Origin of the sequence: Chryseobacterium nepalense (assembly GCF_023195755.1) — a bacterium.
Lineage (GTDB): Bacteria > Bacteroidota > Bacteroidia > Flavobacteriales > Weeksellaceae > Chryseobacterium > Chryseobacterium nepalense.
This window is the reverse complement of sequence record NZ_CP096203.1, coordinates 692,059-749,729: the sequence shown is the minus strand read 5'-3', so window position 1 is coordinate 749,729 and position 57,671 is coordinate 692,059. Positions and strand designations below refer to the sequence as shown.

Sequence of the window (57,671 nt, the reverse complement as noted above, 5' to 3'; positions counted from 1 at the left end):
TGGTCTGATGGGTCATTTTATTTCTTACATCACACTTCAGGGTAAGAGAAGTTGATCCGAATCCAGAAACTTCAATTCCGATTTCAATAATGTCTCCCTGTTTGGCAGAACTTACAAAATTAATTTCTGAGATAAATTTGGTAACTACTTTTTTATTTTCAAGCTGAATTACTGCGTACAATGCTGCTTCTTCATCAATCCACTGCAATAATCTTCCACCGAATAAAGACTGGTTAGGATTGAGATCTTCGGGTTTTACCCATTTTCTGGTATGATAATTCATAATTGTTGATTTTTCCCTAGGCAAATTTAGTGTTTAAAACAGGCAAAGTCCAACTGATTTACATTTAACATCTGAAAGAAAATTATTTATTTTCTCAATGAACTTCAGTGATGAAGAAAAATTTTATTACAAATTTAGCTTAGAGTCTTATCAAAAATTAATATTTTAATAAATATTCATAAATATTTGATGATGAATTAATACTTTTTAACAAAGGTATATTTTGATTGAAAATTTTATTAATTTTTTTTAAAAAAAGCTTTTGATATGAAATTATAAGTTGTATATTGCACCTGTCTTATATCTGGAATCAATATTTGTTCATTCTTTATGTTGTTTTTCTTTTATAAACCAAATCATTTTTAACATTTTTAATTTTTTAACTCAGATGAACATTTTTGTTTCAAACATCAACTACGCAACGAAAGACTACGAGTTGCAAGATCTATTCTCAGAATTTGGAGAAGTTTCTTCAGTAAAAATCATTACAGACAAAGAAACTGGCCGTTCAAGAGGTTTCGGTTTCATCGAAATGGAAGACGCTGAAGGTCAGCAGGCTGTTGAGGCTCTTAATCAGAAAGAATTCAACGGAAAAACACTTAATGTTTCAGAGGCAAAACCAAGAGAGGAAAAGCCAAGAAGAACTTTCAGTAACAACGCAGGCGGAGGTAACAGAGGCGGCGGAAGTTACGGAGGTGGTAACAGAAGTGGAGGTTACGGAGGTAACAACAGAAGCGGTGGCGGTTACGGCGGTGGAGACCGTGGCGGTAACGGCGGTGGAAAACGTTGGTAAAAAATATAAGCGGCTCTGAAAAGAGCCGCTTTTTTTATGTCGTTGTGATATTGTAATTATATTATCAAAAATGTAATGATATTGTCTTTCTCGTATTTTTTTCATGATTTATTTGGTTAACTCACAGAATATTTGTAAGTTAACATAATTAAATTAATGATTATGAGAAGAAAATTACTTTTGGCATTATTCGCAATGCCATTTATTGCCAATGCGCAATTCACCCAGAATTTTGATGCTGGAACAACAATTCCGGCAGGTTGGACAGTCCTAAACGGCGGAGATACCAATACATGGTCTATTGTAGACTATACCGCAGGAAATATTACCGCTTACAGTGGTACAAATACAGTCTCGATAGGTTATGGTTCTTCAGCTCACGATGATTATTTGGTTACTCCTGCTATTACGGTAACTGCCGGTGTGAGCGACTTCCTTTCTTTTTATGCCAGGAGCCGTGATCCTCAGTATCCTGAAACAATCAGTGTAAGAATTTCAACCACAACGCCTACAGCGGCCGCTTTTACAAATACGTTAGCTGCTTCTGTAGCACCTGCAAGCGGGGCTAATTTTTACAGGTATACCTATAATCTTTCCGCATATGTAGGACAGACTATTTATATAGGTTTTCACTCTGCTACAACCGATATGTTCTTTTTTGATCTGGACGACATTTCCGTGGGAGCTATTCCGGCATGTGATTCTCCTTCAGGTGTTACGGTAAACTCAGTATTATCAAATTCAGCAAATGTAAGCTGGACTGCATCTCCTACCTCAGGTGCCACGTATCAGATTGAATATGGTCCTACAGGATTTACTCAGGGCACGGGTACGGTTATTACTTCGTCAACTACTTCTGCTACTATTCCCAGTCTTACACCTTCAACAGGATATCAGTTTTATGTACGATCCAACTGCGGAGCAAACGGTTTCAGTGCGTGGACTGCTGTAAAATCATTTACAACAACCTGTACTCCGGTTTCATCATTCCCTTATACGCAAAACTTTGATACAGCAACGATCCCTTCATGCTGGGCGAATGAAGCCGTTTCAGGAGGGGGAACTGCGACATGGAGTTACGTAACAGCAAACGGAAACAGTTCAATAACGCCTAAATCTGCTCCGAGAATGGCAGAATTCAGAACGACAACCGCGGGAAATAAAGCGAAGTTATTAATGCCTGTTTTAAATATTTCCGCACTTGCAACGCCTCAATTAAGATTCAGTCTTGCGAATGTAAACTGGTTTGGCGATGTGGATGAACTGAGAATTTACTATAAAGCAAATCCTTCCGATGCCTGGACACAGATAGGAAGCTCATACACAACGGAAAATGCAGCATGGCTTGATGTAACGATACCGCTTCCGAATAAGTCTGCAAATTATACCATTGCTTTTGAGGGAACTTCAAACTGGGCAAGAGGTATAGATGTAGATAATGTTTCTGTTGTAGATGGATCTTCACTGGCTGTAAATGATGTAACAAGAAATACGGAGGATGTTAAAATCTATCCTAATCCTGTAAAAGATGTGTTGAACATCAATTCTGATAAAAAGCTTAACAGTATTGAAATATTCTCACTTACAGGACAGCTTATCAGAACCATTGACAAAGATGCCAGACAGGTAAATGTTTCAGACCTGAAAAAAGGTGTTTATTTATTAAGGGTGAAATCCGAAGGAAAAGATCAGTCTTTCAAAATAGTTAAAGACTAGAAGATATATATTGAATTAATAAGGCTGTCTCAGGGTTGAGGCAGCCTTTTTTTATGTTGAAAGTTTTATTCCTTTTCTTTCTTTTTTTTCTTCTTTTTATCCTTGCTTTTCTTTTTATCTTTTTTAGGATTGAGAATTTCATTGGCATATTCAAACGCAGGTTCTTTTTTCAATACGGGATCAATATCAATATTAAAATCTTTCAGATCATCTGCTGAAATCAACTGCTCTTGAACCATAAAGCTTACTATTTCTTTTCCGGAACTGCTGAAAAAATTATCGGAAAGCTGGATAAGTAAGAATTTTCTGTATTCTTCAGCCGGTACAATTGTCTGGTACCTGAATATTCTTCCTTCTTTTTCTGTTGAAAGATATCCTTTTTCCGTCAGTATTTTTAAATAAGTTGAAACTGTATTCTGATGTGGTTTCGGTTCCGGATGCTGTTCCATAATATCTTTCAGATAAAAAGACCCGAGCTTCCACAAAAGTCTCATTAAGTTTTCCTCAGCAGATGTAAGATGATTTATTTTCATATGAAATTCTTAATGTTGAAACTGAATGTTGCAATAAAGATAAATAAAAGATACTACAATGGCAATTCCGGCGCCCATGAATACTTCCCTCGGTGTATGCCTTTTCAAAATAACCCGCGTAACACCTACCAGCGCTGCTATACCCAGCCATATCAGTCCGGCACCTGTATCAATAGCGAAAAACAACGCTGCAACAAAAACGTTGAAAGCAGTGTGCATTGAACTTTTAATATAATAGTTACTGATCTGCATGGCAATAAGCAAAATCAGAATGAAAAGCATGACAAAATCAATATATCCGTTTTTGAAATAATTAAAAGCAAGATAAGAGATTACACAGGCAGCAATGAAAAAATATAAACTTTTGCGCTGATTTCGGTTAGAAACATCCATATTGGTATACCTTCCGGTTTTCACATTCCATACCAGCCAGATAATTACAGGGAGAATGATCATTAATACAATCGGAAGAAAGTAGAGGAGGGAATCGTTTAAAGCATAATTTTTAATGCTCATGTAAATAAAAAAAATAATTAAAGATACCAGTGGATTAAAAAAGTCTGATATAATTCTTGAGATTTTATGAATAAATGAAGGCTGTTTTTCTTCCATAATTAAGTTTGACAATGTAAATATAATATTATAAGCAAAAAAACAATGGGCAGGTATACAATAAAAACAAAGTTTTTTTTATAATTTTGCTCAACTATTTCATAATAAATAAGCAAGAGCTCAACACATGAAAGAATTTTCTAAAGAGGTATACCTGAAGTGGTATGAAGATATGACAATGTGGAGAAGGTTTGAAGACAAATGCCGTTCTCTTTATCTAAAGCAAAAAATCAGAGGTTTTTTACATTTGTATAACGGTCAGGAAGCTATTCCCGCAGGATTTACCCATGCAATGGATTTAACCAAAGACAGTATGATCACTGCTTACAGATGCCACATCCATCCGATGGCGATGGGGGTAGATCCTAAAAGAATTATGGCCGAACTTTGCGGTAAAGCTACAGGTACGTCAGGAGGTATGGGTGGATCTATGCACATCTTCAGCAAAGAACACAGGTTTTACGGAGGCCACGGTATTGTAGGTGGGCAGATTCCTTTAGGTGCCGGGATCGCTTTTGCAGATCAGTATTTTGACAGAAAAGCGGTAAATATCTGCTTCTTTGGAGACGGAGCGGCAAGACAGGGTTCATTACATGAAACGTTTAACATGGCGATGAACTGGAAACTTCCGGTAGTTTTTGTTGTGGAAAACAACCAGTATGCAATGGGAACTTCTGTAAAAAGAACCGCCAACCACGAGGATATTTATAAATTAGGGTTGGGTTACGAAATGCCTTGTCTTGCAGTAGATGCAATGGATCCTGAAAAAGTGGCTGAAGCTGCTTATGAAGCAATCGAGAGAGCAAGAAGAGGAGATGGCCCTACTTTTATCGAAGCAAGAACATACCGATACAGAGGCCACTCTATGTCTGATGCGGAACCATACAGATCTAAAGAAGAAGTTGCGATTCACAAAAATGATGATCCTATTGAACTGATCAAACAAAGAATCCTGGCAAACAACTGGGCTACCGACGAAGAATTGGAAGCAATGGATAACAAATCAAGAGATTTCGTGGAAGAGTGTATCGAATTTATGGAAAACTCACCATATCCGGATGCAGAAAAAATCTATGAGTATGTATACGCTCAACAAGATTACCCGTTCTTAGACAAATTAGAAAACTAAAAGATAATAAGTCAATTTGAAAGTTTGAAAATTTGAAAATGATTTATTATCACATCTTTTTTAATTTTCAAATAAACAAATTACCAAATTTTCAAATTAAAATAAATTATGGCAGAAGTAATTACAATGCCACGTCTTTCCGATACAATGACGGAAGGAAAAGTGGCTAAATGGCATAAAAAAGTAGGAGATAAAGTAAAGGAAGGAGATATTTTAGCAGAAATTGAAACTGATAAAGCCGTTCAGGATTTTGAATCTGAAGTAGAAGGAACCCTTTTATACGTTGGAGTAGAAGAAGGAGGCGCTGCTGCTGTAGATTCTGTTTTGGCAATTATCGGTAATGAAGGAGAAGATATTTCAGGGTTAACTGGTGGTGAAGCTCCTAAATCCAATGATTCTGAAGAGAAAAAAGTGGACGAAGACCATAAAACAGAAAATAATGCAACCAGTATAGAACAGGCTGATGCTGAGGTTCCTGCAGGTGTGGAAGTGATTACAATGCCAAGACTTTCCGATACAATGACGGAAGGAAAAGTGGCTAAATGGCACAAAAATGTTGGCGATACCGTAAAAGAAGGCGATCTCCTTGCTGAAATCGAAACCGATAAGGCGGTTCAGGATTTTGAATCAGAATTCAACGGAGTATTATTAAAGCAAGGTGTTGAAGAAGGTGGTGCTGCTCCTGTTGATTCAGTTTTAGCGATTATCGGACCAGAAGGAACGGATGTTTCAGGAGTTGGTGCTCCTAAAGCAGCTTCTTCATCGTCAGAAAAGCCTGCTGAACAGAAAACGGAAGCTAAATTAGAAGAAAAAGCGGCTCCTGCTGCAGATTCTTCATCTACAGACAGAGTAGCGATCTCTCCTTTAGCAAAGAAAATGGCGCAGGATAAAGGTGTTGATATTAATAGCATTCAGGGTTCAGGAGAAAACGGAAGAATCGTTAAAAAAGATATTGAAAATTACCAGCCTTCTGCATCTAAACCGGCCGCTTCAGCTCCGGCTGCAAGTCCTGCCGCACAGGTGGCATTAAGCTTCGTTCAGGGTGAAGATACGGAAACTCCGAATTCACAGGTAAGAAACGTTATCGCAAAACGTCTTTCTGAAAGTAAATTCACGGCTCCTCACTATTATCTGATGGTTGAAATCAACATGGATAAGGCAATTGAGGCGAGAAAAGAAATCAACTCTTTACCGGATACCAAAATTTCTTTTAATGATATGATCATCAAAGCAACGGCTGTTGCGTTAAGAAAACATCCGCAGGTAAATTCAAGCTGGGCAGGTGATAAGATCATTCACAGAGGAAACATCAATGTGGGTGTAGCGGTTGCAATTCCGGACGGACTGGTTGTTCCTGTTCTTAAGAATACAGATCAGATGAACTATACCCAGATTTCTGCTGCAGTGAAAGATATGGCTGCAAGAGCGAAAAACAAAGGACTTAAAGCAAATGAAATGGAAGGTTCTACATTCTCTATTTCAAACCTTGGAATGTTCGGTATTGAAACATTTACAAGCATCATCAATCAGCCCAACTCTGCAATCCTTTCAGTAGGAGCAATTATTGAAAAACCGGTTGTGAAAAACGGACAGATCGTAGTTGGAAACATCATGAAGCTTTCATTAGCTTGTGATCACAGAGTTGTAGACGGTGCTACAGGAGCTCAGTTCTTACAGACTTTAAAAACGTATCTTGAAAATCCTTTAACTTTGTTACTGTAATTCAGGAAAAATTTTAAATAAATAGAAAGCTTACCAGTATTTGGTAAGCTTTTTTATTTTTAAGCTAATTTTAATGACTATCCGTAAATTTTAGAATGATGATTGCTATATTTGGCTTATGAAGTTGGGCAAAATAACATTAGACAAACAAAATATTTTTCTTTTATTACTGATCATAATGGTCGCAGCAGGAAAGCTAATTCCTTTCAGAGATAATTATAATCAGTATTTCAATTTATCAGGATTCATTGACTGGGGAATAGCAGCTATTTTTTTATTATACGGATTAAAGCTTAATATTAAAGAAATTGTAAAAGATATATCCAATTGGAAACTTCACCTTTTGGTACAGTGCGGAACTTTTATTCTTTTTCCTTTGCTGGTATTTCTGTTCTATGGATTTGCAAAAGATACTGCTTATTATACTACCTGGCTTTCCCTATTTTTTCTTGCTTGTCTTCCGTCCACCGTATCATCATCGGTTGTTATGGTTTCCATTGCTAAAGGAAATGTTACTTCGGCTATATTTAATGCATCAATTTCAGGAATTATAGGAATTGTAATGACGCCTTTGTTAATGAGTTTTTTCATTCAGCCCGGACAGGAAAATATGGATAATTCTGAGATTATTCAGCAATTATTACTCAAAGTTTTATTACCAATTATTCTGGGTCTGCTTTTAAATCCATTATTGAAAAATTGGGTAACCAAATACAGTAAAATCATTGCAGAATTTGATAAGATGATTATTCTTTTGATTGTTTATGAAAGTTTTTCAGAAGCTTTTTCCCAAAATGTTTTTGCTTCCGTTTCGCCGGTTATTTTTATCATTATTGCGGTAAGCGTCATCACTTTGTTTTTTTCAGTGTATGAAATCCTGAAACTGATTTCTAAAAAACTTCATTTTAAAAGAGAAGATATCATAACGACAACATTCTGCGGATCAAAGAAATCATTGGTTCACGGAAGTCTTTTTGTGATGGTTCTCGGAATTGCCGAAGATGAGAAAGTATTATTCCTTTTACCGGTGATGATTTATCACAGTTTTCAGCTGTTTTATGTGAGCTGGCTAGCCAATAAGATTGAGAAAAAATCTCAGATGACTAAAATATAACATAATAAAATTCCTTCTTTATTGCTTTTCAGGATTCAAATCAAATCACTATTTTTGGATTATGATTAAAGCAAGAAATATCCATAAATCTTATGGGAATTTAGAAGTATTAAAAGGTGTTGATATTCATATCAAAATGGGTGAGGTTGTTTCAATTGTAGGAGAATCGGGAGCAGGAAAATCTACCCTTTTACAGATTTTGGGAACCCTGGATCAGCCTACGGCTTCATCGAAGTTTGATACAGAGATTACCATTGCCGGTGAATCTTTTATCAATATGAACGATAAACAGCTTTCTAAATTCAGAAACCAGAATATCGGTTTTGTATTTCAGTTTCATCAGCTGCTTCCCGAATTTACGGCATTGGAAAATGTACTTTTGCCGACAAAAATTGCCGGAGCCAACGAAAAGGAAGCCATGGAGAAGGCGTATGCTTTATTTGAAGATCTTAAAATAGAGCAGAGGCTGCATCATAAGCCCAATCAGCTTTCGGGAGGAGAAGCCCAGAGAGTTGCTGTTGCCAGGGCTTTAATCAATTCTCCGAAAATCATTTTTGCCGATGAACCCACAGGAAATCTTGATTCTAAAAATGCGGATGATCTTCACCGGTTATTTTTTGATCTGAGGGATAAATATAACCAGACCTTTGTAATTGTTACCCACAACCCGAACCTGGCAGAAATCACCGACAGGAAACTGGTTATGAAGGACGGGATGATTATTGAGTAAAAATTTCCGCAAATGATGAAACACTTTATTCTCTCTCTCTTATTCCTCATTTCATGCTCAAAATTTGAATTTCAGGATTCAGATTCATCTGCTGTTCTGCCTGTATCAAGAATTTCGGAGATTAAAAAATTCATAAAGGGAAAAGATTACAACCAGGATCTTGCGATTTTTATTAATTTTAAAATTCATTCCGGAAAATACCGGTATTTTGTTTACGACCTTAAAAACAATAAAATTTTACAAAAAGCCATTGTTGCTCACGGGGACGGATCTGTAGTTAAAAATTCCTCTGCCCTGAAATTCAGTAATATTGACGGTTCACACCAGTCGTCTTTGGGAAAATACGAAATCAGGGAAAGTTATTCCGGAAAGTTCGGAAAAGCGTATCGACTGGATGGTCTTGATGATACCAACAGCAATGCAAGATCAAGAGCCATTGTGCTTCATTCTTATTATTATATTCCCGACCGGGAGTCTTCCAAGCCTGCATGTTTAAGCTTCGGCTGTCCCATGCTTTCCAAAAAAGCATTTAACGAAACTTCAAAATTTATTAATCAATCGGAAAAAACGATCATTTTATACGCTTTTTATTAAAACTAAATAATTCATGAAAAACATCTCTATCCTTGCCACATCACTTTTAATGGTGATCTCTTGTCAAAATAAAGAACTTCAAAAAGAAAATCTGTCGCTTAATCTTCCAAAAGGCTTTGAGCAGACCTTAATTTATGCATCTTCTACGGATGGCAATAATAACGGAGGAATGAATGAAGCTACCGAAGTAAAATTCCGTGTAGATTCTGTAGACAAAAACTCCAACTATTATATTACAGGAGAAATTGTGAGAATGACTTTTAACCAGAAAATGTTTGGGGAAGAAATTCATTTTGATTCAAGAGAGGCTTCTAACAATGATGATGGAATGGGAGATGAAATTAAGCCGATGATTAACAATCCTTTTACATTTAAAATAGATAAATTCGGTAATATACTTGAAAAACAGAAGTTTACCAGAGAAGCTGCAGATGAAAGCAATTTAACCCAATACAATATTATTCCGTTTTCTTTTCCAAGAGAAACAGTAGAAGAGGGATTCACATGGAAGGTAGATACCTCCAATCCGGTTACAAAATCTATTATGCCGGTTACAAGCAGTTTTACGTATAAAGGCACCAAAGATCATAAGGTTGAATTTGCCATCAATTCAACAATGCAGGGTGTAGAAGGAATGATGAAAGATACTGATATTAAGGGTAAATATGTTTTCGACAGTAAGACAAAAGCTTTGATTTCTGCTGAAAGAAATATGCCGGTTCAGATTGGTGGCGGTAGTGCAACTTTTTCAATTACTCCAAAAATTGAAGGTTTTTAATTTATCTTTATGTCTATTAAATTTTTAGCTGAAGATGACAGGCCCCGGGAAAAATTTTTACTGAAAGGTAAAAGTTCACTTTCCGATTCCGAGTTGCTCGCGATCATCATGGGGAGCGGAAATAAGGATGAAACAGCGGTAGAACTGGCAAGAAGGATTCTGGGCTCGGTAGATAACAACTGGAATCAGCTCAGTCTTCTGTCTGTAAAAGATTTAATGAAATTTAAAGGAGTGGGAGAGGTAAAAGCTATTTCCATTGCTGCCGCTCTGGAGATCGGGAGAAGAAGGGCCGGACAGGAAGTGCCGGAAAAACCTGTAATCTCAAGCAGCAGAACCGCTTACGAAATTTTTAGAAACCACTTGTCGGATCTGAGAACAGAAGAATTCTGGGCCATTTTTCTTAACAGGAGCAATAAGGTCATTCATTTTACCCAATTGACACAGGGAGGAATTAATCAATCCATTGTAGACATCAGGGTTTTATTTAAAACGGCATTAGATCATTTTTCTACGGGAATTATCATTGCGCACAATCATCCTTCAGGAAGTTTGCAGCCAAGCCGTGAAGACATTGAGATCACCCGGAAGATAAAGACCGCAGGAGAAACAATGAATATCCAGCTTCTCGATCATCTTATCATCACACAGAATTCTTATTTTAGCTTTTCAGACGACGGATTATTATGATTAGAAAAGTTAAATATCATGAAATTGATTTTCAGAAATATACAATATGCTTGGAAAACTCTGAGCAGCGAAACTGGTATGCAAAAAAGGAAGTATTGGATGAACTCTCAGGAAATTGGGAGATCTTAGTATATGATGATTACAAAGCTGTTTTGCCGGTGCCGATGAAAAAAAAGTTCGGGATCAATTTTGTGATTATGCCGCTGTTCTGTCAGCAATTAGGCATTTTTTCAGAAAAAGATGATGTAAAAATAAACGACCGGTTTTTACAATTCCTGAAGAAAAATTATAAAGTATTTTTATATTCTTTTAATCATTGTAATTCATTTTCAGAAAATTTGAAAACCAAAAAGAACTATAAGATTCCGGTTTCGGATTATGTAATTTTACGAAGAAAAAAATATTTCAAAGGACGAAAATCAACCGCAAAATGTGCCCAACATCTTATTTATAAAGAGATTGAGTTCAATACAAATCACATTGCATTTATCGAAAAGCATTTTAAAGGTCTTAAAAAGCAAACTGATGTTAAAAAATTCAGAGATTATATGAGTTTTCTTCATGATCATAATGCATTGAAGCTTTGTGCAGCCTACCTCGAGGAAAAGCTTATTAACGTTGCCGTTTTGGTAGATGAACATACACAGTTTTCTTTACTGGCTTTAATTAATGACGAAAACCATAAAACCGAAAACGGACCTTCTTTTTTAATTGATAAAATCCTGAATAATTATATTCATGAAAAAGAATTTAATTTTATGGGAAGCAACATTCGCGGGATCGAAATTTTTTTTAAGAGCTTTGGCGGAGAACTCCAAGAATATACATACCTGCAAAGTAAAATTTTAGAAAAACTCTCTTCATAATATTCAGCATATTTATTTCTTATTCAAAGAATTTATGATAACTATACCGATAAAAATTGAAGTCTTTTAAGGGGAATTTAAAAATTAATATGAGTGATTCGTTCTCTAAAAATTTAAGATAGAAAAGAATCGGAATACTTATATGATTTTCACGGTAAATTCAGAAAATATCATTAATTTTGCTACCTCAATTATGGCTAGTTTTTCAGGATATTTACCGTATGCATTTGCATTAATTATTGCAATACCTTTTCTGGTTTTGCTGAGACAATTCGTATTTACCTACATCAGGCTTAAAGAACAGGAAATCAAACTCCTTACCGTAAAGTCGAATACCGGCAACAAAGCACAGTCATACGAGAGAATGACACTCTTCATGGAAAGACTGAAACCTTCCCATCTTATTCAGCGTTTTGATAAAGGTCTTGCCGTTCATGAGTTTATTTTCCTTACAGAAAAAGCCATTAACGAAGAATTTGACTATAATGCTTCCCAGCAGCTTTATATCACCAAAAACTCCTGGAAGAATATTGTTGATTCTAAAAATGCCATCATAGAACTTCTTCACAAAACCTATAGTGAAATCAGAGGAAATGCAACACTCGATGAGTTCAAGACTATTTTTATCATGAATTTTATAAACGGTGAAGACTATATTTCCGCCACAATAGAAGATCTTAGAAGAGAAATTTTAATAATAACATAATTAAAAATAAATTAAATTAAATAATGATTCCAAATTTTAAAGCACATCCATGGCATGGTATTTCTGCAGGAGAAGATGCGCCGAATGTCGTAAATGTTTTCGTGGAGATCGTTCCTTCTGATACCATTAAATATGAAGTTGATAAAGAAACAGGATTTTTAAAGGTAGACAGGCCACAGAAGTTTTCCAACATTATTCCGGCATTGTACGGTTTTGTTCCGAGAACGTATTGCGATGCTGAAGTAATGAATTTAGCCATCGAAAGAGGTGCGAATGATGTTACAATGGGAGATCACGATCCGCTTGATATCTGTGTTTTAAGTTCACACAATATTCATGCTGGAGGTCTTTTGATGGAAGCTATTCCAATCGGCGGATTTAAAATGATCGACGGAGGAGAGGCTGATGATAAAATCGTTGCTGTAATGATCGGTGACCACGCTTTCGGACATTTCAGAGATATTTCAGAATTGCCTGAAGCAGAAGTGAAACGATTAATGCACTATTTTTTAACGTATAAAAATCTACCGGACGAACCTGCAAAATGCAGAATCCAGGAAGTGTACGGAGCAGAACACGCTAAAAAAGTAATCAAAGCTTCTCAGGAAGATTACGCAAACAAATACGGAGGATAATCAATTGCCTCTCAATATAATAAAAGGATAAATGAATTTTCGTTTATCCTTTTTTTATTTCCCGGATATTTTTTAGGAGCTTTTTCCGGCTTTCGCTACTCGCTTTTTTATTTCATCGGCGCGGCGAAGCCGCGCCGATGAAATAAAAAGAGCTCAGACAGGCCGCTCAATCCGGGCTAGCCAATTCACCACTGAAAACAACTATTAGGTGCTTAACCGTTTAACTTTTTGATTTTTAAAGAACTATGATGTTTTTCATTAAATACATCAGAATAATTCATTATATTTAGTACTCTATTACCAAAAAAATATTAAACTATGGATCTGTTCTATTTAATTCCTGTTTTCGGTGTCATTGCTTTACTGTACACTTTCTTTCAAAGCAACTGGGTAAGTAAGCAAAACGCCGGAAATGAAAAAATGAAAATAATCAGCGGACACATCGCTGACGGTGCAATGGCTTTCCTCAAAGCTGAGTACAAGATTTTAACCTACTTTGTAGTTATTGTGGCCATTCTATTGGCTGTTATGGGTTCTACTAATGCCAATTCACACTGGAGTATTGGAGTCGCTTTCGTCGTAGGAGCCGTGTTTTCGGCGCTTGCAGGATTTATAGGCATGAAGATCGCTACAAAAGCCAACGTAAGAACTGCAGAAGCCGCAAGAACTTCACTTTCAAAAGCATTAAAAGTTTCCTTCACCGGAGGTTCCGTTATGGGAATGGGAGTCGCTGGTCTTGCTGTTCTTGGCTTGGGTGCTTTATTTTTAATCATCAAGCAGATCTTTGCTCCCAATGCCCATGTAGATTCTCAGGAAATGGAAAGAACCATTGAGATCCTTACCGGTTTTTCTCTGGGTGCAGAGTCTATTGCTTTATTCGCAAGAGTAGGTGGCGGAATTTATACTAAAGCTGCAGATGTCGGGGCTGACCTTGTGGGAAAAGTGGAAGCTGGTATTCCGGAAGATGATCCTAGAAACCCGGCTACTATTGCCGATAACGTAGGAGATAATGTAGGAGACGTTGCAGGAATGGGCGCGGACCTTTTCGGTTCGTATGTCGCAACAGTTTTGGCAACAATGGTTTTAGGAAGAGAAACCGTTTCGGAGGATTCCTTCGGTGGTTTTGCGCCGATTCTTCTTCCGATGCTTATTGCCGGAACGGGAATTATTTTCTCTATCATAGGAACTTTATTTGTAAGAATAAATGATAATGAAGATTCATCCACATCAAATGTTCAGAATGCTTTAAATTTAGGAAACTGGGGAAGCATTGTTATTACTGCGATATCTTCTTATTTTCTGGTGAATTATATTTTGCCTGATGAGATGGTTTTACGGGGACATGAATTTACTAAAATGGGTGTTTTTGGAGCCATCATGGTAGGATTGGTTGTGGGAACATTAATGAGCATTATTACAGAATATTATACGGCAATGGGAAAAAGGCCTGTCTCCAGTATCGTAAGACAGTCTTCTACCGGTCATGCCACCAACATTATCGGAGGACTTTCCGTGGGCATGGAATCAACACTGTTACCGATTATTGTTCTGGCCGGCGGAATTTACGGTTCTTACCTTTGTGCCGGATTATACGGAGTGGCTATTGCCGCAGCGGGAATGATGGCTACAACGGCCATGCAGCTTGCCATCGATGCTTTCGGACCGATTGCCGATAATGCAGGCGGAATTGCGGAAATGAGTGAATTACCTAAAGAAGTCCGTGAAAAAACAGATATTCTGGATGCCGTAGGAAATACAACGGCTGCCACAGGAAAAGGTTTTGCCATCGCTTCAGCGGCTTTAACGGCGCTTGCATTATTTGCAGCATTTGTAGGAATTGCAGGAATCGACGGAATCGATATTTACAGAGCCGATGTTCTTGCCGGGTTATTTGTCGGAGGAATGATTCCGTTTATCTTCTCTTCTCTTGCGATTACCGCTGTAGGACAGGCAGCTATGGCGATGGTGGAAGAAGTAAGAAGGCAGTTCCGGGAAATTCCGGGAATTCTGGAAGGAAAAGCACAGCCTGAATACGAAAAATGCGTTGCTATTTCTACCGATGCATCTATTAAAAAAATGATGCTTCCCGGAGCAATTGCTATCGTTTCACCTTTATTGATAGGCTTTATTTTCGGACCTGAAGTGTTGGGCGGATTTTTAGCCGGAGCAACAGTTTGCGGTGTTTTGATGGGAATGTTCCAGAATAATGCCGGTGGTGCATGGGATAATGCCAAAAAATCTTTCGAAAAAGGAGTAAACATCAACGGACAAATGTATTACAAAGGTTCAGACCCTCATAAAGCTTCCGTAACAGGAGATACGGTAGGAGATCCATTTAAAGATACATCCGGGCCTTCGATGAATATTTTAATTAAACTGATGTCCATTGTTTCGTTGGTTATTGCCCCTACATTGGCTGTTCTTCACAAAGATAAAATCGATGCCAACAGAAAGGCAAAAATTGAAAGCTTAACAGGGACAACGGGTGTTAATGCTGTTTCCGGAAATACAGCTGTAGCAGTGGTTCCTGCAGAAATAAAAGGATATCTTAATGAAAATGGTGATTTTGTATATGATACAGGAACATTAAAAGAGCTACAGTTAAAAGGCGGTAAAAAAATATCCATAGGAGAAAGCAGTCAACTTTACAAAATGTATGAGTTGGTAAATAATAAAGATCAGGCTGTTTTGGATCCTAATAAATGGTTTACTATAGAAAATCTTTATTTTGAAACAGGAGCAAGTGAATTAAGACCTGGTTCAGACGCACAGCTTTTAAACCTGGTGGAAATTCTTGATGCATATCCTACCATGAGAATAAAATTAGGTGGTTATACCGATAATTCAGGAAATGAAGAAAGCAATCTTAAACTTTCTAACCTGAGAGCACAAACCGCAAAACTGAAACTTCTGGAGCTGGGAATTGCCGGCGACAGGGTAGAAGCAGAAGGATACGGAGCACAGCATCCTGTTTGTGCAGCAAATGATACAGATGAATGTATGGCGAAAAACAGAAGAATAGATGTAAGGGTTTTAAGTCTTTAAACCGTATAATTTAAGAATATTAAGCACTGCAAAAGCGGTGCTTTTTTGTTATTAATAAATCACAAATCCGGAATTCTTAATCCGCTTTGATAATATTAAAGGGTTTTTCTCAGATGCTCCAATGCATTAGTGATAAGCTCATCATTTTTAGCAAAGCTGAAACGTAGATAATCCGAATTATTTTTTGAATTATAAAAAGCGGAAAGCGGAAGACAGGCTACTCCTTTATCCACAGTAAGCCATTTGGAAAACTCTACATCCGTCATTGTTGTGGAAATATTTCTGAAATTAACCACCTGAAAAACAGCGCCTTCAGCTATATGTTCAACAATAAAAGGTGTTTCTTTAATCAATTCATTAAAAATATCACGTTTCTTCTGCATCAGATTTTGATTGTGATAGGGATCAAAAATATCAAGATATTTTGCTATCGCATACTGGCAGGGCGAATTGGCACTGTAAGAAATATATTGCTGATGACATCTGAACTTTGCTGTAAGATTTTCGCATGATAAAAGATAACTTACTTTCCATCCTGTAGAATGAAACATTTTGCCAAAAGAAAAAATACAAAAGCATCTTTTCTTAAGCTCGGGATGTAGAAAAGCACTGTAGTGTGAAGTTTCATCATAGCAATAAGTGTCATAGATTTCCTCTGAAATGAGATAGGTTTCCTGGTTTTTTATGAGCTCATATAGTTGATTCCAGTCTTTTTGAGACCATACTTTCCCGGTAGGATTTTGCGGAGAATTTACAATAATTGCTTTGGTTTTTTCGGAAATACAATCACCAAGTTTTTCCCAGTTGATAGTAAAATCATTCTCTAAGTTGTAATAAACAGGCGTTCCGTGATTCAGAACAATAGAAGGACCGTACGTGTAGTAGGAAGGCTGTATAACAATCACTTCATCTCCTTGATTGATAATGCATTTCAGTGCTGTATATAAAGTAAAAGTTGCACATGGGGTAATGGTAACTTCATTTTGATTCAGAAAAATACTGTTGTTTCTTCTGGAGTTATAACGAATAATACTGTCAATCAACAGAGGATTTCCCGCAAGAGGCTCATAATGATGTGTAGAGAAGTCAGCTGCTTCTTTCAGAAAAGCTTTCAGCTTTGGATCAATATCAAAATCGGCCAGGCCCAAAGAAAGATCGAAGCTGTTGTTTTTCACAGCCAGTTCAGACATTTCAGAAAAAAAGGAGTAATGGGTAAATCCGTAAACTTTCTCCATATATTTTGCATTTATATCAAATATAAGAAAATTCCCCTTTCGCAGGAATGTAAATTAATTTTGTTATTTTTAAGCAAATTATAATAAAAATGAGAAAACTATTAGTTCCTGTATTTTCAGCAGTTTTACTGGTAAGTTGTGGAACTGCCAAAACCGCTTCCGATGTTTCTTCTTCTCAAAATTCAGCTGTAAAAGGTGATAAAGCTTTTGTATCTGCTTATAAGGAAATTAAAGCTGCAGATCTTAAGAAGAACTTATATGTGATTGCTTCCGATGAAATGGAAGGGCGTGATACAGGAAGTCCCGGACAGAAAAGAGCGGGCGAATATATGGTGAATTATTATAAAAACTTGGGAATTTCATTTCCAAAGGCTCTTGGTTCTTATTACCAGAAAGTTCCTTCTGATTTTATGAAAAAAAGAGGGGGTTCAAATCTTCCGGATTCTGAAAATATTCTTGCTTTTATTGAAGGATCTGAAAAGCCCGAAGAAATAGTTGTTGTTTCTGCGCATTATGATCATGTCGGCACAAAAAATGGCGTTGTGTATAATGGTGCAGATGATGACGGAAGCGGAACGGTAGCCGTTATGGAAATCGCAAAAGCTTTCCAGGCTGCAAAAAAATCAGGGAAAGGACCTAAAAAATCCGTATTATTTCTTCATGTTACCGGAGAAGAGCATGGCCTTTTCGGTTCTGAATATTATACTGATAATCCGGTATTTCCGCTTGCCAATACGGTGGTTGATCTTAATATTGATATGATCGGCCGCGATGATCCTGAAAACAGAGGAAAACAGTATGTGTATGTGATCGGATCTGAAATGCTGAGTTCTCAGCTGAAGCTAATTAACGAAGCAGCTAATAAAAGAACGAATAACTTGGAACTGAATTATAAATATGATGATCCGAACGATCCCCAAAGATTATATTACCGCTCTGATCATTATAATTTTGCCAAAAATAATGTCCCGGTTGCTTTTTTCTTTGACGGAATTCATGAAGATTACCATAAACCAACCGATGATGTAGAAAAAATTGATTATGATCTGCTTGCAAAAAGAACACAGCTTGTATTTGCTACTGCATGGGAAATTGCCAACAGACCTGATCGAATTATCGTTGATAAAAAATAAATAAACAAGTAAGGGCAGATTGTTTAAATAATTTGCCTTTATTGTATTTAAAATATTAAAATTTATCTATAATAATGAGTCAAAAACTAAAATCCATACGGCCTTTTGTCGGATCCGAAAATTTTGAGATCAGCAGAAAATTTTATAAAAATATTGGTTTCGAAGAAGTTATTTTAGAACCGAAGCTTTCACTTTTCCGATGGAACGAGACCGCATTCTATCTTCAGGACGCCTATGTAAAAGACTGGATTGATAATACCATGATCTTTATTGAAGTAGAGAATACGGATGAGTTTTGGAATTACCTTAGCTCCCTCAACCTTACGGATAAATATCCGGGAGTGAAATTATCTTCGGTGAAGACGATGCCTTGGGGAAAAGAATGCTTTTTAAATGATCCGTCTGGTATTTTGTGGCATTTCGGAGAATTTTTTAATACTTAAAATTTGTCAGTTCAAACTGATAATGGTTAATTTATAAATGATTTACGCATTTGACACCTATTATTTCGGTGATAAAGCAAAAACGGTGTGTATTGCTTTTGAAAGCTGGGATTCTGAAATTGAAAATAAGATTTTTACAGAGACAACAGCAGTTACCGCCGATTATGAGAGCGGAGCATTCTACAAAAGAGAACTGCCATGTGTCTTAAGTCTTCTGAAAAAAATTACTCTGAAAGAAGGAGACCTGATTATAGTTGACGGATATGTAACACTGGATAACGAAGGAAAAACAGGATTGGGTGGTCATCTTTTTCAAACTCTGAGAGGTAAATTTCCGGTTATCGGAATTGCGAAAAACGGATTTAATTCACCTGATGATCAGAGAAGATCGGTGTACAGGGGAGACAGTAAAACACCTCTTTTTTTGACAGCCATAGGAGCGGATGTTGATGAAATTAAATGTAAAGTAGAAGAAATGCATGGAAATTTCAGAATTCCCACTTTGCTTAAAAAGCTGGATCAGCTGACAAGAACTGAATAGTTAATAATTATATTAAAACTGACAAATATCATCACTTTATTATTTTTAATTATTCTAAATAAATATAAATTTGTAAGGTTGACATTTATGAAATTCAATCATATCCATATCAATTTTTGTTTTATAAACCGGCAGTTTTACTGTCGGTTTATTTTATTATAGATTTGTGGTCTCACCAAGAATCGAACTTGGATCTAAAGTTTAGGAAACTTCTATTCTATCCGTTGAACTATGAGACCTTTCATCAAATGTATAAAATATTTTAATTAAATGAAAGAATCCGTTCTTTAGGAACGGATTCAGTAGATAAAACATCTCATTTTTTTAATTAGACAACAATAAAAAAGCATAGCCGACAATGCTATGCTTAAATTTTTATAAATTTAATTGCGATTTCAGAGTTGAAAAAAGCAAAATATGTTTCCACTTCAATTGTATTACATAGTAAATTTAGAAATAAAAATTCTTATAAACAATAATTAAATGTTAAAATTCACAGGTTATCCACAAAAAAATGTGGATAAGTATGATTTATATTTTAACCAAAATTTTATCGGTAGCTTTTCTGCTTAAAACTTCCTGTTTTCCGTCAACTTCTACAGTGAAAGATTTATCAAAACTTTCAATTTTTAAGATCTTTATTTTTTTATTTAAAAGTAAATTTCTTTCAGTAAGATAGTTAAGAAAAGAATCGTCAGACAACGTCACAGAGGCAAATACAACGGTTTCTCCCACGTTACATGAACTTAATTTCTGAAGATCCTGTGCGATAATATTTCCATCTTTATCAGGAATAGGTTCTCCATGAGGATCAAATTTCGGATGATCCAGAATTTCATCCATTTTATCAAAGAAAAGGGTAGAATGGACATGTTCCAGCTGTTCCGCAATTTCATGCACATTTTCCCAGCCAAAGTTCATTTTTTTTACCAGAAACATTTCTGTAAGCCGGTGTTTTCTTACTACTAAAGCAGCCTCGCGCCATCCTTTTTCAGTAACGACAAGCGGTTTATAAGTTTCATAAATGACCCAGTTTTTTTCGGCAAACTTTTTCATCATATTGTTTACACTCGGCATTTTTACGGATAAAAATTTGCTGAGCTCATTAATCGTTACTTTATTTTCACTGTCGACAAGATGAAATAAAGCTTTCAGATAATTTTCTTCCGTGAGTGTTGTTTTCAAATGTTAGATGATTTTAATTACAAATCTAACAAAATTTTATGAAAATGTACGAGAGTTTCTTTTTAGTTTTTTAATTTTACATTATGAAATTTTCTTTTAAAAACGACTATTCCGAGGGCTGTCATCCCAATATCTTAAAAGCTTTATTATCTTATAATGATGATCAGCAGGCAGGCTACGGAGAGGACCAATATTCTTTGGAAGCAAAAAATCTTATACGGCGGAAAATACAGTCGAATTCAGATATTTATTTTGTATCGGGCGGAACGCAGGCCAACCTTATTGTAATTTCTTCCATTTTAAAACCTTATCAATGTGTTATTTCAGCAGCAACAGGGCACATTTTAAACAACGAAACCGGAGCTATCGAAGCTACCGGTCACAAAATTTTAAGTATCGATAAAGAAGACGGAAAGCTGACACCGGAAGATATTATCCCTGTATTGCAAAGTCACAAAAATATTCCGCATCAGGTCATGCCAAAGTTGGTTTATCTTTCAAATTCTACAGAATTGGGTACCGTTTACACCTTGGCTGAACTTGAAAAGCTTTCATCATTTTGTAAGGAAAATAATCTTTATATTTTTATGGATGGAGCAAGAATGGGACACGGGCTTACTGCTGAAATTACTGATCTTACCCTCGAAAAGGTGGCAGAATTTACTGATGCTTTTTATATTGGCGGAACCAAAAACGGAGCATTGATAGGAGAGGCCATCGTGATCAATAATAAGGAACTGCAGCAGGATTTTGCATTTAATATCAAACAAAAAGGTGCTTTGCTGGCAAAAGGAAGACTTCTTGGAATTCAGTTTCTGGAATTGATGAAAGATGATCTGTATTTTGAACTTGCGGCACATGCAAACCGTCAGGCGATGAAAATTAAAAATGCGATGAAGGAAAGGGGAGTGCAGTTTCTTTCCGATACCTATACCAACCAGATTTTTCCTATTTTAAGCAATAGCCTGATTAAAAAGCTGTCTGAAAAATTTGAGTTTTATGTCTGGAAAAAAATTGATGATGACTTTTCGGCAATCCGTCTCATTACCTCCTGGAATACCGCGGATGAACCTGTAGAAGAATTTATTGGAATTATTAAAAATGAACTATAAAAAAACAGCCTCGTTGAAGGCTGTTTTTTGTTGAATGTTGTATTTTTTGATAGGATTTATCCCATACTTGGATAAGTCGTCCTTTCAGGACTTTTTTTAATGTTGTTTTGTTTGATAGGATTTTATCCTATCCTTGGGTAAGTCGTCCTTTAAGGACTCCCTTGCTGGAGTTTTTACTGTAAAGCTTTTGTTACCATATTACAGTCTGCAGGTTTAAGGGTTCTGCCTCCTGCATATTTGATTTTATTTTCATTAACATATTTTGTTCCTGTTTGAGGATCTCTGTCACCGATTCCTTCGCTCAGTCCGTCTTTGGTCTGGAGAAAATAGATGTCATTTTTGTTTCCTGTTTTGCCTTCTGAAGCAAATTCGTATGTCAGTTTCAGTGTATCTCCGGATTTAAATCCTGATAATTCACCTTTATTGCTGTCTTTTTCGCTGTTTTTAAAAGCCATTTTTCCGGTAATTGTTCCCAGGTTGTCATCGATGCTTACAAAAACAGTGTCTTTTCCAGTAACACCCATGTAGCAAAATGATTTTGCCGTAAGTGTATCGATTGTTTTTTCTGCAGTAGCTGCGGTATCAGGCTGTGCTGTTTCGGCAACCGGAGCTTCTGCTTTTTTGCTGCAGTTTACCAAGAAAACTGAGAATGCTCCTAATAAGATTACTTTTTTCATATCCCTTTTTATTTGAATTAATATTTATGCTAAAATAGCAATACTATTTTGTTTCAAAATTAAATTGGAATAAACAAATCAATTTATGGTCCAATATGGAAAAAAGAATTTTTATAACCATAAATGGCAAAAGAAATTTAAACACATAAGTCACATCAGATGTAAAGAAAAAATTGGGCATATTTTAGAAATCCGTGTAAATCCGCTTGAAATTTTAACCATAAAAATATTGAATTTTATTCTTTTGAGAATCATACTAAATTTTAAGACAACCTCTGAATCCTCTCGCGGCATAATAAGATTCGGCACCGTTGTGATATAGAAAAACAGTATCGTATCTTCTGTCACAGAAAACGGCTCCGCCCATTTGTCTGATTTTTTCCGGAGTTCGGATCCAGCTTGAAGTTTTAAGATCAAATTTACCAAGTTCCTGGAGTTTACGGTATTGTGCTTCAGTTAAAATTTCTATACCCATTTCAGCGGCTTTGTCAACAGCATTTCCTTCCGGTTTGTTGGCTTTTCGGGCATTCCACGCCTGATAGTCGTAGCAAAGGCTTCTGCGTTTCGGACTTTCGGGGGAACAGTCGAAGAATAAAATTTCACCGTTCGTCTCATCATTAAAGGTTACTACATCAGGTTCACCTTCTGTGATTTCCATTTCGTTCAAAGACCAGAGTTTGTCCGGGTTTTCAAGCAGTTTTTCTTCTATTTGGTTCCATTCCAGGTTTTTATGCCGGTTCATATTTTTTGAAAATCGTGTTCGTAAGGTTTCCAGCAGTGCTTCTTTCTGTTCTTTTGATAGATTTTTTTTAGTCATAATGTTTTATTTTAGAATTCAAGTTATTGTTTAGTAATAGATAAGATAACTTCCTCTAATCTATTGTGAGCCATATTAATTCCCTGGGCAAAAGGTAATTTTAGCATCTGATCTCTGATTTCCACCGATTTATAAATACTCTGAATGGTAATTTTACTTTTATCATCTGAAATTTTTTCAAATGTTAAGAATTCCATCTGTGCTGGGAAAGAAGTATTTTCCATCTGGAATGTTCTGATAATTAAGTGGTCCCAAATAATATCGTGGATGCTTCCATGTGCTTTGAAAATGATATCTCCGTTATTATTTCTGGTTTCAAACTGGTAACTGCCGTGTTTTCTGTTTTCTAATGATAACACATTTGTTCCCATCCATTGACCGACAATTTCCGCATCTGTATATGCTTTAAAAAGAAGATTTAAAGGAATATCAAATTCTCGTGTAATGAAAATTTCCTGTTTGCCGTCTTCGGCAGTGATTTTTGTTTTGAGTTCCATAAATTATTTTGTTGTATAGTTTTTCATAATATTTTCAAGCGTATTGAACCGTTCATCCCACATTTTGCGGAACGGTTCGATAAAATCGGCAATTTCTTTCATTTTTTCAGCATTGAGATGATAAATGATTTCCCGGCCATTTTGTTCAGGCTTAAGCAGTTCGCATTCCGAAAGGATCTGCAGGTGTTTGGAAACGGTCGGTCTTGCGGTATTGAAATTAGATGCAATAGCGCCGGCTGTCATAGACTGCGAAGCCAGCAGTATTAAGATTGATCGGCGTGTCGGATCTGCAATGGCCTGAAAAACATCACGTCTTAGGTTCATGTGTAGTTATTTGTCTACAAATATATGTGAAGTTATTTAACTACACAAATTATAATAAAAAGGATGTTTATCTCAAAATTTAAAAGTCCTATAATTTATATTATGTTAAATAGAATATATTTCAGGTTTTTACAATGTCTATAAATCAGTAATTTAATGGTATATCAGTTTTGTTCTCAATTTAAAATTGTTCAGTAATTTTTAATATTAAAGCTATAAATTGTTTCTTAAAATATTTTTATTTATAGAGCTACATTAAAAAAGGCAGCTATTTATCACAGCTGCCTTTTTATATTAAGAAAGATCTTCAATTACTGCATCTGCTGCGTAATTTTTAACAGTGTCTGATGCAGCATCTCTGGCATAAGCCGCTGAATATATTTCACTTCTGGCCAATATTTGATAATTATCAGCAATCTGCATAAAATACGGTTGATATTTTTTTGCTGTCATTAACATTTTAAAATTTGAATCCTTCAGACTTTCTTTGCTGATCTGTACTCCGTTTAAACAGCCTTCTTTTGAAGTATACGCCTCACTGGTTAATAAATTGTCTCCGTTCGGCGCTATTAAAACCCATCGGTATTTCCCGTCAAAAGATTTGCGGATAATGTACTTTGTCATGTAATAATTTATATAATATTATTATGATTATCAAAATAAAATTAAACTAGAAAATGTTTATCCAGTATGGTTTATAACATAATATTGTATGTTATTCTACAACACCAATTCTTGCTTTTACAGGAATATTGTAGGTGTTCAGGCTCGGTGTCTGTCCGTGAAAATCGAAATTGATATTAACTCCCGGACGGAAAATCAGACAATGTGTGGATCCTCCAAAATGAAATGTTCCGAGCGGATCGCCTTTTTTTACGTAATCTCCGGGTGCAACAGTAATTTCACAGCTGGAAACTTCCGCCATTCCGATGGCTACAAAACACATAAGTCCGATTTTTTCATTATCTGATTTAATGAAAATTAATGCACGGGCAGCCAGTTCAGCAATATATCCCTGAGAATCATTCGGTCCTGCAGGATCATACCCTTCAGCCGGAGCTTCGGAATAATATGTTCCCGGTACATTTTGGATAGCTACAATTGTCCCATCAACCGGGCTGTTCCAGCGATGATATGTTTTAGCACATAAAAACGCCTGGTAAACAGTACTGTTGTCACCGAATTCCTGGGCGAGCTCATGATTATCCATAATATCCAGAAGCGAATACGGCTGGCCTTTCATCCAGAATTTATCTTTCATCATAGCACTGGTAACGCAATTATACGGAGCCGATTCACAGGCATTTACAATTACATCCGAATTTTTATCTTCTTCACTCACTTCCCGAACACCCGGGTTAAATTCTCTTGTGAAAAAATCGTCCCAGCTTTTATACCCGAAATATGGCTGATCCGGCTGGCACTGATAATTGTAAATAAAATTTTGAAGCGCATCATAAGGATCATTGCCCTGCCCTCTCAACGGGTCCATGCTGGCGATAGCTTCCAGTGCTTCCTGCGAAAACCATCCTACAGGAGCAGTATAATCCGGCTGTGGCTGGTATATAGGGCCGTCTACCAGAACATAGGTAGACTCCGGAGACTCGAGGAAATTTTTCCATTCATTCAGAATCACCTGCAGTTTTTGATTGACCAATGTGTTGGTAAATGCGAGATAACCGCCTTCCGTACCCATTGCCCAATCCAGGATAGCATTGATGGGAAATCCTACCAACCCGATTTGGTCTTCAATCTTACTATAGCAAGGCCCTTCCTGAAGAATCTGATTCATGATCTGAAGCATGGTTTCAAAGTTTTTAACCTGATCATTATAACCCTGAGGAATCTGGTCATACATACTTGTAAAGCCCATATAAAGCACTGCGTCATTATAAATGGCATTTCTAAGATCTTCAATAGCGGGATTTAGCGGAAGCGGATATGCATTAACCTGTGCAATTTTCTTTTCAATCCACTTGTTCAGGAAATTCCTGTCGGATGGAAGCCATTTCCCCACCCTGTACTTTACGTGATTCATAATATGGTGTTTTTTAGAACCTTACTCGTATGGCTTTTCAGGATGCGCCCCGTTTAAATGGTTTCTGGTCTCCATGGTATTAGTTTAGAGTAAAATTACAGCGGAAACAGGTATGTGATCAACCGTAATTATACTCAAAATGAAATCTAAGTATTAATACGGAACGTGTATCGTTTATCTGAGGTGCAATACATAATAATAAGTCATTATCTTTGTATCAAATTTTTAAGATGTCTATAACCAATGAGTCTGAATTAATCGGAATGCAAAAAGTAAGTGAAGCCATTGCTTTTACTTTAAAAGAGATGTGCGGGTTTGCAAAACCGGGTATGACCACGAAAGAGGTTGATGATTTCGGGGCTGCAGTTCTTAAAAGTTTTGGAGCCAGATCTGCTCCTGCCCTCACCTACGGATTTCCCGGCTGCGCCTGTATAAGTGTAGACAATGAATTTTGTCACGGTATTCCTTCTGAGCAGCGAGTGTTGAAAGAAGGAGACCTTATTAATATAGACGTTTCTGCAGAGCTCAACGGATTTTGGGCAGACAATGGAAATTCATTTGTTATCGGAAAAGATCTTAATAAGCATGCAACGCTGGTAAATGCTTCTAAAGAAATTCTGCATAAGGCGATAAACAATATTAAAGGTGGCGTTAAAATTTCTGATATCGGGCTGCTGATGGAAACTGAAGCCAAAAGACGAGGTTTTAAAGTAATTAAAAATCTGGGCGGCCACGGTGTTGGGAAAAGCCTCCACGAAGAACCGGATGAACTGATGAATTATAGAAACCGTTTTGATAACAGAAGGTTCAGAAAAAATACTGTTGTAGCAATTGAAACATTTATTTCAACATCTTCGAATATTGCTGTTGAACTCAAAGACGGCTGGACAATGGTTGGCAACAAAGGCGGTTACATGGCACAGCATGAGCACACTATTATCATTACGGACGGACAGCCGATCATCCTGACGGAAATGAATGAAATCTTTAATTAAAATTAAAACAGGACATTTCAATAAGAAGTGTCCTGTTTTAGTTGAATAATCGTGTACTTATTTATTTTTATATTCACTCATTTTGCTGAACTGGTGGTAAGAATCTTTGATATGTTTTAAATGTTCCGAAACAATATCCAGGCTGTTCTGGGTCAATTTCCCGCTGTCGATGGCATTCTGGTACGCTTCAATCGCTGCTTTTTCCCCGAATATCACATTTTCAATGGTAGATTCTTCTTTATTTCCTAAAGTAAAAGAATTTTTAATATCAATCCACGTACGGTGCAGGGCTCCTGCCACTGAAGATGAATCGTCTGCCTCTTCCCCATCTTCATGAATAAGATCAATCAGTTCGTTTTTCATTACTTTGGAAAGTGAATGTAACTTGGCATATTCCGGTTTTACATCGGGATAATTTTCCCATACTTTCCCTTCCACTTTTGCAAAACCCTCAATTCTGTCATTGGTAATGTGCAACAGATCATTTAATACTGATGCTTCTTCTTTATTGTTCATAATACTGTAATTTGGTGTATCAGGAGGTGTACAAGAATTGTACCTACTGTAAAAATTACAAAGCTTATTTTAATTTAAACTAAAATCAAAAGAATTGTACGTATTTTGTATAAATATCTCACAAAATTCAATATGAGTTCATTAGAAAAACCAAATATAAAAGCCGTATTTCTTGATATTGATGGTACATTGATCAGTTTTAAAACCAATACAATCCCGGAATCTACCCATAAAGCCATACAAAGCCTTCGCGAAAAAGGAATAAAAGTAATTGTTGCTACCGGGCGTTCCATTAACTCATTAGATCACATCAGGCATATTACTTTTGATGGATTTATTACCTTCAACGGAAGCTACTGCATCACTACGGAAGGAAAAGTAATGTATAAAACATTTATAGATTCTTCTGATATAAAGAATCTTGTTCAGTATGCAGAAGATTTTCCTTTAAGTTATTCATTGATGTATGAAGATAAAGTGGAAATCAATGATGCCACACCGGAAGTTATAGGAATGTATGGCCATGTTAATCTTCCCGTCCCGCCTGTACATGATAAAGAAAATATTGATACTGATCATGTGCTTCAGGCCAACATTTTCCTTGAAAAAGAGGATGAAAATACGTTTATGGAAAAGGTAATGCCTAATTCTTCAGCATCGAGATGGAGTCCTTTGTTTGCGGATGTAAATCATGGCGGAACCACAAAAAGTACCGGAATCAAACATTTTTGCGATTATTTTGGTATCGCTATCAGCGAAACCATGTCTTTTGGGGATGGCGGAAATGATATCGCGATGCTGAAATTCACGCAAATTGGCGTTGCCATGGGAAATGCCAATGATGATGTCAAGGAAATAGCAGATTATATAACTGAAGATGTTGACAATCATGGAATTGAATATGCCCTGATTCATTTTGGAGTCCTCTGACCTAAAATATTTTATAAGTATTTATACAACTTTTTAATTTTGTGGTATATATTTTTAACATATTCTTTATAAAAAGGCACAATATGTGTATATAGTTAACCGAATCACTTAAAATATTTAGTTATGAGAAGTATATTATGGTTAGTCGCAGTTATCTGTATAGTTGTGTGGCTTTTAGGAATGTTGGGTGTCGTACCTGGAATGGATACGGGTTATTTAGTTCACATATTGCTCGTTATTGCAATTATTGTAATTCTTTATAATCTTATATCAGGAAGAAGACCCCTCGATTAGATTTACAAAAAACGAAAAATAAAAAGCTGGAAATGGGAAGGTATAACTTCTTAATTTCCAGCTTTTTTAATTATGATAATCGGATTGTATTATTTGCCCGCAGGCTTTGCAGGGGCTGCACCTAATTTAGACTTCACAACAGGTGTGATATCTTCACCGCCATCCATATACGCAATATTGCTGTTGCCCTGTGAAGCTGCAATATCAAATACATAAGCAAGACCTTTTTCTTTTGCTACGGTAGCAATCATGGTGGCAACTTTCTTTTGAATAGGTGTGAACAGTTCAGTCTGTTTTTTTGAAATATCCTGTGCTGCTTTCACTCTTGCATCTTCTATATTTTTTCCTAAAGCTTCAAGCTCGGTTTGTGTGGCAGAAAGTTCTTTAATTAATACGGCTTTATTCGCTTCTGTCATTGTTTTTTCTTTTTCCTGGCCTGCTTTGAGTTTACTTTCATAGGTACTGATCAGCTTTTCTATTTCAGTTTGCTTTGTTTTTGTAAAAGTATCGAGTGAAGCTTCTGCTGTTTTTGTTTCAGACAAATTATCAAAGATATCATCGGAATTTACATGCCCGATTTTCTGTTGAGCCTGCACAAAATTGGAGGTCAGGAAAAGTCCTGAAGCTAAGGAAAATGCTATTATTAACTTTTTCATTATATATATTTAAATTATTTTCAAATGAACAGCAAATATAATTAAATATAACTATTTGATTAGTGATAATAAAAAAGTTTTAAATTTTTCATTAGGCTAAAATATTATTTCGTGATATTTTCAATAAAAAAGCCTCCTTGTAGGAGACTTTATATTTTATCAACCGGGAACTTGTGCTTTTTCATAAATCAATCCCTCCGACCGCAGTTCCTGCCAAAAATCTGATGGGATATTTTTTTGAAGTGCACTCACATTATCTTCTACCTGCTCGGGTTTGCTTGCTCCCGGAATAATTGAGGCAAATTCGTCAGCGGCCAAAACAAAATGAAGGGCTGCATCTACAATATCGATATTGTACCTTTTGGCGATTGTTGAAATCCGGTCCCGTTTTTCGGTCATTCCTTTGGGAATAACATCCTTGTAATTATATCTCGGTCTTCCGGTCATAAACCCTGAGTTGTAGCCCGCTCCGGAAACAAGCCTTACACCTGCCTTTTTAACTGCCGGCAATAGCCTATCTACCGCATCTTCATGTTCAAGAATAGAATACTGTGTTGCAGAAAGGCAAATATCCGGATCCGCAGAATCAAGGCAGTCCAGAATAGGTTCTATTTTGTTAACACCCATTCCCCAGGCTTTAATCACACCCTGAGACCTCAGTTCGGATAATACTTTAAACGCTCCTTCCCTTGCCTGTTTCAAAAAATAGGGATATCGGTCACCTACCTGATCTTCGGAAAGGTCATGAACGTAGACAATATCAATATAATCAAGGCGCAATCGCTCCAGGCTTTCTTCGATAGACCTTTTGATGGCATCTGCAGTATAATTATGCTCAAAATCATAATTCAGAGGATCCTGCCACATTGTTGGAGGAACTTCATCTTCAGGAACTTCTACGAATAATCTTCCTACTTTGGTAGATAGAACAAATTCTTCCCTGTTCTGACCGTGGAGATAATTCCCGAATCGCCTTTCACTTTTTGTAAGCCCGTACCAGGGTGATGTATCGTAATAGCGTATTCCAAGATCCCATGCTTTTTGCAGTACTTCATAAGACTGCCCGTCCGTAAGGGGTTCAAAGGCAGTTCCTATTGCCACACCACCTAAGCCTAACCTGTGTTTTTCCGTTAAAATGTCTGATTTCATATATGATACTATTTAATGATTGGTGAACTAAGAGATACAAACATCGTGCACTTGCTTTTTTAAACATTGTTTTTCTGATATTTTTGAATGATAATTTGCTCGTATTTCAGCACTTTAAAAATTTATCCGCATAAACCGGAAAAATGATCCAGATGATTTGGAAGATTTATCCAGATAATTTTCAGAAGTTAACCGGATAAATCGTAAAGATCAGCAGGATATTTTAAATAAAAACTTTTTTAAGCATTTGAAAATCAGAAATATATGTAAGTTTTTGAAGATTGTTTAAAATTAAGGTTAAAATATTCATTAATAGTATACAATAATCCTGCGTAAATGGATACCACAGACTAATTTTTTGGCTTTATTATTGGATTGTTTCAGGCACCATTTCAATATATATATTTATGAAAAAACATATCGTTATCGTCGGAGGAGGATTCGCAGGAGTCAACCTTATTAAATCGTTGGTGAATGACAGCCGTTTCAGAATTACATTGGTTGATAAAAACAATTATCATTTCTTTCCGCCATTGATCTATCAGGTGGCAACTTCATTCATCGAAGCTTCCAATATAAGTTATCCTTTCAGAAAATTAATTTCAAATTATAAAAATGTGAATTTCCATATGGGAAGTCTCGTAAAAGTGGATCCTGAACATAATATTCTTGAAACCGACAGCGGTACTTTAAAATATGATTATCTTGTTTTGGCTTTGGGAACAGAATCCAATTTCTTCGGAATGGAAAATGTAAAACGATGTGCCTTACCTATGAAAACCATTGATGAAGCATTATATCTGAGAAATCACATGCTCCTTACTCTCGAAGAAGCCGCAAGAAATAAAAATGTAAAGGAGGCACAGAAACTTCAGAACATAGTGATTGCAGGTGGCGGCCCAACCGGTGTGGAGCTTGCCGGAATGATCGCGGAAATGGGAACATATATTGCAGAAAAAGAATATCCGGAAATAAAGCTGGGACTTTCCAATATTTTTCTGATTGATGCTTTACCTACTCTTCTTTCACCGATGAGCAAAATGGCTCAGGAAGCCGCATATGAAAGACTTAAAAAGCTGGGTGTAAAAATTATCCTTAATACAGCGGTTAAAGATTATAAAGATTGCAAAGTAATTCTCGGGGACGGACAGGTTATTGAGACCGAAACACTGATCTGGACTTCCGGGGTGGTTGGAAGAGAGGTTCCCGGTATTCCTGAAGAAAGTATCGGAAAAGGAAGAAGACTGCTGGTAGATGCTTATAATAAAGTGAACGGCACAGCCAATATTTTTGCTTTAGGCGACATAGCGTTGCAGCTTACGGAGGAAAAATATCCGAAAGGGCATCCTCAGCTGGCGCAGGTCGCTATTCAGCATGCTAAAAATTTAGGAAAGAATTTTAAAAGAATTGAAGATGAAAAAGTTTTAATACCTTTTGCCTATAATGATAAAGGAAGCATGGCTATTATTTCAAAATTTGATGCGGTAGTTGATTTGCCTAAATTTTCATTTAAAGGTTTTATAGCGTGGCTTACGTGGTTATTTATCCACATTATTCCATTGGTAAGCTTCAGCAGCAAAGTACGTCTGGCATTCAACTGGATGCGGCTTTTCATTACCAATAATCCTTCAATCCGTTTAATTTTAAGGCCGAAAAGAGACACCACAGGAAGGTCATAATTTTAATATTCATGATATATTTCATAAATTTACAGAACTGTAAATATTCTTTTACAGTATAAAATCTCAAAAGTGAATATTCATCAGAAGAAAAAGTTTCTGAGCTTTTTAAAGTTCAAAAGAGACTTTCAAAAATACGGGCTTGAAAAAGCGCGCAGCTACGAACTCATTCTTCATTGGCTCAATAACAGATTAAGCAGGAACCAGTTTCTGGTGCTATCCGGAATTTTGGTTGGCTGTACCGCAGGTCTTGCCGGTGTTTTGCTGAAATCGCTGGTTCATGCGATCCACCATTTTATCACTACAAAAGTTCATTTTGAGTACCAGATTCTTTTTTATATTATATTTCCTTTTCTGGGAATTGTTTTAACGACAAGTATTGTTTTGACAATCTTTAAAGGTCAGGACAGAAAAGGAATTGGTGCAATTCTCTATGAAATTGCACAGAATTCAAGTATTGTTTCTTCCGTGAAAATGTATTCGCAGATCGTGCAAAGTGCTGTGACAGTCGGTTTGGGAGGTTCTGCCGGACTGGAGAGCCCTATTGCGGTTACCGGTGCAGCCATCGGATCAAACTTTGCACAGACCTACCGGCTCAGTTATAAAGAACGGACCCTTCTATTGGCAGCAGGTGCCACTGCCGGAATTGCTTCTGCTTTTAATGCTCCGATTGCAGGAATTATGTTTGCATTTGAGATTCTGCTGACAGGAGTTGTCTTTACGGATTTCATTCCGCTTGTAGTGGCTGCGGTTTGCGGCAGTTTGTTATCAAGAATTTTATTGCAGGAAGATGTTCTGTTCAGGTTTTATACACGCGAAGCATTTAATTATAAAAATGTTCCTTACTACCTGATTTTAGGAATTATAACCGGTTTATACGCAAGATATTTTGTGATCATCTCCCAAAAGGTCGAGCATTTTATTAAGAAGTTAAACATGTCGAGACTTCGTAAGGCGATGTTTGGCGGGGCGGTTCTTTCGCTGCTATGTGTGCTTTTTCCTCCTTTATTCGGAGAAGGTTATGAAACAGTAAAAGCTTTTACCAACGGAGATATGCACAGGATTATAGAAAACAGCCTTTTCAGATATTTTGATATTGGTAATTTTACCATTATTGTATTTTTAATTCTCGTATTATTGTTAAAAGCATTTGCAACTTCATTTACGATTTTCAGCGGCGGAAACGGAGGGAATTTCGCTCCATCGCTTTTTGCCGGTGGCACTGTAGGCTATTTATTTGCATTAATCTGCCAGCAGATCGGACTTCCGGACGTGCCGGTGACAAATCTGGTTTTGGTGGGAATGGCCGGAGCAATGGCCGGCGTGATGTATGCTCCCCTTACAGCCATTTTTTTGATTGCGGAATCCAGCTTCGGATATGATCTTTTTATCCCGCTGATGATTGCTTCCATCATTTCATATCTGATAGCAAAATGGTTTTCGCCAATTTCACCGGAACTGAAATCCCTGGCGGATCAGGGGAAAATTTTTACCAACAAACATGATAAAAATATTTTATTTTCATTAAAAACAGAGGATTTTATTGACCGCTATTCTGAGACGGTGAAAGAAAATGCACCGATTACGGAATTGTTTGAAAGGGTAAAAAACAGCAGTAAGAATATTTTCGCTGTCATCAATGATGATCAGACACTTCGCGGAATCCTTACACTGGATGATATTCGTCCTTATCTTTTTGCGAATGATAGCATTTCAGTATCACTCAGTCAGATCATGAAAGCTCCTCCTGCTGTCATTCATCCTGAAAATCAGCCACTGGAGATTCTTCAGACTTTTGATGATGCCGGTGTCTGGAATTTGCCGGTTGTTGACTCTCAGAATAAGTTTATCGGCTTTATTTCAAAATCCACAATTTTAATGAGCTACAGACAGCTGTTAAAAGAATATTCGGAATAAATAAAATTAATTTAAACAATTAAAGCCGTTCAAAATTATTTCTGAACGGCTTTTCTATAAGTTAATGCTACTGACTTGCTTTATTTAATAGCTCAAGATCATCATTTTCCAGTTGAAGTTTTGGGGCAGCAAATAATGTTTCCAATTGAGATTCGCTGGTTGCACTTACAATCGGAGCGGTAATCAGAGGTTGGGCAAGCAGCCAGGATAGTGCTACCGTTGCTGGTTTTGTATTGTGTTTTGCACTGATTTCATCCAATGCTTTCAAGACTTCCATACCTTTATTATTCAGATATTTTCTGGCTCCTTCTCCTCTCTGGCTTTTAGACAGATCATCTTCACTCCGGTATTTTCCCGTTAAAAATCCTGAAGCCAGCGACCAGTAAGGAAATACACTCAATCCGAATTCTTCAGCTAAAGGAGCATAATTTTTTTCAAAACCTTCTCTTTCCATTAAATTGTAATGCGGCTGTAGGGCAACATATTTCGGAAGGTTATTCTTCTTCGAAGCTTCAAAGGAGGCTCTTAGTCTCTCAGGTGAAATGTTGGAAGCAGCGATATACCGTACTTTTCCAGCTTTTATAATTTCATCATAAGCCTGAAGTGTTTCTTCTACGGGCGTGATTTTATCATCAAAATGGGTATAATATAAATCAATATGATCGGTTTGCAATCGTTGTAAGGATTCATCAACGGATTTCAAAATATGCTTTTTGCTAATATCAAATCCGTGTTCTTTTGTTTCTGACCCTACTTTTGTGGCAATCACTAGATCATTTCTTTTTCCTCGGCTTTTCATCCACTTTCCGATGATTTCCTCAGATTGTCCTCCTTTCCCATTTACCCACCAGGAATAAGTATCCGCTGTGTCTATGAAGTTAAAACCTTCACCTGTAAATTTGTCCAGAATATCAAAAGACTGTTTTTCATCCAGAGTCCATCCAAAAACATTTCCCCCGAAATTTATGGGAGCGATCTGTAAATCTGTATTTTTAATTGTCCGTTTTTCCATATTAGTTAATGATTGGTTACTGCTTTTAACAGAGAATTTCATACCAAAAAGCTGTTGAATTTCACGTTTAAATCAAAAAAAAGACCAGCCAATTGCTGATCTTTCTATATTTTTTTGTTGAAATATTTTTTTAAATTTCGCCCATTACATACATGTTTTCCATAGTTGGCACCGCACTTCCACCCTGCTTCTCGAGCGTAATGGCAAAAGCCTGTGCTTTCGGGATGTTGGCGAGTGCAGTTTTGCTGTCTTTTTCTTCGGTGTACATTCCTGCATTTACGGGTTTTCCGTCTTCAATCGCCCAGAGCTGATACTGCATTCCTTCCGGAGCTTTCGGGAGTTTGTCGGCGTTAAGATAAACAGCTTTTGTTTTCGTATCCCAGAAAACCATTGCTTTGGAATCCGTATGTTTCTCCACTCCTTTCAGCATGACCATCTTCATGTCAGGATTGGAAATCATTTCCATTTTCTGATTCATTTTCTGCATAGCCAGTTGCTGACTTTTCTTTTCAGTGGTCATTCTGGCGATTTCCTGTTTGGTTGCCGCCTGATCGTTCATCCAGAAAATATTACCCGCAACACTTACCAGGAATAAAACGGAAGCCGCAACAGCGTACACTTTCCAGTTATTATTTCCCTGGATCCTTATTTCTTCCTGAGGTTTGGCTGCAGGAATATCTGCAGAGACTACAGGTAATGGCTCTTCGGTACTCTGTTCCTGCTGAATTTTGTTCCAGATCTTGGTACGGAGATCATTGGGAGGTGTTACAGCCTGTGCTGTGCCAAGATCTTCCAATGTCTTCTGCGCTTCTTGGAAAGCCGCTTTCACTTCAGCATTATTTTTCATCACACACTCCAAAATACCTGCTTCCTCAGGAGAAGCAAGACCTAGAATATAAGATTCTATAATTCCGGATGATATGTATTCTTTAGTGTTCAATTTATTGATAATCTTTTAACAAATCCTTTAATTTCATCAGGGCGTTCCTCATTTTTGTTTTTACTGTTCCCAGGGGGATTTTCAGTTTTTCGGATATTTCGTTCTGGGTGTATCCCTGATAATATGCCAGATCGATGAGTTCCTTTTTGTCGGTTTCCAACTTATCCAATACATTATTAAATCCGATAAAATCCGATGAATTGTTTGTAGTGGAAAGTTCCGCAGAATTATATACGAAATCCGGCAAGGGTTGGTTTTTGAGTTCGTTCTGAAAGCTTTTTGATTTTAAATAATCAATAGCAGTGTTCCTGGCAATATTGATCATCCAGGTATAAAATCTTCCTTTTGATGAGTCGTACTGATGGATAGAATTCCAGATTTTTACAAAAACATCCTGAATGATTTCTTCGGTATAGTCTTTTGACTGTACGATTCGGAGGATGACACCATACAGTGCGCCGGAATAATGGTCATACAAATAATGAAAACCATTTTCGTTTCTGTCTTTTAGCGACATGATCAGCTGTTCTTCCGAATACTGTGTTTTAATAGCGAATATTTTTGTTTTCAAATGTAATAAAATAAAACAGATAATAAGCAATACTCACACCATCTTTTAAATGTATAATAAAATTAATCATTTGTTTAATAATGTTTAAATATAATCAGATACTATTTGAAAGTTGATAATAATATTAAGGTATATGATTAATTTCAAAAAATAATATATTGATTGATAGAAACTTATAAATTATTTTACATTTTTTAAATCTAAATTAAAACCAGTCTCGTAAATGGTTTTAGATAAAGATATTTTCAAATACATATTAACTTAAAAATCAAAAAAAATGAACACTAAATCAAAAATCGCAGTTTTCGGAATGATGGTTTTATCATTCGCATTCAGTGGTAACGTTGCAGCACAGAGTATGAAAGAAAAAACCGTAATGGTTGGCGGAGCAGCTATGTACCCTTCTAAAAATATTATTGAGAATGCGGTAAACTCTAAAGACCATAAGACATTGGTGGCAGCCGTAAAAGCAGCAGGTCTTGTGGAGACGCTACAAGGAGAAGGTCCTTTCACTGTATTGGCTCCTACTGATGCAGCTTTCGCAAAACTACCGAAAGGAACAGTTGAAAATCTTGTAAAGCCGGAAAATAAGGCAATGCTTACAAAAATTCTTACCTATCACGTTTTACCAGGCAAATACAATGCTAAAGAAATCTGGGCCGCTGTAAAAGCAGGAAACGGTAAAAGCATGATGAAAACAGTAGAAGGCGAAGAGCTTACTTTCTGGGTTAAAGGGAAAGACCTGTATGTAAGAGATGCTAAAGGAAACGATGCAAAAGTTACGATAGCTGATGTTAATCAATCAAACGGAGTGATTCACGTAATAGATACGGTTTTGATGCCGTAGTGGTGTTAGTTGTCAAACAGCATATTTGTTATGCTGTTTTTTTATTCTCTTATTTAAACAAACCGATAACACTTAAACCTATAATATTATGAAAAAAACGATTAATGTATCTAATCAGGGAGCGACCCTTGATACAGGCAGAAGAAATTTTTTAAAGCTGAGCGGCATAGGTCTGGCAATGGCCGGACTCACACTGATCGGTTGTGAAGACAACGAGGGTTACGACTTTATGCAGACAGATGTTTTTGACCTTGGAAAAGGCGATGTGGGTGTTCTGAACTATGCGTATGCTCTTGAGCAACTTGAAGCGGACTTTTATACAAAAGTGGTGAATAACTTTTATTCCGGAATTTCAAATGCAGAGAAAGAATTATTTACTGACCTCTATCATCATGAAGTGATACACCGTGATTTTTTTAAAGCGGCAATCAGTGGAGCTACCTCCAACGTTTTACCAACCCTGGAATTCCAGTACCCGAACGTAAATTTTAATGACAGAAACTCTGTACTGGCTACTGCAAAAGCATTGGAAGATACGGGTGTTGCTGCCTATAACGGTGCCGGAAAATATATCACAAATGCAGATTATCTGGTGATTGCCGGGAAAATTGTATCAGTAGAAGCAAGACATGCTTCAGCGATCAGAAATCTTATCAATCCCGGAACGGCAGCATTTTCCGGTGATGACATCATCGATAGCAACGGCCTTGATCTTGCAAAAGAGCCTAAAGATATCGTTATGGCAGCGGGAGGATTTATAAAAACGCCTTTCACATGGAAAGAACAGGGAATCGGTTAATTATTCACTTCAAAAAATTACATTATGAACATTCTTAAATTACTGGATAAACTTTCTGACGATAAATTTTTCAGCAAAGAAGCGTCAAGATTAGAAACTCTTACAAGCATTTCGGCATTCGGGAAAAAGGCTGCGGTTGCCGCTGTTCCGCTGGGATTGGGAACGCTTATGACTACCCCTGCAAAAGCGGCTGGCTTTACAGGAGGAAACACTTATAAAAATACTTTAACAGATGCACTGCAGCTGGCTTTGGTACTGGAATATCTTGAAAATGAATATTATGCAATCGGGCTTTCTACTGCAGGCTTAATTTCCAATGCGGACAGACCCGTTTTTATGCAAATTTCCAAACATGAGTCTGCGCATGTAACTTTTCTTAAAAACACCTTAACTTCGCTAGGAGTTACGCCGGGTGCAAAGCCTACATTTGATTTTACGGCAGGTGGTGCTTTTGCTCCTTTTACCGATTACAGTCAGTTTTTAATATTAGCCCAGGCTTTTGAAGATACCGGAGTCCGTGCTTATAAAGGACAGGCAGGAAATGTGATGAGTAACAAAACGGTTTTGCAGGCAGCTTTACAAATCCACTCCGTAGAAGCAAGACATGCATCACAGGTAAGAAGAATGAGAGCAAATAAAGGCTGGATAGAATTAGCTGACGGCGGAAATATGCCTGCAGCAACAAATCCGGTGTATGATGGAGAACAGAATACAACCCAGGCCGGATACAATACGGCAACGGCTTTTGGAGCGGCGGCAGGTTCTGCGGCTTACGATGAAATATTAACCGGAAGTGATGCTCAGACAATTGCATCTTTGTTTATTGTTTAAAGCAAATTTCTTACTATTAGGTGTGGTCCCCTTTTCTTTTCGGGAGGGGGATTTTCATGTGAAATCTTTACAGGATATATGAGAAAATTAATCAAGAAAAAACTCCTCTGTAGAGAGAAGTTTGTTTGCCTTTTAAAACTTGAAATATGAAGTATATTTCAGATTCAAAAATAATAAGTCACAAATAGCTATTTTATGACGGGGATCATAAATGAATTAATATCACCGATTCTTTGTAAATAGGATATATTTATTTTGTAACTTTAATCTATGAAAACATTGGCAAATCCTTGTATTCCGAATAACAATATAAATAACGGAGAGGGAATAAAAAAAGCAGCAAAAATTTTTGCTGTGAGTGTTTTGGCACTGCTTGCACTTGGTTTTTGTACTACTTCACAAAGGCTTAATGCAGGATAAATAAGCAATATTCTGATACGGAATTTTTTTAAAATAAGTTGAATTAAGTTTTGACTTAGGTAAAATTTTACTATATTTGTGAATCGAAATAATTTTTTTTCATCATTTGTGTTTTTTTAGGCTCCGTTAGGAGCCTTTTTCTATGTAATACGTTTTCTGTTACTGGCCGGCACCCATTTGTCCTTTTTACATTTTGGGCAATTTCCGGCGCTTCCTATATGTTTTTCTTCTGTATATCCACAAAAGATACATGAATAATATCCTTCTTCTTTAATGTATTTTACAGCATCTTTTAGCGAATCCGGCATAATGGAGAGTCCATATTTCACTTTTTCATCTTCAAAATAGAAAACACTGATTTCCCCTGAAACTTCTTCAATAGCCTGATCAATCTGACCAAGCTGTGAAATGCCTTTTAATCTGAGTTCTGCAAAAAACTCGTCGCTTCCTAAATTTTCTTTTTTAAAATTATTAATGGAAAATTCACCATTTTCTATAAGGCATATTGATCTTCCTTCCAGTAAAGTCTCAAACTTTTTGCTCTTCCCGATAAGATAAGTTACCATTGTGTACATTAAAATAATCAGCACAAATACGAGAATTGAAGACACAATACCTACTTCTCTGTAAAACATAGGGTCTCCAGCCGCAGAACCCAGACCGATAATCACTACCAGTTCAAAAAGGGAAAGCTGCTTGACTCCCCTCTTCCCGAGCACTCTAAGTCCGATAATTATTGTTATAAACATAATGATCGTCCTGAGAGCAATCTCAAGAAGAAAAGACCATTCCTCTGTTCCCAGAAATAGTTCTTTCCAGTCGAATTGTAATAGAAATATGGATTGCATAATGAATTGATTTGCTCTGAAAATTCAAATAATGCGCCAAGTCTGTATCTGATTTTCTTGTCTGATTTTAAAATTGATCCAAAACTTCAGTGATTTGATGATAAATAAGCTCCAATTCTTCAGCAGTAATACAATATGGCGGAACCAGATACATTACATTTCCCAAAGGACGCAGGATAATTCCCCTTTTCAGAAATTCTTTATACAATATTTTACCCATATTGTTAAAATAGGAAGTCTGCTGGCTGCTGATGATTTCCCATGCCAGGATTGTTCCTGTCTGCCGTACTTTCTCAACCTTTGGGTGTTGTTCCAATGTTTTTACAAACCCGGAATGTTTTTCAGTAATAACAGCAATACGCTGCAATGTTTCTGGTTTCAATAGAAGTTCCATGCTGGCAATAGCCGCTGTACAGGCTAGCGGATTGGCAGTAAAAGAATGTCCGTGAAACAATGTTTTGTATTGATCTTCTGATAAAAAAGCATCAAAAATCTCCTGTGAACAGGTGGTGATACCCATTGGCATCGTACCGCCTGTCAGACCTTTGGAAAAGCACATAATATCAGGCTGTTCAGAAAGATGGTTTGCAGCAAATAATTTTCCTGTTCTTCCGAAACCGGTGAATACCTCATCCTGAATCATCAGAATTTTCTGTTCTCTGCAGAATTTCATTAATTCCGAAAGATCTTCTGCTTTATGCATTAACATTCCTGCAGCACCCTGGACAAGTGGTTCGTAAATGAAACAGGCAATTTCATCTGAAATATTTTTGATGAACGCTTTTAAACTGTCGAGGTTTTGCGAGGTCGGAGCATCTATAAAAACAACTTCAAAAAGCATTTCACCGAAAGGCTTTGTCCAGGCACTTCTTCCGCTGACTGACATCGCTCCGAAAGTGTCTCCATGGTAAGCATTATTCAGAGCCAGAAGCTTTGTTTTTTTATGATTTTGATTATGAGCATATTGAATACACATTTTTAAAGCTACTTCAACCGCCGTAGAACCGTTATCGGAATAAAAAACTTTCTTTTGGTTTTCAGGGAGAAGTTCCAGCAAATTTTCTGAAAGCTGTATGGCAGGTTCATGGGTGAAACCAGCAAAAATAACCTGTTCCAAAGTATTCAGCTGTTCCGAAACTCTTTGTGCAATATATGGATGTGCATGCCCGTGAAGGGTAACCCACCACGAAGAAACCGCATCGATATATTTATTTCCCTTTTCATCAAAAAGATAAATTCCCTCTCCTTTTACAATCGGAATGATATCATTGGCTGTCTTCATCTGTGTATAAGGATGCCAGTTGACGGCATTATCGCGTTCAGATAAATTCATAAATAATATTTAAAATTAACAAATTGACCATTTATATTTCACTTTCTAACACATTGTTTTTTTCTTTTGCCATGGGTTTTAATCCTAATGTTTTCAAAAGCTGCAGATCTTCTGAAACTCCCGGATTCGGGGTTACCAAAAGAGTTTCTCTTTCTCCGGTAAAAATGGAATTCGCTCCTGCCATAAAGCACCAACCCTGTTCAAAATCCGTCATTTCAATTCTTCCCGCACTAAGGCGAACCATAGAAGAAGGCATGATAATTCTTGCTGTGGCAATCATCCTTATCATTTCCCAGGTATCGGTTTTTTCGTTATTTTCAAGAGGAGTTCCCTTCACTCTTGCCAGTGCGTTGATGGGAACTGATTCCGGATGTTTTGGCATTGTTGCTAAGGTTAAAAGCATGGAAATCCTGTCGCCATGTGTTTCTCCCAGTCCGATAATTCCACCTGAACATACCGTAATACCAGCCTTTCTCACATTATTGATTGTATTAATTCTGTTGTCAAAAGTTCTGGTTGAGATAATTTCTTCATAATATTGTTCTGACGTGTCCAGATTGTGATTGTAAGCATACAGACCTGCTTCCTGAAGGCGGACCGCCTGTTCTTCTGTAAGCATTCCCAAAGTACAGCAGACTTCCATTCCGAGTTCATTAACACCTTTCACCATGTCAATAACACGGTCAAAATCACGATTGTTGCGTACCTCTCTCCATGCCGCCGCCATACAGAACCTTGAAGAGCCTCCTTCTTTTGCCTTTTTGGCGTGTTCAATAACAGTTTCTGTCGGTAATAAGGCCTGTATTTTAATATTGGTATGATACCTTGCAGCCTGTCCGCAATAAGAACAGTCTTCAGGGCATCCGCCGGTTTTTATGGAAAGTAAAGTAGACATCTGAACTTCTTCAGGATTATGCCATTCGCGATGTACAGTAGCGGCTTTGTAGATAAGCTCAAGAAGCGGGAGATTATAAATTTGTTCTATTTCTTCCCTGGTCCAGTCATTTCTTAAAATTGTGTGTTCTTTCATAATATTTCTAATTGTTTTGCAGCAGTTTCTATATTTTCAATTGTTATTTCTTCTAAATGAGGAATTTTGATGATGGCTGTTTCCGGCTGAATATTTTTAAGAATAATCTTTTCGGTATCTACGGGGAAATTTCCGTTTAGAATAATATATTTTAGTTTAATCTTTCTTTGTTCTAAAGCCATGATCGATAGTAAAGTGTGATTAATGCACCCCAGATAATTTTTCACTACCAGCACAGTGGGAATATTCAGCTTTTGAATCAGATCAATGATAAAATGTTCGTCATTTAATGGAACCATGAGACCGCCTGCTCCTTCGACGATTAAATTATTGCTTGTTTCAGGAAGTGTAAAATTGTTCAGATCAATGGTAATTCCCTCTTCCCTTGCCGATTGATGAGGTGAAGCCGCCAACTTCAGACGGTATGTTTCGGGATGGCAAACGGTATTTTTTCCTGTCAGCTCTTTTACTTTTATACTGTCGGAAAAATCAAGATCACCGGATTGTACAAGTTTCCAATATTCTGCATTAAAATATTTTGTTACAATTGCAGAACAGACGGTCTTTCCTACTTCCGTGCCGATTCCGGTGATGAATAATAATTCTTGTTCTGAATTTTCGTTTTTTGGAAGTACTGTTTTATGATCCATAATTTCTTCAGGTAAATTCATTAATAAGTTCTGTAAGCTTTACGATTTCTTCTTCTGTATTAAAGCTATGGAGGCAAATTCTAAGTCTTTCAGCACCTTCTTTTACAGTGGGACTGAAAATGGGATAGGTTAAAAACCCGTTATCGGATAAAGTTTGTGATAATAGTTTTAATTGATTGTTATCAGGTATTATAACGGACTGGATCGGACTGTTTTCATCGGAAGGACTCTTCACATTCCATTTCCGGAAAGTGCTGATGTTTTTTTGCAGCTGAACGGATGCTGCTTTATTTTCATTTAAAAATTCATATCCTTTAGAAATGCTTATCCATAAAAAATCATGAGCAGCCGTCGTGTAAATAAATGGCGAGGCAAAATTGATAAGGTATGATTTTATTATGTCGTTCGTTAATACTGCGGCTCCGTGTGTTCCCAATGCTTTTCCATACGTCACTACGGTAGCAAGGACTTTTTCCTGAATACTTAAACGGTGAACAAGGCCATATCCGAAAACTCCGAAAGCATGAGCTTCATCCACAATAAGTCCTGCCTGATATTTCTCTGCAAGTTCTGCAATCTCCTGAAGGGGGCAAAAATCTCCGTCCATCGAATACAAACTTTCAACAGCAATATAAACCGTGCCGTTCTGCCTTTTCAGTATACCTTCCAGATGTCCGCAGTCGTTATGCCTGAATTTTATTTTTTTAGCATTTGACATTTTGCAGCCATCATGTACTGAACGGTGAATTTTTTCATCCACAATAATGGTGTCATGGCGGGTTGGAAGTGAAGCAAACAAAGCAAGATTGGCATTGTATCCCGAAGAAAACAAAAGCGCAGCCTCATATTGATGTTCTTTAGCAATAAATTCTTCCGTTTCCGTAACAACATCAGTATTCCCGCTGATCAGTCTTGAACCAGTACTACCTTTTAGCAAATCAGGGTTTTTCTGAACCGTTTTTAAAAGTAGATTCCGGAAATTTTTATTTTTTGCAAATCCCAGATAATCATTGGAATAAAAATCCACACCCTCATTTCTGGATCGTAACGTTCTTAAGATTCCTGTTTGTTTTCTTTTTTCTAAAGCTTCCTCTAACGGTAAAAAGTGATTAAACATGTTCTGTTTTCAAAACTTCCTGTGAAATGCTGTTGATCCACTGTTGGTATAGATCATTTTCTATTGTTAAAATATGTTCTGCATGAATTTTCCACTGCTCGCAAAAATGTTCCAGCTGACTGATCATTTCTTCCAGATGGCCTTCTTCTTCAAGAATGATGGATTTAACCATAATCTTTGAGCTGTATTTCGTAAGGATTTCCTGGTAAACCGGATATAGTTCATCAGCACGAACTTCAATTGCATACGTTACAAAAAGATAGGCGGCATACTTCAACTGTTCCTTAGTCAATGAAAATTCATTCTGTAAATATTTACAAGTTTTTACGTCAAGATTGTTAAGGTATTGCCTGGTAGAAGCAGATGCAAGTAAATATTCTTTTTTGTAATTTTCACAAAATGATGAAGTAATTTTAGTAATCTGTTTTTTAAGATAATACGCATGGCGGTGTTCTTCTGCGGCATGTTTCAGCTGAATAAGATTTACTTCAGAAGGATGTTCGCTGGCAGAAATTTTTCTGGCTCCCGCATTTTCCATATACGATAAGGTGTTGAGCCATTTAGCATGGTATTCATCATTATTAACAATTCTTTCAAGAAGATTATAAAGCGTCATTTTATTGTTTTGCTTCAAAAGTAGTATATTGCCGGATGGTTATATGGTACCAGTTTTAAGATAATGAGTAGTCCGGTTTTAATTCCTTATCAAAGTTTTATAGCAATAAACAGATCATCTGATGTTTCTGTTTATATTCAGATTTGCAATCAGCTGATCAATGCTATTCAGCGGGGATTTCTTCCATACGGAACCAAGCTTCCCGGAACAAGAACGCTCAGTAATCTTCTGGAGGTCCACCGAAATACAATTATTTCCGTTTATGATGAGCTGCTTGCTCAGGGCTGGATAGAAAGCTTCCCCAATAAAGGAACATTTGTGATAGGAAAAGAACAGAATAGTTCGAAAATACAACCTGTCAGACAAAATCAACTTGAAAATTATCCTAAACAAACCGGATTCTCTTTTAAAACTTCCAATATTCTGGATAATCCCTTTGAACATTCTGAATGCGACTATATTTTTAATGATGGAATTCCTGATATCCGACTTACGCAGGTAGATCAGTATTCCGGGATTTACAGTTCTATTTTAAAGAGAAAAGCACACAAGATCGGACAATACAATTCTGATGGAAGTGAATTTTTTAAACAACATCTTTCGCAATATTTAAATTTATCAAGAGGATTGGCAATCTCAAAAAATAATCTCCTTATTACAAGAAGCACCGAAATGAGCATGTATATTGTTTCCGAGATACTATTGTCTCAGGGAGATACGGTTTTGGTAGGGGAATTGAGCTACTTCTCTGTCAATATGATCTTTCAACGGACCGGCGTTAATATCCGGACAGTTTCTATTGATGAAGAGGGGATCAATGTGGAAGAAGTCCGGAAGATTTGTGAAAAACAAAAAATCAGGATGTTGTATCTCACGCCTCATCACCATTATCCTACTACGGTTACATTGAGTGCCAAACGAAGGCTTGAGCTTTTAAATCTTTCTCAGGAGTACGGTTTTATAATCCTGGAAGATGATTATGATTATGATTTTCATTATGATAAAAGTCCTATTCTTCCGTTGGCAAGCGCAGATACAGCAGGAATGGTTGTTTACATTGGCTCATTCGGGAAACTTTTGGCTCCGGGATTTCGTACAGGTTTTATTGTAGCTCCGGAAAATGTGATGACCGAAATGAGAAAATATCTCGGTATCATCGACAGGCAGGGCGATATTTTAATGGAACATGTTCTTGGGGAAATGATTGCCGAAGGAGAAATTAACCGTTATCTCAAAAAGTCCCTGAAAATCTATAAAGAACGGAGGGATCATTTTGCTGCTTTGCTTAAACATCATCTGGATGAATATATTGATTTTAAAATACCTTCCGGCGGACTTGCTTTCTGGGCAGAATGGAAAAACCCGCTAAATCTCATGCTGCTATCAAAAAAATGTGCCCAAAATAATCTGTTTATTCCTAAAACCCTGCTCTATCAAAACTGCAATCTCACGGCAATGCGTCTCGGTTTCGGAAATTTCAGTACTAATGAGATGGAAAAAGCGGTTGAAATTCTTTCAGTGAATACAAAAAGTATGTTAATAGAAGATAAAAGTAAGTACATCTGATTTTGGTTGGATTTTTGAATATAGGTTTCTAAATCTTTACACCATTGAAATTAATTACATTTACAAACAAAGGGATTTATTGTCCGCAGGGTAAATTCTATATTGATCCGTGGAGACCTGTTGATCTTGCGGTAATCACACACGGACATGCAGACCACGCAAGATGGGGAATGAAAAAATACCTTTGTCATCACTTCACAAAGCCGATTTTGTATAAAAGAATCAGTGAAGATATAGAATGTCAGAGTGTAGAATATGGTGAAGTGATCAATATCAATGGCGTAAAAGTTTCTCTTCATCCTGCCGGTCATATCATCGGTTCCGCACAGATCAGATTGGAATATAAAGGATACGTAAGTGTGATTTCCGGAGATTATAAAGTTCAGGATGACGGATTGAGTACTCCGTTTGAATTGGTACGGTGTAATGAATTTGTTACCGAAAGTACTTTCGGACTTCCCATTTATAATTGGCTGGAGATAGATGATCTGAATAAAAAACTTCAAAGCTGGGTTCTCAGGAATAAAGAAAATCAGAAAACTTCCGTATTTATCGGTTATTCTTTGGGGAAAGCCCAGCGAATTATGAAAGCGGTTGAAGGACTGGGAAAAATACACGTTCATTATTCCATAGGAAAATTGAATGAAGCTTTTGAAACCGTAGGAATTGATCTTCCTGATTATGAAATTCCGGATTTCAGGGAAAGTGTAAAGCATCTTCAGGATGAAATCGTCATTGTACCGCCTGCTTTATTGGATTCGAATGTCATTAAAAAAATTCCGAATGCGGCAACAGCAATCTGTTCCGGATGGATGCAGGTGCGCGGAGCCAGAAGATGGCGAAGTGCGGATGCAGGTTTCGCAATGAGTGATCACGCCGACTGGAAAGGACTTTTGCAGGCTATAAAAGCTACCGAAGCTGAACTTGTACACGTGACACACGGGCAAACCGAAGTCTTTTCCAAATATCTGAATGAAATCGGAATTAAATCGGATGTCGTAGAAACATTATACGGAGATGATGATGAGGAAGAAAAAGAAAAAGAAGTCATAGAAAATTAAACCTTCAAGGTTTGTTACAATAAATAAAAAATGAAACATTTCGCAGAGCTTATTAACGTCTTGGAAAGCACCAATAAAACCAATGCAAAAATCGATGCCATCATTGATTATCTGGAACGTGCGCCTGATGAAGATAAAGTTTGGTTTATAGCCCTGTTTACCGGTAAAAGACCAAAGCGGAATGTCAACACAAATTATATGAAAGAATGGGCACTGGAAATTACCAGGCTGCCATTCTGGCTTTTTCAGGAAAGTTACTCTTCTGTGGGAGATCTGGGGGAAACAATTTCATTGATTCTGCCTCCGCCGGAGGAAAAAATAGACCGCTCGTTATCCGATTGGATGAATGAAATTATTAATCTGAAAAATAAAACCGATCAGGAAAAAAAACAATTTGTTCTCAACTCATGGAACGGACTTGACTATACAGAACGTCTGATCTTTAATAAATTATTAGGCGGAAGCTTCCGGATTGGAGTTTCCGATAAAACACTCATTAATGCTTTAACGAAATTTTCCCACCAGGAATCAAGCACGTTAATGCACAGCCTGATGGGAAAATGGCAGCCTGATGAGGTCTCCTTTCGCGAGTTGATTTCCGCAGAAAATATCAATCCCGATAATTCCAAGCCTTATCCTTTCTGTCTTGCCTATCCGTTAGAGAAAGATCTGGAAGAATTGGGAAAACCTGATGAATGGCTCATTGAATACAAATGGGACGGAATCCGCGGACAGATCATTCGCAGAAATGATGAAGTGTTTATCTGGTCCAGAGGTGAAGAACTGGTTACCGATCAATTTCCTGAAATAAGAGAAGTAGTTCAGAGCATGAAAGGTGATTTTGTTATAGATGGAGAAATACTTGCAGTGAAAGATGATAAAGTTTTAAATTTTAATGAGTTGCAGAAAAGGTTAAATAGAAAAACTTTAACTAAAAAAATGCTTTCCGAAATTCCGATTCAGGTATTTGCGTACGATCTTCTGGAACTTGAAAATAATGATTTACGGGAAAAACCGATCTCTGCAAGAAGAGCTATGCTGGAAGAATTATTGCTGAATGAAAATCCGGAACATATTAAAATTTCAGAAGTTATAGAATTCGAAAACTGGGATGAATTAAACAGTATCCGGGAAAATTCTAGAGACATCAACAGTGAGGGTCTAATGCTGAAACAGAAAAATTCACTATATCATTCCGGCAGAAAAAAAGGCGACTGGTGGAAATGGAAAATCAGCCCGCTGACAATTGATGCAGTTTTGATTTATGCCCAGAAAGGAAGCGGAAGAAGAAGCGCGTATTACACCGATTATACGTTTGCCGTAAAAAATGAAGACAAGCTGGTAACCATTGCAAAAGCCTATTCAGGTCTTACGGATAAAGAAATTATGGAAGTCAGCAAGTTTGTCAATAAAAATGCCATTGAGAAATTCGGGCCGGTAAGAACAGTAAAACCTGAACTTGTTTTTGAAATTGCTTTTGAAGGAATCGGGTTCAGCAATCGACATAAAAGTGGTGTGGCTTTAAGATTTCCAAGGATTCTGAGATGGCGTAAAGATAAAAAGGTTGATGAAATTGACGACCTGGAAGAAATTAAAAAATTAATACAGTGATTTTTAAACGCTATGAACGCAAGCTTATTTTAAATATCAGAATATTTTCGTTCGCAAAGGCGTTTCACTTAGCCAGGATTTTCAGCTTTTACTTATTGAACATAAACTAAAATTTTACGAATGTCGTTCAGCCTCTGCAAAAAAAACTTTTTTAACTATCATAGCGTTTAAACAAAATAAAAAAAATTGACAACATTCGAAAATACCAACGGATTCAAAGTCATTCAGCAATGGATGACTTATAAAAACATTTCCCCTTTCAGGTTTCAGATTGAAACCTGGAAAAAATTCGGGAATGGGTACAGCGGAATGGTTGTTGCGCCAACAGGTTTCGGAAAAACCTATTCGGTCTTTTTAGCATTAATTTCAGACTTTCTCAATCGGCCTGAAAAATATGGAAAAGGCCTGAAAATGATCTGGATCACGCCTCTTCGCTCACTTTCTAAAGATATTGCCAAAGCGATGCAGGAAGCTATTGAGGAAATCGGATTGGATTGGGCAGTCGGTGTAAGAAATGGAGATACCGACCCAAAAGTTCGTCAGCAGCAGGTTAAAAACATGCCTGAAATTCTGGTTGCAACACCCGAAAGCCTTCATTTGCTTCTCGGACAAAAGAAACATCAGCGGTTTTTTCAGGATTTACAGACCATCGTGATTGATGAATGGCATGAACTCCTCGGTTCCAAGCGCGGCGTAATGGTTGAGCTCGGAATATCACAGCTGAGAAAATATGTTCCGAAACTTAAAATTTGGGGAATTACAGCTACCATCGGTAATCTGGATGAAGCCATGGAAGTGCTGATTCCTTATAATGTCAAAAAAGCAAAAATTACGGCGAAGGAGAAAAAGAAAATTGATATTCTCTCCGTATTTCCGGACGAAGTGGAAATTCTTCCGTGGGCTGGACATCTCGGGCATAAACTTGCGGATAAGGTGGTTCCGATTATCCTGAATTCCAATTCAACGATTGTTTTTACCAACACCAGAAGCCAGAGCGAAATGTGGTATCAGCTTTTGCTGGATGCTTATCCTGATTTTGCGGGACAGATTGCCATTCATCACAGTTCGATTGATGCTCATCTGAGAATCTGGATTGAAGAAAACCTCAGCAACGGAAAACTGAAAGCGGTGGTATCCACCTCATCTTTAGATTTAGGAATCGATTTTAAACCGGTAGATACGGTTATCCAGATTGGTTCTGCAAAAGGAGTTGCAAGATTTCTGCAGCGGGCCGGACGAAGTGGCCACTCCCCTTTCGAAACTTCCAAAATCTATTGCGTTCCGACCCATTCCTTAGAACTAATTGAGGTTTCAGCATTGAAAGAAGCTGTAAAAAATAACGTAATTGAGCCTCGTGATCCTCAGGTTCTGTGTTTTGATGTATTGGTACAATTCCTGATGACGCTGGCGATTGGTGACGGATTTTATCCACAGGATATATATCCGCAGATCAAAGAAACTTTTGCATTTCAGCAAATGACGGATGAGGAATGGAAAAATATTCTCGATTTTTTAACCATCGGCGGAAAGGCACTGAAAAGCTATGAAGAATTTCATAAAGTAGTTATTGATGAAACAGGTTTGTATAAAGTAACTTCACGAAGAATTTCCATGCTTCACCGGATGAATATGGGCGTCATTGTAAGTGATGCTATGCTGAAAGTAAAATTTATTTCCGGCGGTTATATCGGTATGGTGGAAGAGTATTTTATCTCAAGATTAAAAAAAGAAGATAAATTCATTCTTGCCGGGCGCGTTTTGGAAGTTGCTATGATTAAAGACATGACGGTTTTCGTACGGGCTTCCAAAGGAAAGGCTTTTGCTCCGAGTTATCTGGGCGGAAGATTGCCTTTAAGTTCCAATCTCGGGCAGTTTTTAAGAGAAAAGCTTTCAGGAGCTCTTAATCCTAAATCTTCTGAAAAAGAATTAAAGTTTCTGCATCCTCTTCTGGCTAACCAGGAAGAACGTTCTCACATTCCGGAAGAAAATGAATTTTTGGTAGAGTTAATTAAAAACCGTGAAGGTTATCATTTGTTCATGTATCCTTTTGAAGGAAGGCTTGTTCATGAAGTAATGGCTGCACTCATTGCGTACCGTATTTCAAAACTGGCTCCGATTTCATTTTCCATGGCGATGAATGATTATGGTTTTGAATTATTCAGTGATAAACAAATTCCGTTGAATGAAGATAATTTAGAACAAATTCTAACCCGTGATAATTTAATGACGGATGTTATTTCTAGTATCAATGCTGCAGAAATGGCTAGACGTAAATTTCGGGATATTGCGGTAATTTCAGGAATGGTGATTCAGAATTTCCCGGGACAGCAGCGTTCGAATAAATCTTTACAAAGTTCCGCAGGTCTCATTTTTAAAGTGCTTGAAGATTACGATCCGGAACATTTCCTTGTAAGACAGGCCTACACGGAAGTCTTCAATATGCAGCTTCAGGAACAGAGGCTTGTAGAAGCATTTAAAAGAATTGAAAAATCAAAAGTTATCCTGAAATTTGCCAATTCTTTTACCCCGCTGAGTTTCCCGATAAAAGTAGACAGTCTCCGTCAGACCCTGTCAAGTGAAGATTTAGATTCCAGAATCAAAAGGTTGGTAGATCAGGCAAAAAAAATCAGGTAATTATCCTATTCTTTTGCCGAGAATGACCAGTGTTCGTTCTATGCCATCCAATACGGCAACATTAGGAAATGTTCCCCAGTCTTCAAAACCGAAATGTCTGAAAAGCTTCAGACTCGGTTCGTTATGAAGAAAAATAAACCCCAGCAAGGTTTTTACCCCGAATTTTCCGGCATTATCAATACAATATTGCAGAACTTTTTTACCGAATCCTTTTCCGCGACAGTTTTCATCCATATAAATGCTGACCTCCACCGTTCCGTTATAAGCCGGTCTTCCGTAAAATGAAGAAAAACTTACCCAACCTAAAATATTTTTTGCTATATCTTCAACCATCCAGAGCGGACGGGTTTCAGGATTATGCTCATAAAACCAATGTATTCTGCTTTCTACAGAAATATTTTCGGTATCGGCAGTCACCATTCGGGAAGGAATGGTAGAATTGTAGATTTCTACAATTTTCGGTAAATCTTCAAGGGTAGCATTTCTAAAGGTTAATTCTTCCATAGGACGGCAGCATTTATCTGCAAATATACATGAAGATTTTTTTTTATATGATTATTCTTCGGCGTCGGGATCTTTCAGTTCTTTAAGGCTTCGGTTTAAGCTTCTGACGCTGATTCCCAGATAAGCAGCCATATCTTCTTTTGAAATTTCCATTTCTTTAGATTTTAATTCCAGAAACTGATTGAGTGTATGTTCCGTTGTATGAAGCTGCTGATACGATGCCCTGCTTGAAGTATTAACGATACGCTCCGCAAAAACATCCAGCAGAAAATTATTAAGACCCAAATCATTTTTAAGCAGATCTTTAAAATACGGGATCGACATTGCATACACGGTAACTTCCGTTATCGCTTCAATGGAGCAAAGACAAGGAACATTTTTAATGACTTCAATCTCACCGATAATTTCTCCTTTACCCAAAAATTCAACAATATACTCTTTGTCATTTTCTTCTATAAAATAGCACTTGGTAATGCCGCTTCTGATAAGCATTATTTTTGTGGAAGTTTCATTCTGTGTAAGTAATCTTTCTCCTTTGGTGTAAGATTTTATAATAATATTTTCCTTTTCCGGCTGCTTCTGATAAAGCGTTTCCAGATAATCTAAAAATGGTTGATTCGTTCTCAGCATGATAATCCGGGACAAATGTCCTTTTTTGGTTGATATTTATTTCTGAATTTTGGAGCGGAAAATTACAAAATCTAATTTTAACGTATTATGAATTCTGTCCATACGATTGCTTTTGATGCCGATGATACCCTGTGGGTAAATGAAACGTATTTCCATGAAGCCGAAATGGCCTTTTGTGAACTTTTTAAAGATAAACTGCCCAATAAGACGGTTTCTGAAGAATTATTTACTACTGAAATGAAGAATCTTCATCTCTATGGTTATGGGGTAAAAGGTTTTATGCTGTGTATGATGCAAACGGCAGGGAAACTCTCGAATGAAATAAGTTACAGATCACTAGCTGGGAAAATCATTGAAATAGGACACGATCTTTTACAGAAGCCTGTTGAACTTCTGGACGGTGTCGCCGAAACATTAGATCAGTTAAAAGAGCGGTATCGATTAGTAGTTGCTACAAAAGGTGATCTGCTGGATCAGGAACGAAAGCTTAAGAAATCAGGACTGCAGGATTATTTTCATCATATTGAAATTATGAGTGACAAAAAAACGAGCGATTATCAGAAACTGATCCGGCATCTGGATTGTAAGCCCGAACATTTTCTGATGGTAGGAAATTCAATAAAATCCGATATTGTACCGGTGCTGGAAACAGGTGGCTATGCTGCTCATATTCCTTACCATCTTACCTGGACGCACGAGCAGCATAAGCATAAGCCAGGATCTGAACATTTTATGGAGCTTAAAAATATCCGTGAGATTTTGGATTATTTTTAAATTAAACTTTGTAATATAACCACAAAAGATGCAAAAGCTATTTCATAGATGCTCTTTATTAATAAAGTTTTCAAAAGAATAAAAAATCAAAGATTTTTGAGCTTATGCACTCTTTTTTACATTCGTACTGATAAGCTTTGAATATAGTATTAAAACTTTTGTTACTTTTGCGGTTAAAATAAATAAAATGTCCCTAAAACCGAAAACTTTAGGGACATTATATTTATATAAAAACTTTCAAAAATTATTTCTTGAGGCATTTCTCCAGAAACTGATCCTGCTCCCAAAGCAAATGCAGAATGTTTTCTTTCGCAACATATCCGTGAGCTTCCTTGGGAAGAAGAACCATTTTTACAGGTGCGCCAAGATTTTTCAATGCCTGGAAATACCGTTCCGTCTGAAGGGTAAATGTCCCGGGATTGTTATCGGCATCACCGTGAACCAATAGTAATGGTGTTTTCATTTTGTCGGCATTCATAAATGGTGACATCGTATTATAAATTTCCGGAACATCCCAATAATTTCTCTGCTCGCTCTGAAATCCGAAAGGTGTCAATGTACGATTATACGCACCACTTCTTGCAATTCCACAGGCAAAAAGACTGGAATGTGTCAAAAGGTTGGCTGTCATGAAGGCTCCGTAAGAATGTCCTCCCACCGCAACTTTTTTACGGTCGATGTATCCGAGCTGATCAACAGCATTAATGGCTGCTTCAGCATTGGCAACCAACTGCGGAATGAAAGTGTCGTTCGGTTCTGTTTTTCCTTCCCCGATAATCGGGAATGCAGCGTCATCCAAAACAGCGTAGCCTTTGGTCGTCCAGTATACGAAAGATCCGTAATACGGGAAAGTGAAATCATTCGGATTTTGGGTATTCTGGCCTGCGGTATTTTTGTCTTTATATTCCGTAGGATAAGCCCAGATCAGCAACGGAAGTTTTTCGGTCTTTGCCTTTCTGTCATAACCTGCAGGAAGATAAAGGGTTCCTGTTAATGTTACTCCATCATTTCTTTTGTATGTAATGACTTCCTTATAAACATCTTTTATGCTTTCAAACGGATTGGCAAACTGGGTTACCGGTTCTGCTTTATTGGATTTTATATTTTTTTTGTAATAGTTCGGATATTGGCTTGACGACTGTTGGGTTGTCAAAATCTCCCCTTTTGAAGGATTCAAAATATCGATGATTTCTTCTTTTGCATTTTTAAGATTGTAGGTGTAAAGTCTCTTCTTTTTTAAAGTCTTCATATCCATCTCATCCAGAAACGGGTGCTGTCCGTCTTTGGCAAATCCTGCACCAATAAGGTAGGACTTCCCTCCTTTCATATCAACCACATATCTTCCGTATTGGTTTTTGGTGGTGTTAAAATTTCCCGGATCATTGTAAACATCCTGATAATTTCTGTCGTCAATTACTTTAGATTCTCCGTTATTCAGGTCAATCAGATAAGATTTTGTACTTCGGGTATCATACCAGCCTTCTGAAACAATAGCATAATGGTCGTTGGTCCAGCTGGTTCCTTCATATCTTTGTTTTGTTTTGAAGAATGATTTCGGGGCATTGCTGAAAGGAGCTTCCCAGGTAAAAATTTCATCCCTGAAATCTGCCGGTTTTGACTGATCCCCGCCGTCCAGCGCTTCAGCATAAACAAGGGTTGCAGGCATATCACTTCTCCATCCCATATCTCTTTTTCCCATTCTTACGGATGAAAAACCTTTCGGCATAATCTCATTCAAAGGAATTTCATTAACCACTTTTACAACATTTCCATTGATATCGTAAACCGTTGTTGTCATCGGAAAACGGCTTAGGGGAACAATATAAGAAAATGGTTTTTTAATGGTTGTGGCCATCAGGTAATTTCCGTCCGGAGAATAGCTCAGGCCGGTGTACATATCCTGATCTTTAATTTTCTTAAGATTTCCCTGAAGATCTGTATTATAGATTTCGGAAGCGGTAAGAATTTCAAAATTCTTTTCATCCTGAGGGTTTTTAAGCAGATCCTGATACGTTCTGTTTTGTGAAACCTTGCCATCAGAAGTTGAAACAATAGGTCCTGTCGGAAGATCTTTACTGGAATCAATCAGTGCTGGCCTATTTTGGGGAAGAACTTTTAGCAATAAATTTTTTGAATCTTTATTCCAGGTATAAGGACTTCCCAGATTGGCGTTCAGGTTGTCCGAAGTAATTTTTCTTGCCGTTGCAGTCTCAAGATCGACGATCCAGAGCTCAACACCTTTGTTAGTGGTATTGGTAAATGCAAAAGATTTTTCGTCCGGGGAAAATGAAGTGTAAGCAATTTTGGGATTCTGGGGTAAGTTTTTAACCTGAACTTCCGTTTTATCATTCAGCTTTCGAACTTTTAAATTATTAATATAGGTAGCTGAGCTTGAAATATTATTCACCGGATTTATTCTGAGTCCGCCAAGTTTCATTTCCTGCTGGCTAAGATCTTCAAGGGTTTTATAAGTCGGGCGGTAACTAAAAACAATCCAGTCTTTTTTGCTGTTCATTAAGACACTCGGAGGTCTTTCATAGTCTGCCAGCTTTAAAATTTCGGCAGATGGCTTTTGGTAACTGATGTTTTCCTGCGCCTGGTAGAAATTAAGAAACGCAAGAAGGCAGATGGTTAACTTTATCTTCATTAATTCTCTTTTTGACGAATTTAATGAATTTTATGTTAACCTGAGTCTCTTTCCGTTTATTGAAACGAAATAAAAAAAGCAGCAAAAAAATTGCTGCCTGTATTGTGATTACCACTCGGTGGCTCTTTTTCTTTTTTCGATCATATGATCTACAGAGAATTTTCCGGGTCCGAAAGCAATGAGCAAAAGATATAATGAAAGATAAATAAGACTCATTTCCCGTTTTTCAAAAGGATCTGCTCCATGAACCACAAATGCTGCGATGATCATCGTAAATATTAAAAATCCCAAGGCAACTCTTGTAAATAATCCTAAAATAAGAAGTATGGAACATGCAAATTCTGCGAAAACAGTAAGAACTAAAGATACGGTTGGTCCCATTCCCAGAAAATCGAAGAATTCAATCTTTCCGCCATCCAGAAGCATCTGAAGCTTGGGAAATCCATGAGACAGCATCGCGAAACCGATAAAAACTCTCACTACCAATAAAATAATATCTTTAAAAACTGTATTAGAATTTGTCGTGTTCAAATAGTTCATTAAGTTAAAATTTAATTAAAGATAACGAAAAATCTTCTTATATAACGGCTTTTCAGCAGTTTTTAGTCTATCGGTAACCGAAGTTTTTCAGATCCCTGTCATTTTTTCTCCAGTCTTTTTTCACCTTTACAAAAAGGTTAAGGTGAATTTTTTTATTGAAAAATTTTTCCAGATCCAGCCTTGATTCTGTTCCTACCTTTTTAATAGCCTCGCCTTTATGTCCGATCACAATGCCTTTCTGGGTATCCCGTTCTACATAAATAATAGAATCGATGAAAATAATTCCTTCTTTTTCCTTGAACTGCTCCGTTACCACTTCTACCGAATAGGGAATTTCTTTATCGTAATTCAGTAAGATTTTTTCACGGATGGCTTCATTTACGAAAAACCGTTCCGGTTTGTCGGTATATTGATCTTTGTCGTAATACGGGGGATTTTCCGGAAGCAATGATTTCAGTTTCGGTAAAATAATATCGGTGTTAAAAGCATTCAGTGCGGAAATCGGCAGAATCTCGGCTTTAGGAATTCGTTCATGCCATGTTTCAACCAGCTTTTCAAGTCCCTCCTGATTGGTCTGATCCACTTTATTCAACAATAGAAGGACCGGTA

59 protein-coding genes and 1 tRNA gene (2 of these 60 only partly in view) are annotated in these 57,671 nt (G+C 37.0%); 31 read left to right on the top strand and 29 right to left on the bottom strand.

Features of this window, described 5'->3' with window-relative positions; genetic code table 11:
• On the bottom strand, positions 1-283 hold the 5' portion of the coding sequence (locus tag M0D58_RS03155) for an acyl-CoA thioesterase (protein ID WP_248393559.1). It extends 119 nt beyond the left edge of the window; 283 of the gene's 402 nt are visible here — the first part of the coding sequence; its start codon is at positions 281-283; its stop codon lies beyond the left edge, outside the window.
• Between the two features lie 388 nt (positions 284-671).
• Here M0D58_RS03155 and M0D58_RS03150 point away from each other — a divergent pair, with 388 nt between their 5' ends.
• Entirely contained in the window at positions 672-1,076 is a 405-nt protein-coding gene (locus M0D58_RS03150) for an RNA-binding regulator (RefSeq protein WP_072882544.1), read from the top strand.
• A gap of 162 nt (positions 1,077-1,238) precedes the next feature.
• Positions 1,239-2,792, top strand: a complete 1,554-nt coding sequence (locus M0D58_RS03145) for a T9SS-dependent choice-of-anchor J family protein (protein WP_248393558.1) — start codon at positions 1,239-1,241, stop codon at positions 2,790-2,792.
• A gap of 65 nt (positions 2,793-2,857) precedes the next feature.
• Here M0D58_RS03145 and M0D58_RS03140 read toward each other — a convergent pair whose 3' ends face one another.
• Entirely contained in the window at positions 2,858-3,325 is a 468-nt protein-coding gene (locus M0D58_RS03140) for a BlaI/MecI/CopY family transcriptional regulator (protein WP_248393557.1), read from the bottom strand.
• Positions 3,326-3,334: 9 nt separating this feature from the next.
• Positions 3,335-3,937, bottom strand: coding sequence for a phosphatase PAP2 family protein (locus M0D58_RS03135; RefSeq protein WP_248393556.1), 603 nt, complete (start codon positions 3,935-3,937; stop codon positions 3,335-3,337).
• Between the two features lie 127 nt (positions 3,938-4,064).
• On the opposite strand from M0D58_RS03135, the gene pdhA reads away from it, so the two are divergent.
• The 11 genes from pdhA (at position 4,065) to M0D58_RS03080 (ending at position 15,943) form a co-directional block, all read left to right on the top strand.
• A complete protein-coding gene (gene pdhA, locus M0D58_RS03130) occupies positions 4,065-5,066 on the top strand; it encodes a pyruvate dehydrogenase (acetyl-transferring) E1 component subunit alpha (protein ID WP_248393555.1) in 1,002 nt (333 codons plus the stop codon).
• A 108-nt stretch (positions 5,067-5,174) separates the two neighbouring features.
• Positions 5,175-6,788 carry a pyruvate dehydrogenase complex dihydrolipoamide acetyltransferase gene (locus tag M0D58_RS03125; protein WP_248393554.1) on the top strand — a complete coding sequence of 538 codons (1,614 nt, stop codon included), beginning with the start codon at positions 5,175-5,177 and terminating at the stop codon, positions 6,786-6,788.
• A gap of 118 nt (positions 6,789-6,906) precedes the next feature.
• Complete coding sequence (locus tag M0D58_RS03120; RefSeq protein ID WP_248393553.1) at positions 6,907-7,902, top strand: bile acid:sodium symporter; 996 nt, start codon at positions 6,907-6,909, stop codon at positions 7,900-7,902.
• A gap of 61 nt (positions 7,903-7,963) precedes the next feature.
• Positions 7,964-8,632 (top strand): ABC transporter ATP-binding protein, encoded by a 669-nt coding sequence (locus M0D58_RS03115; protein ID WP_248393552.1) that lies wholly within the window; start codon positions 7,964-7,966, stop codon positions 8,630-8,632.
• A gap of 12 nt (positions 8,633-8,644) precedes the next feature.
• Positions 8,645-9,226, top strand: a complete 582-nt coding sequence (locus M0D58_RS03110) for a murein L,D-transpeptidase catalytic domain-containing protein (protein WP_248393551.1) — start codon at positions 8,645-8,647, stop codon at positions 9,224-9,226.
• Positions 9,227-9,239: 13 nt separating this feature from the next.
• Positions 9,240-10,004: a DUF6263 family protein gene (locus M0D58_RS03105; RefSeq protein WP_248393550.1), complete on the top strand. Its 765-nt coding sequence runs from the start codon at positions 9,240-9,242 to the stop codon at positions 10,002-10,004.
• A 9-nt stretch (positions 10,005-10,013) separates the two neighbouring features.
• Complete coding sequence (radC, locus tag M0D58_RS03100) at positions 10,014-10,691, top strand: RadC family protein (protein ID WP_248393549.1); 678 nt, start codon at positions 10,014-10,016, stop codon at positions 10,689-10,691.
• Positions 10,688-11,557, top strand: a complete 870-nt coding sequence (locus M0D58_RS03095; protein ID WP_248393548.1) for a hypothetical protein — start codon at positions 10,688-10,690, stop codon at positions 11,555-11,557. The genes radC and M0D58_RS03095 overlap by 4 nt, the downstream gene beginning before the upstream one ends.
• 193 nt (positions 11,558-11,750) lie before the next feature.
• The gene (locus M0D58_RS03090; RefSeq protein WP_248395009.1) at positions 11,751-12,263 is read left to right on the top strand and encodes a DUF7935 family protein; all 513 of its coding nucleotides are present in this window, start codon (positions 11,751-11,753) and stop codon (positions 12,261-12,263) included.
• A gap of 23 nt (positions 12,264-12,286) precedes the next feature.
• Positions 12,287-12,898 carry an inorganic pyrophosphatase gene (locus M0D58_RS03085; RefSeq protein WP_248393547.1) on the top strand — a complete coding sequence of 204 codons (612 nt, stop codon included), beginning with the start codon at positions 12,287-12,289 and terminating at the stop codon, positions 12,896-12,898.
• A 318-nt stretch (positions 12,899-13,216) separates the two neighbouring features.
• Positions 13,217-15,943, top strand: coding sequence for a sodium-translocating pyrophosphatase (locus M0D58_RS03080; protein WP_248393546.1), 2,727 nt, complete (start codon positions 13,217-13,219; stop codon positions 15,941-15,943).
• 95 nt (positions 15,944-16,038) lie between these two features.
• Here the strand turns inward: M0D58_RS03080 and M0D58_RS03075 are convergent, their stop codons facing one another.
• The gene (locus M0D58_RS03075) at positions 16,039-17,178 is read right to left on the bottom strand and encodes an aminotransferase class I/II-fold pyridoxal phosphate-dependent enzyme (RefSeq protein WP_248393545.1); all 1,140 of its coding nucleotides are present in this window, start codon (positions 17,176-17,178) and stop codon (positions 16,039-16,041) included.
• An 89-nt stretch (positions 17,179-17,267) separates the two neighbouring features.
• Between M0D58_RS03075 and M0D58_RS03070 the strand changes: the two genes are divergently transcribed.
• The 3 genes from M0D58_RS03070 (at position 17,268) to M0D58_RS03060 (ending at position 19,295) form a co-directional block, all read left to right on the top strand.
• Positions 17,268-18,311, top strand: a complete 1,044-nt coding sequence (locus tag M0D58_RS03070) for a M28 family metallopeptidase (RefSeq protein WP_248393544.1) — start codon at positions 17,268-17,270, stop codon at positions 18,309-18,311.
• A gap of 74 nt (positions 18,312-18,385) precedes the next feature.
• Positions 18,386-18,754 (top strand): VOC family protein, encoded by a 369-nt coding sequence (locus M0D58_RS03065; protein ID WP_248393543.1) that lies wholly within the window; start codon positions 18,386-18,388, stop codon positions 18,752-18,754.
• 37 nt (positions 18,755-18,791) lie between these two features.
• Entirely contained in the window at positions 18,792-19,295 is a 504-nt protein-coding gene (locus M0D58_RS03060; RefSeq protein WP_248393542.1) for an endonuclease V, read from the top strand.
• A gap of 167 nt (positions 19,296-19,462) precedes the next feature.
• Here M0D58_RS03060 and M0D58_RS03055 read toward each other — a convergent pair.
• Positions 19,463-19,534, bottom strand: a tRNA-Arg gene (locus M0D58_RS03055).
• A gap of 292 nt (positions 19,535-19,826) precedes the next feature.
• Positions 19,827-20,480 carry a metal-dependent transcriptional regulator gene (locus tag M0D58_RS03050; protein ID WP_248393541.1) on the bottom strand — a complete coding sequence of 218 codons (654 nt, stop codon included), beginning with the start codon at positions 20,478-20,480 and terminating at the stop codon, positions 19,827-19,829.
• Between the two features lie 83 nt (positions 20,481-20,563).
• Here M0D58_RS03050 and M0D58_RS03045 point away from each other — a divergent pair, with 83 nt between their 5' ends.
• Positions 20,564-21,592, top strand: a complete 1,029-nt coding sequence (locus M0D58_RS03045) for a threonine aldolase family protein (RefSeq protein WP_248393540.1) — start codon at positions 20,564-20,566, stop codon at positions 21,590-21,592.
• 173 nt (positions 21,593-21,765) lie between these two features.
• On the opposite strand, the gene M0D58_RS03040 is transcribed toward M0D58_RS03045, so the two are convergent.
• The 6 genes from M0D58_RS03040 to M0D58_RS03015 form a co-directional block, all read right to left on the bottom strand.
• Positions 21,766-22,269 carry a hypothetical protein gene (locus M0D58_RS03040; protein WP_248393539.1) on the bottom strand — a complete coding sequence of 168 codons (504 nt, stop codon included), beginning with the start codon at positions 22,267-22,269 and terminating at the stop codon, positions 21,766-21,768.
• Positions 22,270-22,525: 256 nt separating this feature from the next.
• Positions 22,526-23,086 (bottom strand): DUF4256 domain-containing protein, encoded by a 561-nt coding sequence (locus M0D58_RS03035; RefSeq protein WP_248393538.1) that lies wholly within the window; start codon positions 23,084-23,086, stop codon positions 22,526-22,528.
• 23 nt (positions 23,087-23,109) lie between these two features.
• A complete protein-coding gene (locus M0D58_RS03030; protein WP_248393537.1) occupies positions 23,110-23,583 on the bottom strand; it encodes an SRPBCC domain-containing protein in 474 nt (157 codons plus the stop codon).
• Positions 23,584-23,586: 3 nt separating this feature from the next.
• Positions 23,587-23,907 (bottom strand): ArsR/SmtB family transcription factor, encoded by a 321-nt coding sequence (locus M0D58_RS03025; RefSeq protein WP_248393536.1) that lies wholly within the window; start codon positions 23,905-23,907, stop codon positions 23,587-23,589.
• Positions 23,908-24,201: 294 nt separating this feature from the next.
• Positions 24,202-24,531, bottom strand: a complete 330-nt coding sequence (locus M0D58_RS03020; protein WP_248393535.1) for a YegP family protein — start codon at positions 24,529-24,531, stop codon at positions 24,202-24,204.
• A 91-nt stretch (positions 24,532-24,622) separates the two neighbouring features.
• Entirely contained in the window at positions 24,623-25,945 is a 1,323-nt protein-coding gene (locus M0D58_RS03015) for a phosphatidylserine decarboxylase family protein (RefSeq protein ID WP_248393534.1), read from the bottom strand.
• A 230-nt stretch (positions 25,946-26,175) separates the two neighbouring features.
• On the opposite strand from M0D58_RS03015, the gene map reads away from it, so the two are divergent.
• Positions 26,176-26,940 carry a type I methionyl aminopeptidase gene (gene map / locus M0D58_RS03010; RefSeq protein ID WP_248393533.1) on the top strand — a complete coding sequence of 255 codons (765 nt, stop codon included), beginning with the start codon at positions 26,176-26,178 and terminating at the stop codon, positions 26,938-26,940.
• Positions 26,941-26,997: 57 nt separating this feature from the next.
• Here the strand turns inward: map and M0D58_RS03005 are convergent, their stop codons facing one another.
• Positions 26,998-27,456, bottom strand: a complete 459-nt coding sequence (locus M0D58_RS03005) for a PA2169 family four-helix-bundle protein (protein ID WP_248393532.1) — start codon at positions 27,454-27,456, stop codon at positions 26,998-27,000.
• A gap of 132 nt (positions 27,457-27,588) precedes the next feature.
• Here M0D58_RS03005 and M0D58_RS03000 point away from each other — a divergent pair, with 132 nt between their 5' ends.
• Positions 27,589-28,386, top strand: coding sequence for a Cof-type HAD-IIB family hydrolase (locus M0D58_RS03000; RefSeq protein ID WP_248393531.1), 798 nt, complete (start codon positions 27,589-27,591; stop codon positions 28,384-28,386).
• Positions 28,387-28,509: 123 nt separating this feature from the next.
• Entirely contained in the window at positions 28,510-28,680 is a 171-nt protein-coding gene (locus M0D58_RS02995) for a lmo0937 family membrane protein (RefSeq protein ID WP_248393530.1), read from the top strand.
• 89 nt (positions 28,681-28,769) lie between these two features.
• Here M0D58_RS02995 and M0D58_RS02990 read toward each other — a convergent pair whose 3' ends face one another.
• Both M0D58_RS02990 and M0D58_RS02985 read right to left on the bottom strand, forming a co-directional pair.
• Complete coding sequence (locus M0D58_RS02990) at positions 28,770-29,336, bottom strand: OmpH/Skp family outer membrane protein (protein WP_248393529.1); 567 nt, start codon at positions 29,334-29,336, stop codon at positions 28,770-28,772.
• A gap of 159 nt (positions 29,337-29,495) precedes the next feature.
• Positions 29,496-30,485 (bottom strand): aldo/keto reductase, encoded by a 990-nt coding sequence (locus M0D58_RS02985; RefSeq protein ID WP_248393528.1) that lies wholly within the window; start codon positions 30,483-30,485, stop codon positions 29,496-29,498.
• 407 nt (positions 30,486-30,892) lie between these two features.
• Here M0D58_RS02985 and M0D58_RS02980 point away from each other — a divergent pair, with 407 nt between their 5' ends.
• Both M0D58_RS02980 and M0D58_RS02975 read left to right on the top strand, forming a co-directional pair.
• Complete coding sequence (locus tag M0D58_RS02980; RefSeq protein ID WP_248393527.1) at positions 30,893-32,164, top strand: NAD(P)/FAD-dependent oxidoreductase; 1,272 nt, start codon at positions 30,893-30,895, stop codon at positions 32,162-32,164.
• 72 nt (positions 32,165-32,236) lie between these two features.
• Positions 32,237-34,081, top strand: a complete 1,845-nt coding sequence (locus M0D58_RS02975) for a chloride channel protein (RefSeq protein ID WP_248393526.1) — start codon at positions 32,237-32,239, stop codon at positions 34,079-34,081.
• 67 nt (positions 34,082-34,148) lie between these two features.
• Here the strand turns inward: M0D58_RS02975 and M0D58_RS02970 are convergent, their stop codons facing one another.
• The 3 genes from M0D58_RS02970 to M0D58_RS02960 all read right to left on the bottom strand — a co-directional run bounded on the left by M0D58_RS02970 (position 34,149) and on the right by M0D58_RS02960 (position 36,604).
• Positions 34,149-35,093, bottom strand: coding sequence for an aldo/keto reductase (locus M0D58_RS02970; protein WP_248393525.1), 945 nt, complete (start codon positions 35,091-35,093; stop codon positions 34,149-34,151).
• Positions 35,094-35,223: 130 nt separating this feature from the next.
• Complete coding sequence (locus M0D58_RS02965; RefSeq protein ID WP_248393524.1) at positions 35,224-36,033, bottom strand: anti-sigma factor; 810 nt, start codon at positions 36,031-36,033, stop codon at positions 35,224-35,226.
• Between the two features lies 1 nt (position 36,034).
• Positions 36,035-36,604: an RNA polymerase sigma factor gene (locus M0D58_RS02960; protein WP_248393523.1), complete on the bottom strand. Its 570-nt coding sequence runs from the start codon at positions 36,602-36,604 to the stop codon at positions 36,035-36,037.
• Positions 36,605-36,881: 277 nt separating this feature from the next.
• Here M0D58_RS02960 and M0D58_RS02955 point away from each other — a divergent pair, with 277 nt between their 5' ends.
• From M0D58_RS02955 to M0D58_RS02940, 4 genes are all read left to right on the top strand, one after another.
• Entirely contained in the window at positions 36,882-37,451 is a 570-nt protein-coding gene (locus M0D58_RS02955) for a fasciclin domain-containing protein (RefSeq protein WP_248393522.1), read from the top strand.
• Positions 37,452-37,539: 88 nt separating this feature from the next.
• On the top strand, positions 37,540-38,250 hold the full coding sequence (locus M0D58_RS02950) for a ferritin-like domain-containing protein (protein WP_248393521.1): 711 nt from the start codon (positions 37,540-37,542) through the stop codon (positions 38,248-38,250).
• A 24-nt stretch (positions 38,251-38,274) separates the two neighbouring features.
• Positions 38,275-39,081, top strand: coding sequence for a ferritin-like domain-containing protein (locus tag M0D58_RS02945; RefSeq protein ID WP_248393520.1), 807 nt, complete (start codon positions 38,275-38,277; stop codon positions 39,079-39,081).
• Positions 39,082-39,351: 270 nt separating this feature from the next.
• A complete protein-coding gene (locus tag M0D58_RS02940) occupies positions 39,352-39,501 on the top strand; it encodes a hypothetical protein (RefSeq protein WP_248393519.1) in 150 nt (49 codons plus the stop codon).
• A gap of 140 nt (positions 39,502-39,641) precedes the next feature.
• Here M0D58_RS02940 and M0D58_RS02935 read toward each other — a convergent pair whose 3' ends face one another.
• The 6 genes from M0D58_RS02935 to M0D58_RS02910 all read right to left on the bottom strand — a co-directional run bounded on the left by M0D58_RS02935 (position 39,642) and on the right by M0D58_RS02910 (position 45,095).
• Positions 39,642-40,349 carry a DUF421 domain-containing protein gene (locus tag M0D58_RS02935; protein ID WP_248393518.1) on the bottom strand — a complete coding sequence of 236 codons (708 nt, stop codon included), beginning with the start codon at positions 40,347-40,349 and terminating at the stop codon, positions 39,642-39,644.
• 67 nt (positions 40,350-40,416) lie between these two features.
• Positions 40,417-41,682, bottom strand: a complete 1,266-nt coding sequence (bioA, locus tag M0D58_RS02930; RefSeq protein WP_248393517.1) for an adenosylmethionine--8-amino-7-oxononanoate transaminase — start codon at positions 41,680-41,682, stop codon at positions 40,417-40,419.
• 31 nt (positions 41,683-41,713) lie between these two features.
• Positions 41,714-42,712, bottom strand: a complete 999-nt coding sequence (bioB, locus tag M0D58_RS02925) for a biotin synthase BioB (protein ID WP_248393516.1) — start codon at positions 42,710-42,712, stop codon at positions 41,714-41,716.
• A complete protein-coding gene (bioD, locus tag M0D58_RS02920; protein WP_248395008.1) occupies positions 42,709-43,362 on the bottom strand; it encodes a dethiobiotin synthase in 654 nt (217 codons plus the stop codon). The genes bioB and bioD overlap by 4 nt, the downstream gene beginning before the upstream one ends.
• Positions 43,363-43,369: 7 nt before the next feature.
• On the bottom strand, positions 43,370-44,479 hold the full coding sequence (locus M0D58_RS02915) for an aminotransferase class I/II-fold pyridoxal phosphate-dependent enzyme (protein WP_248393515.1): 1,110 nt from the start codon (positions 44,477-44,479) through the stop codon (positions 43,370-43,372).
• Positions 44,472-45,095, bottom strand: coding sequence for a hypothetical protein (locus tag M0D58_RS02910; RefSeq protein ID WP_248393514.1), 624 nt, complete (start codon positions 45,093-45,095; stop codon positions 44,472-44,474). The genes M0D58_RS02915 and M0D58_RS02910 overlap by 8 nt, the downstream gene beginning before the upstream one ends.
• 63 nt (positions 45,096-45,158) lie before the next feature.
• Between M0D58_RS02910 and M0D58_RS02905 the strand changes: the two genes are divergently transcribed.
• From M0D58_RS02905 to M0D58_RS02890, 4 genes are all read left to right on the top strand, one after another.
• Positions 45,159-46,661, top strand: a complete 1,503-nt coding sequence (locus M0D58_RS02905; protein ID WP_248393513.1) for an aminotransferase-like domain-containing protein — start codon at positions 45,159-45,161, stop codon at positions 46,659-46,661.
• A gap of 44 nt (positions 46,662-46,705) precedes the next feature.
• Positions 46,706-47,722 (top strand): ligase-associated DNA damage response exonuclease, encoded by a 1,017-nt coding sequence (locus M0D58_RS02900; protein ID WP_248393512.1) that lies wholly within the window; start codon positions 46,706-46,708, stop codon positions 47,720-47,722.
• Positions 47,723-47,752: 30 nt separating this feature from the next.
• Positions 47,753-49,333, top strand: a complete 1,581-nt coding sequence (locus tag M0D58_RS02895; RefSeq protein WP_248393511.1) for an ATP-dependent DNA ligase — start codon at positions 47,753-47,755, stop codon at positions 49,331-49,333.
• Between the two features lie 234 nt (positions 49,334-49,567).
• On the top strand, positions 49,568-51,967 hold the full coding sequence (locus M0D58_RS02890; protein ID WP_248395007.1) for a ligase-associated DNA damage response DEXH box helicase: 2,400 nt from the start codon (positions 49,568-49,570) through the stop codon (positions 51,965-51,967).
• Here the strand turns inward: M0D58_RS02890 and M0D58_RS02885 are convergent, their stop codons facing one another.
• Both M0D58_RS02885 and M0D58_RS02880 read right to left on the bottom strand, forming a co-directional pair.
• A complete protein-coding gene (locus tag M0D58_RS02885) occupies positions 51,968-52,471 on the bottom strand; it encodes a GNAT family N-acetyltransferase (protein ID WP_248393510.1) in 504 nt (167 codons plus the stop codon).
• 51 nt (positions 52,472-52,522) lie between these two features.
• Positions 52,523-53,101 carry a Crp/Fnr family transcriptional regulator gene (locus M0D58_RS02880; RefSeq protein ID WP_248395006.1) on the bottom strand — a complete coding sequence of 193 codons (579 nt, stop codon included), beginning with the start codon at positions 53,099-53,101 and terminating at the stop codon, positions 52,523-52,525.
• An 84-nt stretch (positions 53,102-53,185) separates the two neighbouring features.
• On the opposite strand from M0D58_RS02880, the gene M0D58_RS02875 reads away from it, so the two are divergent.
• The gene (locus M0D58_RS02875; RefSeq protein WP_428037177.1) at positions 53,186-53,875 is read left to right on the top strand and encodes an HAD family hydrolase; all 690 of its coding nucleotides are present in this window, start codon (positions 53,186-53,188) and stop codon (positions 53,873-53,875) included.
• A gap of 244 nt (positions 53,876-54,119) precedes the next feature.
• Here M0D58_RS02875 and M0D58_RS02870 read toward each other — a convergent pair whose 3' ends face one another.
• The 3 genes from M0D58_RS02870 to era form a co-directional block, all read right to left on the bottom strand.
• A complete protein-coding gene (locus M0D58_RS02870) occupies positions 54,120-56,522 on the bottom strand; it encodes an alpha/beta hydrolase family protein (protein ID WP_248393508.1) in 2,403 nt (800 codons plus the stop codon).
• Positions 56,523-56,630: 108 nt separating this feature from the next.
• Positions 56,631-57,062 (bottom strand): DoxX family protein, encoded by a 432-nt coding sequence (locus M0D58_RS02865; RefSeq protein WP_248393507.1) that lies wholly within the window; start codon positions 57,060-57,062, stop codon positions 56,631-56,633.
• A 67-nt stretch (positions 57,063-57,129) separates the two neighbouring features.
• Positions 57,130-57,671, bottom strand: the 3' portion of a protein-coding gene (gene era / locus M0D58_RS02860) for a GTPase Era (RefSeq protein WP_072882662.1). The gene runs 334 nt beyond the window's last position; only the last 542 of its 876 coding nucleotides appear in the window; its start codon lies beyond the right edge, outside the window; the stop codon is at positions 57,130-57,132.

Excerpts from the sequence above, each read along its gene's own strand:
- M0D58_RS03150 (WP_072882544.1), top strand. The coding sequence starts at position 672 with ATGAACATTTTTGTTTCAAACATCAACTACGCAACGAAAGACTACGAG.
- M0D58_RS03145 (WP_248393558.1), top strand. The coding sequence starts at position 1,239 with ATGAGAAGAAAATTACTTTTGGCATTATTCGCAATGCCATTTATTGCC.
- M0D58_RS03140 (WP_248393557.1), bottom strand. The coding sequence starts at position 3,325 with ATGAAAATAAATCATCTTACATCTGCTGAGGAAAACTTAATGAGACTT.
- M0D58_RS03135 (WP_248393556.1), bottom strand. The coding sequence starts at position 3,937 with ATGGAAGAAAAACAGCCTTCATTTATTCATAAAATCTCAAGAATTATA.
- pdhA (WP_248393555.1), top strand. The coding sequence starts at position 4,065 with ATGAAAGAATTTTCTAAAGAGGTATACCTGAAGTGGTATGAAGATATG.
- M0D58_RS03125 (WP_248393554.1), top strand. The coding sequence starts at position 5,175 with ATGGCAGAAGTAATTACAATGCCACGTCTTTCCGATACAATGACGGAA.
- M0D58_RS03120 (WP_248393553.1), top strand. The coding sequence starts at position 6,907 with ATGAAGTTGGGCAAAATAACATTAGACAAACAAAATATTTTTCTTTTA.
- M0D58_RS03115 (WP_248393552.1), top strand. The coding sequence starts at position 7,964 with ATGATTAAAGCAAGAAATATCCATAAATCTTATGGGAATTTAGAAGTA.
- M0D58_RS03110 (WP_248393551.1), top strand. The coding sequence starts at position 8,645 with ATGATGAAACACTTTATTCTCTCTCTCTTATTCCTCATTTCATGCTCA.
- M0D58_RS03105 (WP_248393550.1), top strand. The coding sequence starts at position 9,240 with ATGAAAAACATCTCTATCCTTGCCACATCACTTTTAATGGTGATCTCT.
- radC (WP_248393549.1), top strand. The coding sequence starts at position 10,014 with ATGTCTATTAAATTTTTAGCTGAAGATGACAGGCCCCGGGAAAAATTT.
- M0D58_RS03095 (WP_248393548.1), top strand. The coding sequence starts at position 10,688 with ATGATTAGAAAAGTTAAATATCATGAAATTGATTTTCAGAAATATACA.
- M0D58_RS03090 (WP_248395009.1), top strand. The coding sequence starts at position 11,751 with ATGGCTAGTTTTTCAGGATATTTACCGTATGCATTTGCATTAATTATT.
- M0D58_RS03085 (WP_248393547.1), top strand. The coding sequence starts at position 12,287 with ATGATTCCAAATTTTAAAGCACATCCATGGCATGGTATTTCTGCAGGA.
- M0D58_RS03080 (WP_248393546.1), top strand. The coding sequence starts at position 13,217 with ATGGATCTGTTCTATTTAATTCCTGTTTTCGGTGTCATTGCTTTACTG.
- M0D58_RS03075 (WP_248393545.1), bottom strand. The coding sequence starts at position 17,178 with ATGGAGAAAGTTTACGGATTTACCCATTACTCCTTTTTTTCTGAAATG.
- M0D58_RS03070 (WP_248393544.1), top strand. The coding sequence starts at position 17,268 with ATGAGAAAACTATTAGTTCCTGTATTTTCAGCAGTTTTACTGGTAAGT.
- M0D58_RS03065 (WP_248393543.1), top strand. The coding sequence starts at position 18,386 with ATGAGTCAAAAACTAAAATCCATACGGCCTTTTGTCGGATCCGAAAAT.
- M0D58_RS03060 (WP_248393542.1), top strand. The coding sequence starts at position 18,792 with ATGATTTACGCATTTGACACCTATTATTTCGGTGATAAAGCAAAAACG.
- M0D58_RS03045 (WP_248393540.1), top strand. The coding sequence starts at position 20,564 with ATGAAATTTTCTTTTAAAAACGACTATTCCGAGGGCTGTCATCCCAAT.
- M0D58_RS03040 (WP_248393539.1), bottom strand. The coding sequence starts at position 22,269 with ATGAAAAAAGTAATCTTATTAGGAGCATTCTCAGTTTTCTTGGTAAAC.
- M0D58_RS03035 (WP_248393538.1), bottom strand. The coding sequence starts at position 23,086 with ATGACTAAAAAAAATCTATCAAAAGAACAGAAAGAAGCACTGCTGGAA.
- M0D58_RS03030 (WP_248393537.1), bottom strand. The coding sequence starts at position 23,583 with ATGGAACTCAAAACAAAAATCACTGCCGAAGACGGCAAACAGGAAATT.
- M0D58_RS03025 (WP_248393536.1), bottom strand. The coding sequence starts at position 23,907 with ATGAACCTAAGACGTGATGTTTTTCAGGCCATTGCAGATCCGACACGC.
- M0D58_RS03020 (WP_248393535.1), bottom strand. The coding sequence starts at position 24,531 with ATGACAAAGTACATTATCCGCAAATCTTTTGACGGGAAATACCGATGG.
- M0D58_RS03015 (WP_248393534.1), bottom strand. The coding sequence starts at position 25,945 with ATGAATCACGTAAAGTACAGGGTGGGGAAATGGCTTCCATCCGACAGG.
- map (WP_248393533.1), top strand. The coding sequence starts at position 26,176 with ATGTCTATAACCAATGAGTCTGAATTAATCGGAATGCAAAAAGTAAGT.
- M0D58_RS03005 (WP_248393532.1), bottom strand. The coding sequence starts at position 27,456 with ATGAACAATAAAGAAGAAGCATCAGTATTAAATGATCTGTTGCACATT.
- M0D58_RS03000 (WP_248393531.1), top strand. The coding sequence starts at position 27,589 with ATGAGTTCATTAGAAAAACCAAATATAAAAGCCGTATTTCTTGATATT.
- M0D58_RS02995 (WP_248393530.1), top strand. The coding sequence starts at position 28,510 with ATGAGAAGTATATTATGGTTAGTCGCAGTTATCTGTATAGTTGTGTGG.
- M0D58_RS02990 (WP_248393529.1), bottom strand. The coding sequence starts at position 29,336 with ATGAAAAAGTTAATAATAGCATTTTCCTTAGCTTCAGGACTTTTCCTG.
- M0D58_RS02985 (WP_248393528.1), bottom strand. The coding sequence starts at position 30,485 with ATGAAATCAGACATTTTAACGGAAAAACACAGGTTAGGCTTAGGTGGT.
- M0D58_RS02980 (WP_248393527.1), top strand. The coding sequence starts at position 30,893 with ATGAAAAAACATATCGTTATCGTCGGAGGAGGATTCGCAGGAGTCAAC.
- M0D58_RS02970 (WP_248393525.1), bottom strand. The coding sequence starts at position 35,093 with ATGGAAAAACGGACAATTAAAAATACAGATTTACAGATCGCTCCCATA.
- M0D58_RS02955 (WP_248393522.1), top strand. The coding sequence starts at position 36,882 with ATGAACACTAAATCAAAAATCGCAGTTTTCGGAATGATGGTTTTATCA.
- M0D58_RS02950 (WP_248393521.1), top strand. The coding sequence starts at position 37,540 with ATGAAAAAAACGATTAATGTATCTAATCAGGGAGCGACCCTTGATACA.
- M0D58_RS02945 (WP_248393520.1), top strand. The coding sequence starts at position 38,275 with ATGAACATTCTTAAATTACTGGATAAACTTTCTGACGATAAATTTTTC.
- M0D58_RS02940 (WP_248393519.1), top strand. The coding sequence starts at position 39,352 with ATGAAAACATTGGCAAATCCTTGTATTCCGAATAACAATATAAATAAC.
- M0D58_RS02935 (WP_248393518.1), bottom strand. The coding sequence starts at position 40,349 with ATGCAATCCATATTTCTATTACAATTCGACTGGAAAGAACTATTTCTG.
- bioA (WP_248393517.1), bottom strand. The coding sequence starts at position 41,682 with ATGAATTTATCTGAACGCGATAATGCCGTCAACTGGCATCCTTATACA.
- bioB (WP_248393516.1), bottom strand. The coding sequence starts at position 42,712 with ATGAAAGAACACACAATTTTAAGAAATGACTGGACCAGGGAAGAAATA.
- bioD (WP_248395008.1), bottom strand. The coding sequence starts at position 43,362 with ATGGATCATAAAACAGTACTTCCAAAAAACGAAAATTCAGAACAAGAA.
- M0D58_RS02915 (WP_248393515.1), bottom strand. The coding sequence starts at position 44,479 with ATGTTTAATCACTTTTTACCGTTAGAGGAAGCTTTAGAAAAAAGAAAA.
- M0D58_RS02910 (WP_248393514.1), bottom strand. The coding sequence starts at position 45,095 with ATGACGCTTTATAATCTTCTTGAAAGAATTGTTAATAATGATGAATAC.
- M0D58_RS02905 (WP_248393513.1), top strand. The coding sequence starts at position 45,159 with ATGAGTAGTCCGGTTTTAATTCCTTATCAAAGTTTTATAGCAATAAAC.
- M0D58_RS02895 (WP_248393511.1), top strand. The coding sequence starts at position 47,753 with ATGAAACATTTCGCAGAGCTTATTAACGTCTTGGAAAGCACCAATAAA.
- M0D58_RS02890 (WP_248395007.1), top strand. The coding sequence starts at position 49,568 with ATGACTTATAAAAACATTTCCCCTTTCAGGTTTCAGATTGAAACCTGG.
- M0D58_RS02885 (WP_248393510.1), bottom strand. The coding sequence starts at position 52,471 with ATGGAAGAATTAACCTTTAGAAATGCTACCCTTGAAGATTTACCGAAA.
- M0D58_RS02880 (WP_248395006.1), bottom strand. The coding sequence starts at position 53,101 with ATGCTGAGAACGAATCAACCATTTTTAGATTATCTGGAAACGCTTTAT.
- M0D58_RS02870 (WP_248393508.1), bottom strand. The coding sequence starts at position 56,522 with ATGAAGATAAAGTTAACCATCTGCCTTCTTGCGTTTCTTAATTTCTAC.
- M0D58_RS02865 (WP_248393507.1), bottom strand. The coding sequence starts at position 57,062 with ATGAACTATTTGAACACGACAAATTCTAATACAGTTTTTAAAGATATT.